A 54,577-nucleotide genomic window follows, 5' to 3' on the forward strand; every position below is an offset into this window, starting at 1 on the left:
GAAACGGCTCTTTCTCATGTGAATCTCCTCAACTCACGCGACGAGAAAATTCCACCTATGCAGCTCCTTAACCATGGGGAGGATTGCCCTTGGCCAACCTCTCGCCAAAGGGTGAACTTACCTCATTCTTCGCAGCCCAGCGGCGCGCCTTCGATGATTCGATTTAAAAGGATCCCCATCGCGGAAGACCATCATTTGCAGGGTTCTGAGAGCTTCTTGCAGCCCTCGAAAGTACCTTTCAAAGTCGCCCCTCTCGGCCCGATCAACGCGTCGCGACGACTGTTCGCGTGACCCATCAATTCTGATGTCCCCAATGCCCTTCCTGATTCATGGACAACGCCGCTTTTCAGAAAATTGTAATCATAATATTCTTCTATGCTCGATCTTAAATCGGCATCCTCACATTCTTCAAATTTGATCTCCAGTAACACCCCAAAAAACGAATGGCTTCGATTTTACTGGTCAGGGTGCAGCGCGAACATAGCGGGGCCTGGCCCGCACAGGCGCGATGCCGGTTATGATTGCGACGCATATGGCAAGGTCCAGAGCATTTGTCGCGGATTTTACACATTTCCCGCCGCGCCGATCTGGACCAACGAAAAACGCCCGCGGCCTTCGCCACGGGCGTTTCGATCTGGTCATCCGCGACGGATCAGCGGCGCAGGCCCAGCTTGCCGATCAGGGCGGTATAGCGGGCTTCTTCCTTGCGCTTCAGATAATCCAGCAGCTTGCGGCGCTGCGCGACCAGCTTCAGCAGGCCACGGCGCGAGTGGTTGTCTTTCTTGTGGGTCTTGAAATGCTCGGTCAGGGTCGCGATGCGCGACGACAGGATCGCGACCTGCACCTCGGGCGAGCCCGTATCGCCTTTCTTGGTGGCGAATTCGGTCATGACGCGGTTCTTTTCCTCGACAGTGATCGACATCGGGATCTCCTTTCAGGGTCAAAGGGTTATGGCTCAGGCCGGGATGTCGTCCAGCGCAGGCCCGTGGAGAAATCCGCCGAAATCGGTCCGGCGGATGCGCGCGTATAAGCGGAAAAGCCAGGAAAGGAAAGAGTTTTCTGCGATGCGGCGGGTCAGCCGCTGGGGTCCAGCCGGGTCAGCAGAATGTCCTGAAGCCGCAATCCGCTGCCATCCAGCACCCGCCCGATGGCCGTCCCGTCCATGCGGATCATGGTCGAGCCGTCATCGCCATGATCCAGCCTCACCTGCGGCGCAGGATCATCCGGCCCGCCGTGATAGCGCAGCTCGATCTGATCCTCACCGGCGTGGTAATCGGCGATGACCGGCACGCTGGTTCCGGGATCATGCAGGACGCGGTCGTCTTGCAGGACGAAAAGATCCTGCCCCGCGCCGCCCTCGACGAAATCGCCCGTGCCCGCATGCAGGGTATCATTGCCCAACCCGCCATGCAGCCAGGCCCGATCCGCCTGGACCGAGCCATGCAGCACGTCATCGCCGTCGCCGCCGTCCAGATCATCCTCGCCCGAGCCGGCGATCAGCGTGTCATTGCCAGAGCTTCCCATGATCAGGTCGTTTCCCGACCCGCCGGTGATCAGGTCGTCGCCTTCGCCCCCGAAGATCGAATCGTTACCGGCGCCGCCATGGATGGTGTCGTCACCGCCCTGCCCCGCCAACGAGTCGTCGCCAGCACCGCCATCGATCAGATCGTTGCCGCCGGGGCCATAATCGTCGTCGCCATAGATCCAATCCGTGCCGTCGCCGCCCAGCAGCGTGTCCCCGCCCAGCCCGCCATGCAAATCGTCATTACCCTCATGACCCGAAAGATGGTCATCCCCGTCGCCTCCGGCCAGCCAATCGGAATCGCTGGTCCCCTGGGCGACGATGCCATCCTCCTCCTGAGGCGCATCGGGATCTTCCAGCTCTGGGTCCGGGCTGGGGTCGGGGTTCCCGCTCTCGTCCTCATCCTCTTCCTGATCGGTGGTATTGACCAGCGAGGTCACGTCCACGGCAAGGCTGGCAAACATCAGCCCGATCAAACTGCCCAGCATCAACATCGTGCATACTCATAAGAATCAGAAAGGAATTAATAGGATATTAAGCCTATGCGCCCAACGGCACATCGGCTTTCACATTAATGGGTTAATAGATCAAAAACAACTAAAGGTTGCTTTATTTTGTGCTATTTCTTCTGCATGCCGCGCGCGCCGAACAGGGCGCTGCCGACCCGCACATGGGTCGCGCCCTCGGCAATCGCCACCTCGAAATCCGAACTCATGCCCATGGACAGACCGGAGAGACCGTTGCGGCTTGCGATCCCGCGCAATTCGCGGAAATGCGGCACCGGGTCCTGCGTGTCCGGGGGGATGCACATCAGACCGGCAAGCGGCAGATCCAGCGCCAGGCATTGCGCGATGAACTCATCGGCGTGATCGGGCAGGATGCCGGCCTTTTGCGGCTCCGCGCCGGTATTCACCTGGACGAACAGTTCGGGGCAGCTTCCCCGCGCCTGCACCTGGCGCGCCAGCTTTTGCGCCAGGCCGGGACGATCCAGGGTATGGATCGCGTCGAACAGATCCAGCGCCTGTTTCAGCTTGTTGCTTTGCAGCGGCCCGATCATGTGCAGGCGGACACCCGGATAGGCGATGCGCCATTCGGGCCATTTTCCGGCGGCTTCCTGGACGTAGTTCTCGCCAAAGACGCGCTGCCCCTGGTCCAGGACCGCAACCACGCGCTCGGGCGGCTGTATCTTGCTGACCGCGATCAGCGTGACCTCGCCCGGCTTGCGCCCGGCGGCAGCCTGGGCCGCGACAAGGCGGCGAGTGATGTCGTCAAGTCCCATAAGGCGCATTCTCCAAAAGAAAAGAGCGGGCGCAAGGCCCGCTCTTTCAGTTCGATGTTCTGATCGATCAGAACGTGAACTTGATACCAAGGTCGGCAACGGTGTCGGCCAGGTAGTCGCTGTCGACGATACCGCCGGCCAGGACAGCGCCGCCGCCCAGGTCGTAGTCCGCACCGATACCCCAAGAATCGTAAGTGGTGTCAGCACCGGTCTCGACGGTTTCCCACTTGTCCTTGCGGTAGAAGCCTTTCAGCAGGATGGCGTCCATCTGATAGGATGCGCTCAGACCGATGGTGTGCTTGAACTCTTCCGTGGAAAGCAGAACGTCTTCGTCGCTCACGGTCTCGGTGTAACGGTCGTCGTATTTCGCGAACACACCTTTGACCGAGAAGTTATTGAACTTCGCTTCGCCACCGAGCACGATTTCGCTCGCGTCGTCATGCTTGGCATAGCCCAGAGCGGCCCACCAGGTGCTGCCGTCGTATTTCGCGGCCAGCGAGTAAGCGGTCGAGGCAGTGTCCTCGGCGGCAGATACGCCAGCCTGGGTCGGCGACAGCGGATCGGTGTCAACGCCATCCGAAGCCGAGGCGTAGAGCGAGATATTGTTGATGGTGTATTCATACAGGATGTTCGGACCCTGATCGGTGTTCGCACCATCGCCGGTCAGGAAGCTGATCTCTTCGATGTCGCCACCGAAAGTGCCCTCGGTGTAGCCGACATCATACAGGTCGTCGATCGCTTTTTCCGAAGCCGAAACGACATCGCCCATCGACAGCTTGCCGTAGGTGCCCGAAATCCAGACGGCGCCAGCGGTGCCGGCGGAAGCCTTGCCGCCCGATTCATCCTGCTGGTCGACACGGAACGAACCGCCGAAGGACAGGCCGGCATCCGATTCACCCGTCAGGGTGAATTTAGCGCGAACGCGGCTGGAGAACTGCGCGTCGTTGCCGTCATAGACCACACCCATGCGACCGTCGCCCGAGACGGCGACTTCAGCCGAAGCGAAGCCAGCCGAAAGCACCAGGGCGGTGGTGGCGAAAAGAACCTTTTTCATGGTTTTCCCTCTTGTCTCTCTCTGTGCCCCATCCGTCTCTTCGTCTGGGGTATGCAAGTTGTGTCGCGCTTTCCCCTTATCATTGCAACGAATTCACAATCGCACTTACCGTTTCACTTTTCCTGTGATGCACAAGGGCCACACTTGATTCCGGCCCTTGTGCAGGCGAAATCCCGCCAACTCCAAACTATTGTGAAAAAACATATTTCCCGACCCGGCACGGCCTGTCGCAGGGTCCGCCGCGGCCTCGCAAAGACGTGACGGCAGGTGATGTCGGGGCAGGCGGACAGCCCCCCCGGACCGGCCTGGGCATCCCCGCGCCGCGCGCCGGCCGCGTGGCGGGGCAGGTTTCGGCGGGCGCGCCCAGGCGGGATTCGGATGGCGGACGCGGCCAAGCCTCTCTTGTCGCGCGGGCAGGAATTGGGCTATGGCTCGGCCAGGACGATCCGGGGGATGACAGATGACCAGACGCGCCGCACGGCTGACCGCCGCCCTGCTTGTGACCGCGGGGCTTGCCGCCTGTTCCGGCGGCGGGGCGCCCAAGGCTGCCGCGCAGCCCGAACGGGAATCGACCCTTTGGGATCTGTTCTCGAACCGGCGCAACCCGAACGACACGGTGGCGGTGAACAAATATCTTTGGAACGCCAGCCTGGAAGTGCTGAACTTCCTGCCGGTCCAGTCCATCGACCCCTTCACCGGCGTGATCGTGACCGGATACGGCACGCCTCCGGGCGGGGGGCGGTCCTATCGCGCGACGGTGCAGATCACCGATCCCTCGCTGGACGCGCGCGCGCTGAAGGTGTCGCTGCAAGGCGCGGGCGGCTCGGCCGTGGCGCCCGATACGGTCCGCGCGGTCGAGGATGCGATCCTGACCCGCGCCCGCCAGATGCGCGTGCGCGACGGCAAGCTTTAAGCCTTCTGGACCTGCGCCACGGCAAGGGATATGACCCTGCGGGCAATCTGACGCCCGGAGGTTTCCATGCCCTATGATCCCGCAATCAGCGAGCCGCGCTGGCAGACGGCGTGGAACGACGCGGACACGTTCCGCGCGGCGCGGGACGAACGGCCCAAATATTACGTCCTTGAGATGTTCCCCTATCCCTCGGGGCGCATCCATATGGGGCATGTGCGCAACTATACGATGGGCGACGTGGTGGCCCGCTTCAAGCGCGCCCAGGGCTTCAGCGTGCTGCACCCGATGGGCTGGGACGCCTTCGGCATGCCGGCCGAGAATGCCGCGATGGAACAGGGCGGCCATCCCCGCGACTGGACCTATGCCAATATCGCCACCATGCGCGACCAGTTGAAGCCCTTGGGCCTGTCCATCGACTGGAGCCGCGAATTCGCCACCTGCGACGATGCCTATGTCGCCCAGCAGCAGGCCATGTTCCTGGACATGCTGGAGGCGGGGCTGATCTATCGCAAATCGGCCATGGTGAACTGGGATCCGGTCGACATGACCGTGCTGGCCAACGAGCAGGTCGAGGACGGGCGCGGCTGGCGTTCCGGCGCGCTGGTGGAACGGCGTGAGCTGACGCAATGGTTCTTCCGCATCTCGGATTATTCGGAAGAACTGCTTTCGGCGCTGGACGGGCTGACCGGCTGGCCGGAAAAGGTGCGGCTGATGCAGGCGAACTGGATCGGCAAGTCGCGCGGGCTGCAATTCCGCTTCGACACCGTGGGCCTGCCCGATTTCCCGCGGATCGAGGTCTATACCACCCGCCCCGACACGCTGATGGGCGCAAGCTTCGCGGCGCTGTCGCCCGACCACCCGCTGATCAAGCACCTGGCCGAGACCCGCCCCGAAATCGCCGCCTTCCGCGAGGAATGCCGCCGCATCGGCACCACCGAGGAAGCCATCGAGACCGCGCCGAAGATGGGCTTCGACACCGGGCTGACCGTGCGCCATCCGCTTGATCCGGCTTGGGAACTGCCGATCTGGATCGCGAATTTCGTGCTGATGGACTACGGCACCGGCGCGATCTTCGGCAGCCCCGCGCATGACGAGCGCGACCATGAATTCGCCACCAAATACGGCTTGCCGATCCGGGCGACCTTCGGGCCGAAAGGCGCGACGCTTGAACAGGCGGATGCGCTGGTCGCCGATGCGCCCTATGTGCCGCTGAAATCCGAGACCGTGACCTATGTGCGCGGCTTTGCCGGCGCAGCCGATCAGACCGGCGAAGAGGCCGTGGCCGCCGCCATCGCCCATGCCGAGGCGGCCGGCTATGGCGAGGGCGTCACGAAATTCCGCCTGCGCGACTGGGGCATCTCGCGCCAGCGTTATTGGGGCTGCCCGATCCCGGTGGTGCATTGCGAGACATGCGGCACCGTGCCCGAGCGCAAGGAAAACCTGCCCGTCCTGCTGCCGCAGGATGTCACCTTCGACACGCCCGGCAACCCGCTGGACCGGCACCCGTCCTGGCGCCAGGTGCCCTGCCCGGTCTGCGGCGCGGCGGCCCGGCGCGAGACGGACACGATGGACACCTTCGTCGATTCGTCCTGGTATTACGCCCGTTTCACCGCGCCCCATGCCGCGACCCCGACCGTGGCCGAGGATGCCGATTACTGGATGAACGTGGACCAGTATATCGGCGGCATCGAACATGCGATCCTGCACCTGCTGTATTCGCGCTTCTTCGCCCGCGCCATGGTCAGGACCGGGCATCTGCCCGCGAAATGCGCCGAGCCTTTCGACGCGCTGTTCACCCAGGGCATGGTCACGCATGAAATCTATCTGACCCGCGACGAACGCGGCCGCGCGGTCTATCACCTGCCCGAGACGGTCGCGGACGGCAAGCTGGCGGATGGCACCCCGGTCGAGGTGATCCCCTCGGCCAAGATGTCGAAATCCAAGAAGAACGTCGTCGATCCGGTCAATATCGTCGAAAGCTTCGGCGCCGATACCGCGCGCTGGTTCATGCTGTCGGACAGCCCGCCCGAACGGGACGTGGAATGGACCGCCTCGGGGGCCGAGGCCGCGAACAAGTTCCTGGCCCGCGTCTGGCGCCTGGCGGATGAGGTGCCCGAGGGCGGGGACGACCCGGAACTGCCGCGCGCTGCCCATCGCGCCATCGCCGATGTGACGATGGCCATCGAGGGCTTTGCCTTCAACAAGGCGGTGGCCAAGCTTTACGAACTGGCCAATGCCATCGGCAAATCCCCGGCGGGTGGCGAGGAGCGCCGCGCGGTCCTGCGCATCCTGGCCCAGCTTCTGGCGCCCATGGTGCCGCATCTGGCCGAAGAGGTCTGGTCCAAGACCGGCGGGCAGGGCATGGTGGTCGATGCCGCCTGGCCCAAGGCGGACCCGGCGCTGCTGGTTTCCGACAGCGTGGTGCTGCCGATCCAGATCAACGGCAAGCGCCGGGCCGAAATCGAGGTGCCCAAGGACATGCCCAAGGAGCAGATCGAGGCCCTGGTTCTGGCCGATGAGACCGTGCTGCGCTTCATGGAGGGCGCGGCTCCGAAAAAGCTGATCGTCGTGCCGGGGCGGATCGTCAATGTCGTGGTCTAGGCGCGGATTTCTGGTGCTGCCGCTGGCGCTGGCCGCCTGCGGCTTTTCCCCGGTCTATGGGCCGGGGGGCGTGGGCACGCGGTTGCAGGGCAAGGTGCGCACCGCCGATCCCAAGACGCCGGATGATTTCTATTTCGCGGGCCGCATCGCCGAACGGCTGGATCCCGACCGCGCCCCGCTTTACGAATTGGGTTGGAGCCTGCAAATCGCCGTCGTTCCCCAGGCGATCAACAGCGACGAGATCACCACGCGCTATTCGCTGAACGGCACGGCCAGCTATCAACTGACCGAGCTTGCGACTGGGAAGGCGGTGGCACATGGCCAGGTCAGCAACTTCACCTCATATTCCACCACCGGGACCACCATCGCCACCATGTCGGCCGAGCAGGACGCGCATGAGCGGCTGGCCCGGCTTCTGGCCGATCTGGTCGTGACGCGGCTTCTGGCGCTAGACCCCGCGCAGCTTCCATGATCCTGAAAGGGGCCGAGATCAGCCGCTATCTGGCGCGCCCCGATCCGACACGCCCGGCACTGCTGATCCATGGCCAGGACGCGATGCGCGTGGCGCTGAAGCGCGCCGAGGCGGTCAAGGCCCTGGTCGGGCCGGGCGCCGAAGAGGAAATGCGCCTGACCCGCCTGCCCGGCGCCGATCTGCGCAAGGATCCGGCGGCGCTGCTGGATGCGGTCAAGGCAGTCGGCTTTTTTCCCGGCCAGCGCGTGGTGCTGGTCGATGACGCGCCGGACGCCGCCGCGCCCGCCGTCGCGGTGGCGCTCGGCGAATGGCGCTCGGGCGATGCGGTGATCGTGGTGGCGGCGGGGACCCTGGGCAAGGGCTCGGCCCTGCGCAAGCTCTTCGAGCCGCATCCCACGGCCGTCTGCGCCCCGATCTATGACGATCCTCCGGGCGAGGAAGAGATCGGGCGCTGGCTTGCCGATGCCGGCCTGCGCCAGGTTCCGCGCGACGCGATGCGCGACCTGATGGCCCTGTCCCGCGCGCTGGACCCCGGCGATTTCCGCCAGACGGTGCAGAAGATCGGGCTTTACAAACATGGCGATCCCGCGCCCCTGACGCCCGAGGAAATCGCGGCCCTGGCGCCCGCCACCATCGAGGCCGAGGTCGATGACCTGATCGATTGCGTGGCCGAGGGGCGGGCGCGGGATTTCGGCGGCCTGATGCGGCGGATCGAGGGGCAGGGCATTCTGCCGGTCACGCTTTGCATCGCCGCCTTGCGCCATTTCCGCGCGCTGCATGCCGGCGCCTCGGACCCCGGCGGGCCGGGGGCTGGGTTTTCGCGGCTGCGGCCTCCGGTCTTCGGCCCGCGCCGGGACCGGATGATCCGGCAGGCCCAGGATTGGGGCATGCGCGCGCTGGAAGAGGCGATTCATCAGTTGATCGACACCGATCTGGTGCTGCGCTCGGCCTCGAAGGCGCCGGCCATGGCGGTGATGGAGCGGATGCTGCTGCGGCTATGCATGATGCCGAGGGGCGGACGGTGAGCACCGTCGAAGAGGTCGAGGCCCTGGTGATCGGCGCCGGACCCGCCGGGCTGATGGCGGCCGAGGTTCTGGCCGGGCAGGGCGCGCGGGTGGTGATCGCCGAAGCGATGCCGACGCCCGCGCGGAAGTTCCTGATGGCGGGAAAATCGGGGCTGAACCTGACCAAGGACGAGGGCGCCGACGCGTTCTTCGCGCATTATGGGGGCTCCGCCCCCGTCCTGCGGACTCCCCCGGGATATTTGGACAAGGAAGAATTCGGACCCGCCGAGGCGATGGACTGGGCGCGGGGGCTGGGGATCGGGCTGTTCACCGGCTCAACCGGGCGGGTGTTTCCGGTCGGCATGAAAGCATCGCCCCTGCTGCGTGCCTGGCTGGCGCGGCTGCGCGGGCAGGGGGTCGATCTGCGCGCACGCTGGCGCTGGGACGGGTTCCAGGGCGAGGGCTGGCGGTTCGAGGTGACCGAGGGCACGGCGGTGCTGCGGCCGCGGGTCTGCGTGCTGGCGCTGGGGGGTGCGAGCTGGCCCCGGCTGGGCTCGGACGCGGCCTGGGTGCCGTGGCTGACGGCCAGGGGCGTCGCGATCGCGCCGTTCCAGCCGGCGAACATGGGGTTCCTCGTCGCCTGGTCGGCACAGATGGCGCGGCATTTCGGCCAGGCGGTCAAGGGCGTGGCGCTGAGCGCCGGTGCGCTGGCCAGCCGGGGCGAATGGGTGGTGACGGCGCAAGGGGTCGAGGGCGGCGGCATCTATGAGGTCGCGGCCGCCATGCGCGACGGGGCAGAGGCGCTGGTCGATCTGGCCCCCGACCTGAGCGTCGAGGAACTGGCCCGCCGCCTTGCGCAAGCGCCCGCGCGGCTTTCGGTGGGCAACCGCCTGCGGCGTGGGCTGGGCGATCCCTTGCGCGCCGCCCTGCTGATGGAATGGGGCCAGCCCCTGCCGCCCGAGCCCGAGCGTCTGGCCGGCCGCGCCAAGGCGCTGCCGCTGCGCCATCTGGGGCCGATGAGCCTTGAGCGGGCGATTTCCAGCGCCGGGGGGATCCTGGGCGGGGCGCTGAGCGACCATCTGGAACTGCTTGCGCTGCCCGGCGTCTTCGCGGCGGGCGAGATGCTGGACTGGGAGGCGCCCACCGGGGGCTATCTGCTGACCGGATGCCTTGGGACCGGGCACAGGGCCGGGCAGGGCGCCCTGGCCTATCTTTCCATGGCGCGGCGATAGGCGGGACGGGCGCGCATCAGGTCCAGGTATTCGGTCAGCCGGTGCTCGGTGATCGGGAAGCGAACGGACAAAGCCCAGCCCAGGCAATGCGTCAGGATGATGTCGGGCACGGTCAGATGTTCGCCCATCAGAAACCCGTCCTCGGCCATGCGGTGGACCAGGATCTTCTGGCTGCGCTCGAATTCCCAGCGGAGCGTGTTTCTGGTCGCGGAAAGGCCCGTCTCGTCGGGCAGAAGCGCGCTGTGGCGGGCGGCGAACCAAAGCGCGGCGTCGAGTTCGTCCAGGATGAACTGGGTCAGGCTGTCCTGCCGCGCGCGCTCAAGCGTGCCGGCCTTGTGCGTCAGCGCGCCGTGGCGATCGGCCAGATAGGTCAGGATCGCGGTCGAATCGGGGATCGGCGTGCCGTCTACGACCAGCACCGGCACCTTGCCCGCCGGATTGAACGAGGTCACGCCCTGGGCGTGGGGCGGCAGCGGCACATGCTCATAGGGCTGGGCCAGTTCCTCAAGCAGCCACAGAACGCGGAAGGCGCGGCTTTGGCCGGTGCCGATGACCTGATACATGGGCTCTCCCGAAGGCGTTTGCCGACAGGCTAGCGCCGGCCGCAAGCCGCTGCAACCGCCAGTCCTTGACCGGGCTCGCCACGAGGCGCAGGAATGGCGCCGAAGGAGAGCCCATGACACCCAACGCCCCCGCGTCCGCCAAGGCCGCGCTGTTCACTCCGGTTCTGATCGGCGGCGCGCTGATCCTGTTGATCAACTTCGCGCTGCGCGCCAGCTTCGGCGTGTTCCAGATCCCCATCGCCCAGGAATTCGGCTGGCCGCGCGCCGAGTTCAGCCTGGCCATCGCGATCCAGAACCTGGCCTGGGGCATCGGGCAGCCGGTCTTCGGGGCGCTGGGGGAACGGTTCGGAGACCGCTGGTCGATCATCCTGGGCGCCTTCCTGTATTCGGCGGGCCTGATCCTGACCGCCTACGCGACCACGCCCGCAACCATGCAATTGCTTGAGGTCATGGTCGGCTTCGGCATCGCCGGCACCGGATTCGGCGTCATCCTAGCGGTGATCGGCCGCGCCGCCAGCGACGAGAACCGCAGCCTTGCGCTGGGGATCGCGACGGCGGCCGGCTCGGCGGGCCAGGTCTTCGGCGCCCCCCTGGCCGAGGGGCTGCTGGCCTTCTACCCCTGGCAGACGGTCTTCGTCATCTTCGGCCTGATCGTCCTGGCCTGCCTTCTGTTCCTGCCGATGCTGGGCCAGACCCGCCCCGCCAGCCGCGGCGAGCTTGAGGAAAGCATGGGCGCCGTCCTGCGCCGCGCCTTTCGCGATCCCTCATATCTGATGATCTTCGCGGGCTTCTTTTCCTGCGGCTATCAGCTTGGCTTCATCACCGCCCATTTCCCGGCCATGATCACCGAGATGTGCGGCCCGATCAGCCCGATGGGCACGCTGGCCAGCCTGGGGATCACCACGACCTCGGCCCTTGGGGCGGTCGCGATCTCATTGATCGGGCTGGCCAATATCGGGGGGGCGATCCTGGCCGGCTGGCTCGGCAAACGCTATACCAAGAAATATCTGCTGGCCGGGATCTATGCGATGCGGACCGTGGCGGCCGCGGCCTTCATCCTGATGCCGATCACCCCCGGCAGCGTCATCGTCTTTTCGCTGGTCATGGGCGCCCTGTGGCTGGCCACGGTGCCGCTGACCTCGGGCCTCGTCGCCTATCTTTACGGGCTGCGCTACATGGGCACGCTTTATGGCTTCGTCTTCCTGTCGCACCAGCTTGGCTCTTTCCTGGGGGTCTGGCTGGGCGGGCGGATGTATGATCTTTACGGCAACTATACCCTGGTCTGGTGGGTCGGCGTGGGCGTCGGCGCCTTCAGCGCGATCATCCACCTGCCGGTGCGCGAGGCTCCGGCCCGGCTGGCCACCGCTTGACCCCCCTCAACCAAGGAGAAAGCCATGACGATCGCAAAGCTGTTGACCGCCCTTGCCGCAGGGGCCTGCCTGGCCGGCCCCGGCCTGGCCCAGGATGCCGGCGCGGCCAAGGCCCCCGCCGCCTGCGCGGTGCAGGAATATGCCATGGGCCTGCGCTATCAGCAGAAATCGGCCGAGGTGCGTGCGCTACAACTGCAAGCCTATGCGCTGGCCACCGCCAATCTGAAGGCCGCCATCGCCAAGGCCCCGGACCCGAAGAAGCTGGCCGTGGTCACCGACCTGGACGAGACCGCCATCGACAACAGCGCGCTGCTGGTCCGCGACATGCAGGCGTGCCACGTCTTCGACACCTGGGACACCTGGGGCGACTGGGAGTTGAAGGGCCATCCGACCGCCATCCCCGGCGCGCTGGAATTCTTCGACATGGCCGACAAGGCGGGGGTCGCGATCTATTACATCTCGGACCGTTTCGGCGAGCCCGAGAACAAGGCCGCCACCATCGCCACGCTCAAGGAGCTGGGCTTCCCGCAGGTCTCGGATGACAGCGTGCTGCTTTACGGCACCTCCAAGGCCGAACGGCGCGCGGTCGCGGCCAAGGATCACCAGATCGTGCTGCTTCTGGGCGACACGCTGCATGATTTCGACGCGGTGTTCCGCAAGGCGCCGACCGATGCCAAGCGCGACGCGGTGGACAAGAACGCCGCCCATTTCGGCGCCGACTGGATCGTGTTCCCGAATGCCACCTATGGCGATTGGAGCACGGCCGAACTGACCGCCTGGGACGCGCCGCTGAAGACGCAATAGAGCCTTTGCGGCCAAGGAGCGAGCCGGGCGGGACCGGCTTGCACTTCCCACCCGGCTGGCGCAGCTTCGGCCGCAAAGGCGGGGGACGAGATGCGCAAGATCATGACGACGGGGATCATCTCCCTGGTCCTGGGCTATATGCTGAGCCAGTTCTACCGCGCTTTCCTGGCCGTGCTTGCTCCGACGCTGCATGACGAGATCGGTGCCGGGCCGGCGGATCTGGCCCTGTCATCGGGGCTTTGGTATATCGCCTTCGCGCTGACGCAATTGCCGGTGGGCTGGGCGCTGGATCGCTTCGGCCCGCGCGGGACGGTCTCGGTCATGCTGGGACTGGGCGGCGGGGGCGGGGCGCTGGTCTTTGCCCTGGCCGGCGCGCCTTGGCATATCCACCTGGCCATGACGCTTCTGGGCATCGGCTGCGCGCCGGTGATGATGGGCAGCTTCTTCATCCTTGCCCGCACCCTGCCCCCCGCCTCGATGAGCGCGGCGGGCGGCGCGGTGGTGGGACTCGGCTCGCTGGGCAACATGCTGGGCGCGGCGCCGCTGGTCGCCGTGATCGGCCGGTTCGGCTGGCGCCCGACGCTGTGGGGGCTGGCCGCGATCACCCTGGCCGTGTCGCTGGCGATCCATCTGGTGGTGCGCAACCCGGAAAATCCCGCCGGCAAACATGCCCCCGCCCGGCTGCGCGACCTGCTGGCGGTGCGCGAACTGCGGCTGATCCTGCCGCTTCTGGGCGTCACCTATGCCGCCTCGGCCTGCATTCGCGGGCTTTGGGCCGGTCCCTTCCTGGCCGAGGTCTTTGGCGCCAGCGACGTGCTGATCGGCTGGGTCACGCTGGGCATGGGCGTCGCCATGGTCACGGCGAACCTGTCGGTGGGCCGGGTAGTGCGGCTGTTCGGCTCGGACAAGCGCACCTCGGTCGCGAATACGCTGCTGCTTTGCGGGGTGCTGGCGCTGCTGTGGCTGTCCTCGGGGGCAAGCCTGGCGCTGTCCTCGGTGCTGCTGGTGATGGTCTGCGTCTCGGACAGCTCTTACAGCCTGATCATGTCGCATGGCCGGGCCTTCCTGCCCCAACATCTGGTGGGACGAGGGATTACCTTCCTGAACATGATCTCGATCGCGGGGGTCGGCATCCTGCAATTCCTGTCCCGCCCGGTCTATCTGCACGCCTCGCACCAGAGCGAGCCGGCCCAGGCTTACGGTTACATCTTCCTGTTCTTCCTGATACCCCTGTCTATCGGATTGCTATTCTATCTGTTCAGTCCCGAGGATCGCCATGCCGGACATTGACGTGATCGCCCCGAACCTGAAACGCCGCCTCTCGGGGGTGACGGCAACCGTGGTGCGGCTGATCCCGGTGCAGGCGCGCATGATCGGCATCGTGACCACCGGGCCGGGCCTGCCGCCCGATCTGCCGCATATCCCGCTGGCCCGCGCCGCCGTCCTGCCCCGCGACCGCTGGCGCGTCTGGCACGCGCGCCGCAATACGGAAATGGCGCTGGGGCTGATCCTGCGCCGGCTGCTGAGGCGGCGCTATCGGCTGCTGTTCACCTCGGCGGCGCAGCGCAGGCATACGGGCTTTACCCGCTGGCTGATCCGCCAGCAGGACGCGCTGATCGCCACATCCCCCCAGGCGGCAAGCTTTCTGGACCGGCCGGCGACGGTGATCCTGCATGGCGTGGACTTGTCCGTCTTCCACCCCGCCCCCGACCGCGAGGCGCTGCGCGCCCGGCTGGGCCTGGCGCCCGACGATATCGTGATCGGCTGCTTCGGCCGCGTCCGCGCGCAGAAGGGCGTCGATCTGCTGGTCGAGGCGGCCCTGACGCTGTTCCCCTCGCGCCCGCGCGCGCGGCTGATCCTGACCGGCCGCGTCACTGCCGAGCATCAGCAGTTCACCGACGACCTGAAGGCCCGCATCGCGCAAGCCGGGCTGTCCGACCGCATCCGCTTCCTGGGCGAAGTCCCATGGGAGGAGGTGGTCCAGAACTATCAGGCCATCGACCTGTTCGCCGCCCCCGCCCGGTGGGAGGGCTTCGGCCTGACCCCGCTGGAGGCCATGGCCTGCGGCGTGCCCGTGGTCGCCGCCCGCGTCGGTGCCTTCGAGACCCTGATCCGCGACGGGGAAACCGGCAGCCTGGTCGCACGCGAGGATGTGCCCGCGCTGACCCAGGCGCTGGCGCATTGGCTGGACGACGACGACGCCCGCGCCTCGGCGGGCCGGGCCGCGCGCGCCCATGTCGCCGCGAACCACGCCATCGAGGGCGAGGCCCAGGCCATCGTCCAGGTCTATCGCGGATTGCTTGGATGACACGGCTGGGCTTCCTGCTGGCCCGCACCCTGCGCAACGAGGCCGCGCTGCAATCGTTCTCGGCACATCAATCCGCATTACTGGACGATCTTGCGGGCAAGCGCGTGGCCTTGGTCGGGAATGCCCGCGCGCTGGCGAAGACCGATCATGGCGCGCGCATCGACGCGGCCGATCTGGTCATCCGCATCAATCGCGCGCCGATGCCGGGGGCGGCCAGCCACGGCACACGCACCGACTGGCTGGCGCTGGCCGTGCGCTTGGGCGCCGGGGACCGTGCCCGGCTGAAGCCCCGCCGCGTCCTGTGGATGTCGCCCAAGCGCAAGCGGCTGGACTGGACCAGCGCCGCCAGCCACGGCTTTTATCTGCACCCCCTGCCCGATTACGCGGCCCTAAAGGCCCGGATCGGCGCACCGCCCACCACCGGGGCGATGATGATCGACCTGCTGGCACGCTCGGACATGGCGGCGCTAGAGCTTTATGGATTCGACTTCTTCGCCTCGCTCTCGCTGTCGGGGGGCCGCACCGCCCGGCAGGTGCCGCATGATTTCGGCGCTGAATCGAAATGGGTCGAGACGCTGATCCTGGCGGATCGCCGGATTGTTCGTCATTAAGCCAGCTCATACCCCAGGACACCCGCCAAATCGCCGAAATCTTGCTTTCCCTTTTCCGGGAAACCCCCTATATCGCGGCGTCCTTAATTGAGGAGACCCCCAGATGGGCTACAAGGTCGTTGTCGCCGGCGCCACGGGGAACGTGGGCCGTGAAATGCTGAACATCCTCGCCGAGCGCGAGTTTCCCGCCGATGAGGTTGTCGCTCTGGCGTCGCGCCGGAGCATTGGCACCGAGGTCAGCTATGGCGACAAGACCCTGAAGTGCAAGGACATCGAGGGGTTCGACTTTACCGGCTACGACATCGCGCTGTTCGCCATCGGCTCGGACGCGACGAAAACCTATGCCCCCATCGCCGCCTCGCAGGGCTGCGTGGTCATCGATAACTCGTCTTTGTATCGCTATGATCCCCAGATCCCGCTGATCGTGCCCGAAGTGAACGCCGACGCGATCGAGGGTTACCGCAACAAGATGATCATCGCGAACCCCAACTGCTCGACCGCGCAGATGGTGGTGGCGCTGAAACCGCTGCACGACCGGGCGCGGATCAAGCGTGTCGTGGTTTCGACCTACCAGTCCGTCTCGGGTGCCGGGAAAGAGGGCATGGACGAACTTTGGAACCAGACCAAGGGCATGTATGTGCCGGGTCAAGAGGTCGAGCCCAAGAAGTTCCAAAAGCAGATCGCCTTCAACGTGATCCCGCAGATCGACGTTTTCCTTGATAGTGGCGACACCAAGGAAGAATGGAAGATGGTGGCCGAGACCAAGAAGATCCTCGACCCCTCGATCAAGGTCACGGCGACCTGCGTGCGGGTGCCGGTCTTTGTCGGCCATTCCGAGGCGATCAATATCGAGACCGAGGATTTCCTGGACGAGGACGAGGCCCGCGACATCCTGCGCGAGGCGCCGGGCATTCTGGTGATCGACAAGCGCGAGCCGGGCGGCTACGCCACGCCGGTCGAATGCGTGGGCGATTTCGCCACCTTCGTGTCGCGCATCCGCCAGGACGTGACAGTGGAAAACGGCCTGAACCTGTGGTGCGTCAGCGACAACCTGCGCAAGGGCGCGGCGCTGAACGCGGTCCAGATCGCCGAGCTTCTGGGCAACCGGGTGCTGAAAAAAGGCTGATCCAAGACCCAAGGGGGGCGTTGCGGCGCCCCCTTACAGGATACGCCCCGCCGCCAGTTCCTGCGCCAGCAGATCGACCGCATGGGCCAGGCGTTCGTCGATCAGATGCAGATATTGCGTCCAGTCGCTCAGCATCCGCAATTCCTCGGTCCCGTCCGAAATGCCGCGCAGCCCGATCAGCGGCAGGCCAAACCGCTGGCAGGCCCGCAGCACGGCGAAGGTCTCCATATCGACCATTTGCGCCGAGACGGCATCGTAATCCACGCCGCTGACGATGCTGGCCCCGGTCGCCAGGCTTGCCCCCGGCAGGCCGGGGAGCTGGGTCAGGGCCACGCGCCGGGGCAGGTCCAGGAAGGGCGTCGTCCCCTTCTCGAACCCCAGGGCCGAGGCGTCCATATCGCGATATTCGACCGTATCCACCTGATAGACCCGCGCCTGCGCCAGCACGCGCGACCCGGCCGAGCCAAGCGAGACGACCAGATCCGGCAACGCGCCCTGCCCCTGCATCCGGGCCAGTTCAGCAGTCAGCACCACCGCCGCCTCGACCGGGCCAACGCCGGTGAAAAGAGGCGTGATGCGGGATTTCAGATGCGGACCGTATTCGGCATCGACCGCCATGACGAACAGAACGTCATGGCCCGCGATACGGTCCGGCTGGCTGTGCTTCATCCGCTGCGCCCCCTTCTGCTGGCACCCGAGCAGACCACTCTGCGCCGTGCTTGGCAAGCCGCTCTAGCCAAGCCGCGCCCGCTGCGGCTCGGGCAGCGCGGAAGCATTGCGGCTGCTGGAAAACTCCAGCGGGGTCTGAAAGCTCAGCATCCGCCGACCCCCGGAAAGGCTGCGCAGCGACCAGGACAAAAGCCCGCCCGCTGGACCCGCGATGGCGCCCCGCGCCTGCTCTTCGACGGCCGGGGGCCGATCCAGCGCCTGGCGCAGCAAGACGAGGCCGGGACTGTCGCCCGTCGCCTCGGACCAGCAGGCCAGATGCTCGGCCAGGGTCGAGCGCATGGCCGTGCCCCAAAGCGCGCCATAGCGGCGGTTCGAGATCAGCGCCTCGCCATTCGCGGCGAAGACGGCCACGGCATCGTCCAGCGCATCCAGCACCTCGGCCCCCAAGGACAGGTCGGCGCGGAACTTGCGCGTCAGCGAGATTTCCGAGGTGATATCCTCGAACAGGAAGGCCACCGCGCCGTCGGGATGGGGCCGCCCGGTCACGCGATAGGTCTGTCCGCCGGGCAGGGACCACATCTCGACATGGTGGCCCGACGCAGCGGCGGCCTCCAGCGAGCTCATCTGGTTGCGCCAGCTACGGTAATCCTTCGGCTCGGGCACCATGCGCGCCTCGCGCAGGCGGTCCAGGAAGGCGTAAAGCGTGGGCCGGGCGGTCAGGAAGCCGGTGGCCAGCCCGGTCAGGTCGATCAGGGCCGGGTTGAACAGTTGCAGGCTGCGGTCGCGGTCGAAGATCGCAAGGCCGATGGGAAGGTCGGCGAAAGTCTTGGTCAGGGTCTGCACGAACTCGCGCAGCGATCGCTCGGCCCGGACGGCGGCATCGGCGGGCAGCGCGATGGCCACGGTCTGGCCCGCCACCTCATGGACATGACAGTCATACCAGCGGCTATACTCGTCGACCTCGACCTGGACGCGGCGGGAGGTGACCAGGACCGCGCCGGCCTGCTGCACCGGACGGGCGGAAAGATCGATCAACTGCGGCAGAGGCCAGACGGTCTGACCCTGGGACTTGGCCTCGGCCATTTGCAGATAGGCCGAATTCGCCTAGGTGATCTGTCCCTGCGGATCCTGCCGCCAGGCCAGCATCGGCGAATGGTCCATGGTCGAACGCAGCACCTCAAGCTCATGCTCCATCGCGGCAAACGACAGCGAATCGACCACCGTGCCCGCATTCTCGGCGGCGGGATCGGCCAGGGTCAGGCGCATCAACCCCTCGCCCAGATCCTCGGCCAGAAGGCGCAGCGCGGTGCCGCCCTCGACCCGAAGGTGAAGCCGCGCGCCCTGGTCCATGCGGGACAGATCCCCCTCGACCGTGGGCAGGCGCATGCCCAGCCAGGACAGCAGCTTGCGCCAATCGCTTTCCCCCGGCAGCCCCTCCAGAAGCGCCCGCGCCGGAGTGGTGGCATCGACCATGCGCTGTTGGCGGAACAGGAAAATGATCGGCTCAAGCCGGCCATCAAGGCCCGCTGCGGGACCGGAAAGCCGCTGGGGGCGGCCCAGATGGCGGATCAACGCCAGGGCCAGCAGCACGGCGACAAGGGCGGCGCCCAGAGCAATCAGAAACTCGGCCATCATCGCAATTGCCTACCCGTGAAACCATTTCAGGAAAAACTATAGGGTTATTTGATAATAAAGGGTTAACGCCGGAGGTGTCAGAGGCGGTTTTCAGGCCCGAATTTCAGGATTCTCGCCCAGCCTGCCGCGATCTCCGGCCTCGATCCGGGCGCGCGGCCAGGTCACGCTGGCCTGGGCGCCGCGCTTGCGGTTGGAAAAGCGCACCACCGCGCCCGAGCGTTCCAGCAGCACCTTGGCGATGAAAAGGCCCAGCCCCATCCCCTCATAGCCCCGGCGATCCTCGGCGCGCGCGCGGGTGGTCAGGAACGGATCGCCGATTTTCGGCAGCAGCGCGGGGGGAAAGCCCGGCCCGTCATCGGCGATGCGCAAGCGGATCTCGTGCATGTCGAAACCGGCCTCGATCATCACTTCGGCACTGGCGAAATCCACCGCGTTCTGCACCAGGTTGCGCACCCCATGGATCATCGCCGCATCGCGCTGGATCACCGGAGCATCATGCGCAACCTCGATCCGAATGCGGATCCCCCGCGCACGATGAGGCCCCGCGGCCTCTTCCAGCACCTGCGGCAGCGGGGCAGAACGGATCAGCAGGTCGTCGCGCCCGGCGCTGCCCATGGATTTCAGGATCGCGCTGCACCGATCCGCCGATTGCCGCAGCAATTGCAGATCCTCGGCCAGATCCACGCGGTCGGGCAGGGCCTGGACCAGTTCATCCCCCAGTTCCGAGCTGACCAGTTTTATCGTGGCCAGGGGGGTGCCCATCTCATGCGCCGCCGCCGCGACCACGCCGCCCAGATGTTGCAGCCTCTGTTCCCGCTCAAGCGCCATGCGGGCGGCGAAAAGCGCGTCCGAGGTCGCGGCGATCTCGGTGGTGACGGTGCGGGCGTAAAGCGCAAAGAACAGCGCACCGATGACGATGGCGGACCAGGTGCCGACGACCAGCGGCTCGTTCAGGGGCAAGGCGGGGGCATCCGAGAAGCTAAGCGGCCGCGCAAGAAACGCCGCCATCGAGACCATGATCAGCGTGGCCGTTCCCAGGGCGATCAACTGCCGCCCCGGCAACGCCGTCGCCGCCACCGTCACCGGCGCCAGAAGCAGCAGCGCGAAGGGATTGGAAAGCCCCCCGGTCAGCGACAAAAGCCCCGCGATCTGGGCCAGGTCGAAGCCCAGTTGCCATCCGGCCTCGCTGGCCCCGATGCGACGCGCGGGCCGCAGGCTTAGAACCAGGTTCAGCACCAGCGCCATGCCGATGACCAGCAGGATCGGCAGCACCCGCAGATGCGTGCCGATCAGCAGCGCCCCCGCCAGGGCTGCGGATTGCCCGGCGATGGCGATCCAGCGCAGCAGGATCAGGGTGCGCAGCCGGATCGGCTCGGGTCCGGGCTGTCCGGGCAGCATGTCGAAACGGCGCGAGACGAGGCCAAGAAACATATCGTGCTCCGCATCGAGGAAAATCCCCACCGTGATAGGCATTGCCCCGCGGGGCTTCAATGCGGCAAGGCCGCGCGCCGGATTTGACCACGGCGGCCATAATTCCTAAACCGCGACAGAAGACAGCAGGAGCCAGGACATGACGGACGCGCTGAATATCGGCCCCGACCCCAGCCTTTTACTAGTGGACGATGACGAAATCTTTCTGAACCGCTTGGCCCGCGCCATGGAAAAACGCGGCTTTTCGGTCATGCGTGCCGCCTCGATCGCGGCCGCGAAAGAAATCGTGGCCACCACACCGCCCGCCTTCGCCGTGGTCGATCTGCGGCTTGAGGACGGCAATGGGCTGGACGTGGTGGACGCCCTGCGCGAGGCGCGCGCGGATGCGCGCATCGTCGTGCTGACCGGCTATGGCGCCATCGCCACCGCAGTCGCCGCCGTGAAGATGGGCGCGACCGATTATCTTTCCAAACCCGCCGATGCGGATGAAGTGACCCGCGCCCTGCTTTCCGTTGCGGAAACTTTGCCGCCGCCGCCGGAAATGCCGATGTCCGCCGACCGAGTCCGCTGGGAGCATATCCAGCGGGTTTTCGAACAATGCGAGCGAAATGTCAGCGAAACCGCCCGTCGCCTGCACATGCATCGCCGCACGCTTCAGCGGATTTTGGCAAAGAAAAGCCCAAAGTAACTTTCAGGCAGTTGAATTATTGCCCAGAATGTAAATATGGTGGCAACATACTAACAAAATAAAGCCAGGACCGAAGAATATGGAACTTGATCTAGAAAAGCTGTCCCTGAAAGAGCTGCGTGAACTGCGCAACAAGCTTGACCGGGCCATCAATACCTTCGAGGATCGCCGCAAGCGCGAAGCACTGGCCGCTGCGGAAAGCGCCGCACGCGAATTCGGCTTCAGCCTTTCTGAGCTTGCCGAAGCCAAGAGCACCCGTGCCCCGGTTGCCCCCAAATATGCCAATCCGCAGGATCCCGAAGCCACCTGGACCGGCCGCGGCCGCAAGCCGCGCTGGGTGCAGGAAGCACTGGATAGCGGTAAAAGCCTCGCCGATCTGGAAATCTGATCTGATCGCCCCGCCAAACCGGCGGGGCTTTCAATTTTTGGCATCGATTCGTTCCAGCAATTCCGCAAATCGCGCCTGAAAGGCCAAGCGCGTCTCAGCCGGGGGACGCAGGCGGATCTCTAGCCCGTCCAAAAGAACGGCGCGCGGGACCGGGAAAAGGCGTTGCGCCTCGACCTCGGAAAACCCTGCGATTTTAACCGCTTCCAGGCGGGCGGAAATACGGTCGGCGCGCTTGATCGCGGCCTTCGCGGGCTTGGGTAATTGCGCGGGCAGACCATAGCGCAAATGGATCGCGGCGGTCAGCCGCTGGTCCATGTCGCGATACTCTGTCCCAAGCGCGGATTTGACCGGAGAGATCATATCTCCGATCACATATTCCGGGGCGTCATGCAGCAGCGCCGCAAGCCGCCAGCGAGGATCGCATTGGGGATTGTCGCGATAGTGGATTTCCTCGACCAGCAGGGAATGCTCGGCCACCGAATAGGCCCAATCACCCTGGGTCTGGCCATTCCAGCGCGCGACAAAGGAAAGCCCATGGGCGATGTCGGCGATCTCGATGTCGAAAGGCGACGGGTCCAGCAGGTCCAGCCGCCTGCCCGAAAGCATCCTTTGCCAGGCGCGCTTGGCCATGTCCCTGCCCCTTCGGCGAAAAGGCCCACCCAAGGGGCGGGCCCTCTGATGAATCAGGACAGCGGCTGGTCCGCCGGACGCTCGGATTGCATCCGGCGCGAGATTTCCTGCCGATACAGCGCCACGAAATCAACCGGATCCATATTGAAGGCCGGGAAGCCCCCGTCCCGCGTCATGTCCGAGATGATGCGCCGCACGAAAGGGAACATCATGCGCGGGCATTCGATCATCAGGAAGGGATGAAGCTGATCCTCGGGCACACCCTCGACATGGAAGATGCCGCCATAGTCCAGCTCGCACAGGAAGATCGCCGCCTTGTCCGAGGCGTTCGAGGATTGCACGCGGAACTTCGTGATCACCTCGTATTGGTGATCGGCCTGACGCTTGCGCGCATCCAGGCTGACCTGAACGTTGATCTCGGGCTGGACCTCGCCCGAGAGCATTCCGCGTTGGGCCACGGCATTCTCGAAGGAGAGGTCGCGGATATATTGCGTCAGGATCTGCATGCGCACTGCGGGCGCGGCCTCCTGCTCGGCGGGATGGGTGGTTTCGTCGCTCATCAAGCTCTCCCTGCGGTGTCACGCGGTTCTAGCACCGCCGCGAGGGGGCCTCAATGGCGCGTCCAGCCGGAATTTCCCCGGCGCGGACTTTCGTCGCGGCCGTCTGTCAGCCCCTCGCGCACGGGGGCGGGCGGATCGTCCTGGACCGAATATTCGCCGTCGATCACCCCCTCATCCCCCGAGGAGCGGGCACGGTGGTAGCCCGGCGGCACGTCGTCCATGAATTCCGGCCCGCCCTCGCGGCGATAGCTGTATTGCACCGTGCCGGCCTTGATCCGCCGGCCCATCCGGCGCAGGATCAGCGAGCGCATGCCCGGCACCAGCAGCAGCAATCCCAGCGCAGTTGTGAACAGCCCCGGCACGACCAGCAAAAGCCCGGCCACCATGACCAGCGCGCCCTGCGCCATGGGTTGGGCGGGATTGCGGAATTCCTGCATCGCACGCTGCATGTCCAACGCCGCGACCTGGCCCTGCCGCCGCATCACCGCCACCCCCAGAACCGAGGACAGAAGCACCAACGCGATGGTCGGCAGCACGCCGATCGCTCCTCCGACCTGAATGAACAGCGCGATCTCGACGATCGGCAGGATCACGAATGGCAGCAACAGCCGCATGGGCTTCCCTTTCACTTCTCGATTCCGGGCCGCTCAACTGGACTTGGGCCGCCCTGCATCCTACATAGGGATACGACACTCCATAAGAAAGTTCTCCAAGCTCCGATGTCGAATCCCATGCTGCAACTTCTGGTCCTGGCCGCAATCGCGATCTTCCTGATTCTGCGGCTTCGCGGGGTGCTTGGCACACGCGACGGGTTCGAACAGCCCAGCGCGCCGCAAGAGCCTGCCGCCAATGCGCGCGATTACGACGTGATCGACACCACGGCCGAGGCCGAGGACAGCGACATCAACGACCATGCCGAGCCGGGCAGCTCCAATGCCCGCGCCCTGACGGCCATGAAGCAGGTCGAGCCGGGCTTCCAGGTCGGCCCGTTCCTGTCGGGTGCGAAATCCGCCTATGAGATGATCCTGATCGCATTCGAGCGCGGCGACCTTTCCGAGGTGCGCGGCTTCCTGGCGCCCCCCGTGGCCGAGGCGCTTGAAGGCGTCATCGCCGACCGCAAGGCACGGGAACTGGTGACCGAGGCGCAATATCTCGGCACGCGCGAAACCGCGCTTGCCGCGGCCGAGTTCAACCCCGCCACCCGCATGGCCGAAGTCTCGGTCCGCTTCGTCGGCGAAATGATCGTCGCCACCCGCGACGCGGCGGGCAATGTGGTCGATGGGGATGCGAAATCCTCTCGCAAGCAGCGCGACACCTGGACCTTCGCCCGCCAGATGGGGTCTTCGGACCCGAACTGGCAGCTTGTCGCCACCGCCTAGGCCGGCCGTCCCGCGATGGCCCGCCGCCGCAGGGGTCTTACGGCCGATGAAAAGGCCCTTTGGTCCCGCATCGCGGCCAGCACGGTGCCGATGCATGCGGGCGCCAGGCCAGAACCCGCCCCGCCCGAGAAGCCACTTCCGGCGGCGGCGCCCCCCGAACCACCACCCGAGCCACCCGCGCCCAGACTCCCGGATTTCCGCATTGGTGGCATGCCGCCAAAGCGGCCCGCCAGCAAGGTCACGCTGGCCCCCCATCCGGGGCACGCGCTGCATGACCAGCCGGTGCGGATGGATCACAAGACCCATCGCCGGATGAGCCAGGGCAAGCTGATGCCCGAGGCGCGGCTGGACCTGCACGGAATGACGCTGAACATGGCGCAGCCCGCGCTGACGGGCTTTCTGCTGAACGCCCAGGCGCGGGGCCTGCGGCTGGTGCTGGTCATCACCGGCAAGGGCCGGGATGCGGGGCCGGATGCGCCGCTGCCCGTGCGCTCGGGCGCGCTGCGCCACAATGTGCCGCATTGGCTGCATATGCCGCCGCTGGCCGGACTGGTGCTGCAAATCCGCCCGGCCCATCGCCGGCATGGCGGCGATGGCGCCTATTACGTCTATCTGCGCAGATGAAAAGGCGGCCCCTCAGCCGGGCCGCCTGCTACCCTATGCGCCCGAACCGTAATTCGCCTTCGGCCCGGCCAGCCACCAGATGATCAACCCGACCACCGGCAATACCGCCACAAGCAGCACCCAGATGATCTTGGTCGAGGTCGCCACATTGGTGTTGATGATCGAGGCGATCGCCCAGACATCCAGGGCGAAGATGATGGCGCTGATGATATATCCCATGGGAATCCCTTGAAGTTGCTGCCGGCTCAACGATGCCAGCAGCGGCAGGTTCCGTCAAAGGACATAACGCGACAGGTCGGTCGAACGCGCAAGATCGCCCAGATGCGTCTCGACGAAAGCCTCGTCCACGGTGACGCTTTCGCCCGAACGGTCGGGAGCGGTAAAGGACAACTCCTCGAACACCCGCTCGACCACGGTATAAAGCCGCCGCGCGCCGATATTCTCGACCGAGCCGTTCACCTCGGCGGCGATGCGCGCCAGGGCGCGGATGCCGGTTTCGGTAAAGGCGACGGTAACGCCCTCGGTCGCCATCAGCGCGGTATATTGGCGCGTCAGGGCGTTGTCGGTCTCGGTCAGGATGCGTATGAAGTCCTCCTCGGTCAGCGCGCGCAACTCGACGCGGATCGGCAGGCGGCCCTGCAACTCCGGCAGCAGATCCGAAGGCTTCGCGATATGGAACGCCCCCGAGGCGATGAAAAGGATATGATCGGTCTTGACCGGACCGTATTTGGTCGAAACGGTCGTGCCCTCGATCAGGGGCAGCAGATCGCGCTGAACGCCCTCGCGCGAGACATCGCCTCCCCGCGCGTCGCTGCGCGCGCAGACCTTGTCGATCTCGTCGATGAAGACGATGCCGTTCTCCTGCACGCTCTCCAGCGCGGCGGACTTCACGCTGTCGTCGTCCAGAAGCTTGTCGGCCTCTTCGGCGATCAGAAGCTCATAGCTTTCGGCGACGGTGACCTTGCGCCGCACCCGGCGGCCCCCGAACGCCTTCATCAGGCCCGACAGATCCATCATCCCGCCCATGGCACCGGGCTGGCCGGGCACATCCATCATCCCCAGCGGATTCGAGTTGTCCTGCAATTCCAGTTCGATGACGGTAGCGTCCAATTCACCACGCTTCAGCTTGTCGCGAAACATCTGCTGGGTCTGCTCGCGCGCGCCGTCCCCGGCCAGAGCGGCGACGACGCGATCCTCGGCGGCCTTGTGGGCGCGGGCCTTGACCTCGTCGCGCATGCGCTCGCGGGTCTCGACGATGGCGGCATCAGTCAGGTCGCGGATGATCTGCTCGACATCACGACCGACATAGCCGACCTCGGTGAACTTGGTCGCCTCGACCTTCAGGAAGGGCGCGCGGGCCAGCTTGGCCAGGCGGCGGCTGATCTCGGTCTTGCCGACGCCGGTGGGGCCGATCATCAGAATGTTCTTGGGATAGACCTCGTCGCGCAGATCGTCGCCCAGTTGCCGACGCCGCCAACGGTTGCGCAGCGCCACGGCGACGGCACGCTTGGCATCTTTCTGCCCGATGATGAAGCGGTCCAGCTCGGACACGATCTCGCGCGGGGTCAGGTCACTCATGTTCTGCCTTTCTGTCGCGGGCATGCTCGGCCCGTCTTACTTGTCCAAATATCCTGGGGGGAACGTCCTGCCGACCCCATCGAGGGGTCGTCAGGACGTGGGGGGCAAAGCCCCCCGCTCAGCCCAGAACCTCGACCGTCAGATTGCCATTGGTATAGACGCAGATATCGGCGGCGATCGCCATGGCGGCGCGGGCCACGCCCTCGGCATCCAGGTCGCTCGCCATCAGGCCGCGTGCGGCGGCCAGCGCATAGTTCCCGCCCGAGCCGATGGCGGCCACGTCATGCTCGGGTTCCAGCACGTCGCCCGCGCCGGTCACCACGAAAATGTCGCGCCCATCGGTCACGATCAGCATGGCCTCCAGGTTGCGCAGATACTTGTCCATGCGCCAATCCTTGGCCAGATCGACGCAGGCCCGTGCCAATTGGCCCGGCGCGGCTTCCAGCTTCTTCTCCAGCCGTTCCAGCAGGGTGAAGGCATCGGCGGTCGAGCCGGCGAAGCCCACCACCACGTCATGCCCGCCGGGCTTCAGGCGCCGCACCTTGCGCGCCGTGCCCTTCATCACCGTCGGACCGACGCTGACCTGACCGTCCCCGGCGACGACCACGCGGCCCGCCCGCCGCACGGCCAGGATGGTGGTGCCGTGCCAGCCGGGAAATTTCTCATCGGACATGGTTCTCTCCGCTTTCGTATGGCCCGTGAGATAGGCGCGCACCGGACCTTTCGCAAGCCGAGCCTTTCGCAAGCTCGGCCCTTTCGCAAACCGGCCTCTTTCTCCCCGGCGCGCCAGCGGCTAGCATGGCGCGGATGTTGGAAAATATCCTGCGCATCTATCTGGAAGGCAGCATGCTGGCGACGGCACGCGACGGCACGTTCAATTTCATGAACCTGCTGAAAGCGGCGGTCGAGGGCCGGGGCTGGCGCGTCCTGTGGTGCGAGACCGGCCCCGAGGCCCGCGCCCAGGCCCCCCTCCTGCCCGGCCATGCCCTGTTCCACATGGAGCCGCCGACCCATGACCGCGCACTGACCTTTCGCCGCGCCTATCACTATCCGTTCTGGCAGATCGTGCCGGTCGCGCAACGCTGGCGCTTCGAGGTGGCCCGCGCGCGCTTCGATCCCGCCCGCATCGACCCCGACCAGGCCCAAGCCTTCGCCGACCGGCTGCGCCGGCGCGTCCTGCCCGGCACAGCCCCCCGCCATGGCGATCATGTCCTGGTTCCGCTGCAAGGCCATATCCGCCGCTGCCGCAGCTTCCAGACCATGAGCCCGGTCGAGATGCTGCGCACCGTGGCCGCGACCGGCCGGCCCTGCACCGCCACGCTTCACCCGAACGAACATTACGACAAGGCCGACCTCGACACGCTGCGAAGGATCGCCCAGGATCACCCGAACCTGACCATCGGCGGCCAGACGGCGCAGCTTCTGCGCGATTGCGCCTTCGTCGCGACCCAGAACAGCGCGGTGGCCTTTGACGGCTATCTGCTGGGCAAGCCCGCCGTGCTTTTCGGTCAGATAGATTTTCACCATATCGGGCTGAACGTCGCCGATCTTGGCGCGCCCAAGGCGCTGGCGCTGGCCCCCGCGCATCGGCCCGATTTCGACCGCTACCTGTGGTGGTTCCTGCAAGAACGGGCGATCAACGCGACCTCGCCCCAGGCGGGCGACAAGATCCTTGCCGCCATGAGAAAGGGCGGCTGGCCGATCTGACCGCCGCCCCGACGCGAAAATCCGCAGGATCAGATCGAGTCGTCGATCCAGGCTTTCAACGCCGCCTTGGGCGCGGCACCGATCTTGTTCGAGACGACCTGCCCGTCCTTGAACAGGAACAGGGCCGGAATCCCGCGCACGCCCAGGGCGGCGGGGCTTTCGGGGTTTTCGTCCACATTGACCTTCACGATCTTGACCTTGTCGCCATATTCGGCGGCCAGCTCCTCAAGGGCGGGACCGATCTGGCGGCAGGGGCCACACCATTCGGCCCAGAAATCGACGACTACAGGGGTCTCGGACTGACGCACTTCGCTGTCGAATTCGGCGTCGGAAACGGCTTGGGTGGCCATGGGAATCTCCTCATTGCGCCGGAAGAACCCGGCAGGGCGCGCATGTCCCAGAGCTAGGCACCCGACAGGGCCGGGTCAAGGCCCGCCATGATCTGATCCAGAAGCGGGCCAGGCAGAGGCATCAGGCTGCGGGCGGCGGTCCACAGCACCGCCGCCCGCACCTCGCGTCCCGGCCAAAGCTGCGAAAGCGCCGCGCGATAGGCCGCCATCTGGCGCAGGATGCCCAGGGGCGTGTCCTCGGGGCGGCCGGGCAGGTCGCGGTTCGACTTGTAATCGACGGCCAGGATGCGCTCGGGCGTGACCACCAGCCGGTCGATCTTGCCGTAAAGCATTCCCAGGCCCGGCAGGGGCGCCGACAGCGCCAGTTCCCGGAAAAGCTCGGCCCCCGGCGGCAGGTCGAAGACCTCGGCCAGGGCCGGCGCGGTCAGGACGGCGCGGGCCTCGTCCAGCAGCGCGGCCAAAGCCTCGGGCTCGGGCAGGCCGCCTTCGGCATCGGCCAGCACATCGCGGGCGATGCCAGGCCAGGCGCCGGGATCGCGGCCCGGCAGATGCTCCATCAGAAGGTGCAGCCGCGTCCCGAACAGCATGGCCGAGACGGCATCGTCCCCGTCCACATCCGTCCGATCCACATCCGCCCCGGTCATGACCTTGGCCCCGCCCAGGGCGGTGGCCGCGACGGGACGGCGCTTGGGCGGCATCGGCGGCGGCGGGGCGCGCATCCAATCCGGCTCGGCGACCACCTCGGCAGACATATGGATCTGTTCCGGCGCGCTTTCCGGCCAATCCCCAAAACTCAGCCGCCGGATCTCTCCGCCCAACGGAAAGGGCAGCCGGGTCAGCGTCAGGTCCGAGCGGCCAAAGCCCGCCTCGACCAGCCCATGCCAGCTTTCCTCATCCGTCTCGCCCGCTGCGGCGACGATCAGCCAGCTTTCGGCGCGGGTCAGGCCGACGTAAAGCAGGCGCTTGCGCTCCTCAAGCTGGCGGCGGGTCTGCTCTTCTGCCAGGGCCTCGGTGGATTGGGTCCGCTCACCCTTGCGGCCGCGCCAGATCGCGGTGCCATCGGCCGCGCGCAGAATCTGCCCTTCGCGCGGGGGACGGCGCTTGGCGGTGTCGGGCATGATCACGATAGGGCTTTCCAGACCTTTCGAGCCATGCACCGTCATCACCCGGATCAACCCCTCGCCCTGCGCGCTCGATCCGCCCAGTTGCCGCCGCACCTCAACATCGTCGCCGCTGAGCCAGACCAGAAAGCCGGTCAGCGAAGGGGTCTCGCCGGATTCATAGGCCAGAGCCTGGGACAGAAGCTCGTCCATGCCGTCCTGCGCCTCGGGGCCAAGGCGGGCCAGCAGCCGCTCGCGCCCGCCATGCCGGATCAGCAGCCGCTGGATCAGGTCATAGGGCCGCATGAAGCCGGTCTGCCCCATCAGGTCGGCCAACGTCTCGACGGCGGCGCGATGGGTGCTGTCGCGCAGCCGCCGCCACAGATATTCCCCGCGCTTGCGCCCCGCAGCCAGCCGGTAAAGCTGCTCCTCGCTTATCCCGAACAGGGGCGAGCGCAGGCATGCGGCCAGCGACAGATCGTCCTCGGGCGTAGCCAGGACCGAAAGGACCGCGCGAATATCCTTGACCGCCATTTCCCCCGCCAGCTTCAGCCGGTCTGCCCCGGCGACGGGCAGGTTCGCGGATTTCAGCGCCGCGATCACCTCGGCGAACAGTTCGGACCGGCGCTGCACCAGGATCAGCACGTCGCCCGCCCGGATGCGCCGGACCTGGCCGGTCTTGGCGTCGAAGATCGGCTGACCCAGCATCCGGGAAATCTGGCGGGCGATGGCGCGGGCAAGCTGCGTCACCTCGGAATTCTCGGCGGGCTGATCAACGGGATCGGTCCAGTCGCCCGGCTCGGGCCGTTCAGGCTTGGGGATCGCGGGCCACAGGTCCACCCGGCCCGGCATCTCGCGGCGAAAGGCGCGGTGCTGGGGCGGATCGCCCAGGCCCTGCGCGGCCTGCCCCGCGAAGACCTGATCCACCAGCCCCAGGATCGCGGTGGAACTTCGGAACGAATGCCGCAGCTCCAGCACCTGCATCGGGTTGCGCGCCACCTGGAAGGCAGCGGCAAAACCGGCGCGGCGGGCCTCGAACACGGCGATATCGGCGCCCTGGAAGGAATAGATCGACTGTTTCGGATCGCCCACCACGAACAGGCTGCGCCCCCCCTCGCGCGTGCCCTGGCCCGAGGTGAACTCATCCGTCAGCCGCTCGATCACCTGCCATTGCGCGGGGCTGGTGTCCTGCGCCTCGTCCACCAGGATATGGTCGATGCCGCCATCCAGCCGGAACAGCACCCATTGCGCCATGCTGCTTTCCGACAGAAGCCGGGCGGTGCGGTCGATCAGGTCGTCGAAATCCAGATGCCCCAGCCCCGCCTTCCGCGCGCGGTAGCGGTTCAGGAATTCATGCGCGAAACGATGCAGGGACAGGCTGCGCATGGCCTGGGAAAGGGCGATGCGGCGCGGGCGGGCGGCGGCCACGCGTTCCATCAGGATCGCCAGATCGTCGATCAGGTCCACGCAAGAGCCGCCGCGCAGGGCCTTGGTCGGAAAGCTGTCATATTTGGGCGCGAAAGGTTCCTTGGCGCTGGCCCCGGTCAGCAGGACGCCCTCCAGGATCCCCAGTTCCGCAAGGCCGGGCCGCTGCCAGTCGCCCGCCGAAAGCTTCGCCCCGGCCTTCTGATCGTTGCTGCCGCCCTTGGCCAGATGCGGGATCAGCGCCGCGATCACGCGGCAGCCGTCGGCGAAGCATTCGGCCAGAAGCGCCGCCATGTCCTCATCCCCCCGCAAGCCGCAGGTCCGCCACAGCAGAACCGGATCGGGCGGCGCCTCGAAGCCGCGCAGGCCGGCCAGGAAACCGTCCAGGTTCTCGCCCGAATGCAGGGCCAGCAGGTCGGCAAGGACCGGGTGATCCTCGCGCGCCATTTCCTCGATCAGGTCGGCGCGGATCAGCGCGGCGCTGCGGTCGTCAAGCTCGGTGAAGCCATGCGGCACGCCCGCCTCGATCGGAAAGCGGCGCAGCACGCCCGCACAGAAGCTGTGGATGGTCTGGACCTTCAGCCCCCCCGGCGCCTCGATGGCGCGGGCGAAAAGGCGGCGGGCGGCGGGCAGGTCCGGCTCGCCCGCCTCGCCCAGCCGGGCCAGTTCGGCGCGCAGGTCCGGCTTTGGCAGCATCGCCCATTTGCCCAGCCGCGCCAGCAGACGGTTCTGCATCTCGGTCGCGGCGGCCTTGGTATAGGTCAGGCACAGGATCTTTTCCGGCGCCGTCCCCGCCAGCAGAAGCCGCGCCACGCGGTCGGTCAGCACCCGCGTCTTGCCCGAGCCGGCATTCGCCGTCAGCCAGGTCGAGCGGCGCGGGTCCGCCGCCCGCACCTGCGCCAGCGTGGCCTCGTCGAACTCAATCACCATCGCGGAACCTTTCGGGACGGGCATCCTGGGTCGCGTCCCATTCGCCATGACGCGAGAGATGGTCATAAACCCCGGCATGGTCGCTGCGCTCCATGGCGAGCCGCGCGGTAAAGCCGCGCTCGCCGCGCAGATAATGGCCGATCAGGGTGACGAAGCCGCGCCAGGTCTCATCCGCGAAGCCGGGCGGGAAATCGCGCGTCTCGGTCCGCCCCTCGCCGCCAAGCTGGATATAGCTGATGCCCTGAACCTCGGTCCGGCCCAGACGGTCGAAGGCGCCCATCTGGACCATCGCCGCCTCAAGCGGAAGCTGCTTGTCGAAATGCGCGATCTGCTTGTCGGTGGGGGGCTTGCCGGATTTATAATCATAGACATGAACCCGGCCATCGCCCAGCAGATCCAGCCGGTCGGGCCGCGCGGTCAGCCGGAAATCCAGGCCCTGGACGGCTTGCGCGCCACGATCCTCGATCACCACCGGGCGGCCCCGCGCCAGTCGCGCGGCCTCATCCGCCATCAGCCGGTCGGCCACGCCCGCGATGCGCGCGCGCCAGAACAGCCGCGCCGAGGGCCAGGGCACATCCCGCGCCAGAACCTGATCGGTGATGGCCAGAAGGCGCGATTTCATCAGTTCGGGGCTTTCCGGCAGATCGGGCAGGCCACGCAGGAAACGGTCCATGATCGCGTGCAGCACATTGCCGCGCTCGGCCGCGTCGGGTTCGGGACGCAGGGGGTCCAGCGCCGAAAGGCCCAGCACGCGGCGGGCATAGACGGCATAGGGGTCGCGGATCAGCGTCCGAACCTCGGTCACCGACATCTCGGCCAGCGCGGGCGCGGGCGGGATGGGCGAGGGGCGCGGCGCCGGGGCCAGCTTGTGGCGCGGCCGGGCTTGCAGATCTGCCAGCCGCAGCCAGTCCCTGCCCCGCGCCCGCATCTGGGCCAGCGCCTGCGGCCCGTCCTGCGCGGGCAATCCGCCCAAAAGGTTCACCAGCCGGTTCAACCAGCGCGAGGGGATCGTCTCGGCCTCGGCATCGCGATGGGCGCGGGTCAGGATCACCCGGCCCGCCCCCACGGCCTGCTGGAAGTCATGCGCCGACAGGCCCACCCGCCGCTCGGGCAGGGTCAGCCCCGCCGCCAGCCGCATCGGGCGCGACAGCCAGGGATCGGGCGGCAGCGCCTGCGGCCAGCCGCCCTCGTTCAGGCCCGACAGGATCACCAGGCCCGCCGCCTGGCCCACGGCTTCGGTCCGGGCCTCGCGCGGGCCGCGAAAGCGCACCAGCGGATGGGCGGCCACGTCCTGGCGCACCGCCTGAGCCTGCAATTCGCCATGAAGCAGGTCGCTGAATTCGCCGGGGCGCAGGTCATGGCCCAGATGGGCATGGGCCGCCAGATGGTCCAGCACCGAACGCGCAAGGCCGCCCGACGCCTTGGCCCATAGCTCCGAGGCATCCGCGTCGCCCCCCGGCCCTGCGGCCAGGGCCTCGGCCAGGCTGCGCAGATCGGCCAGGCGCGCGGCCATGGGACGGGGGCCGCGATCCAGGGCCAAAGGCGCGATCCGGTCCAGCAGATCCGCCAGCCACAAGGCCCAGGGCTTGCTTTCCCCATCCCCCCGGTCGGCGAAATCGCGCAGGGCGGCGCCGTCGGGAAAGGCGGGGCCATGCTTGCGCAGCCGCAGTTCCAGGTCGCGGCCGTGGCGGTTGTGCTGGCGGCGGTATTCCGGCCCCAGGCCCGTCGCCGTCACCGGATGCTTCAGCAACACCAGCAGCGCGTCGATCATCAGATCGGCGCCGAATAGATCGGCGACATGGCGCAGGAACAGGCCCGGCGCGGTCAGGGGCAGGGGCTGGCCCGCCGAATCGTCGGGAATGATGCCCCAAAGGTCCAGCGCCGACTGCACGCGGCGGGTCAGCATCCGGTCGGCCGCGATCAGCGTGACCGGCTCGGCCCGCTCGACCGAGGCGCGGATGATCAGGGCGACGGCGGCGGCCTCCTGTCCGGGCTGTTCGGCCTCGATCAGGGTCAGGTTTTCCGTCGCGGGGATCAGCGGGCCAAGCGCGGGGCCTTCGGTGATCCATTGATCGGTGACCGGCGCCGGGCGCAGCGCCAATGAGATCAGGCGGTTGCGCAGCGGATCGGGGGCGGTGTCGGCGATCCAGGGCGCGGGCGGGCCGAATTCGGCCCGGAAGGGCGCATAGCGCGCCTGCGGATGATCCTCGGCCCGCGCGTCCAGCCCCTCCCACACCGCTTGCGGCATGTCGGGATCAAAGCCCGGAAGGACCACCGCGCCCATGGGCAGGCGCGCCACCGCCCGCATGAAATCCCGCGTCGCCCCGTGCGAGCCGGTCGAGCCCGCGACCACCACCGGGCCGTCGGGCAGGCTCTCGCCCCGCGCCCAGGCGGCGGCAAGGCTTTCGGCGGCGGCACGCTGGCGGGATTCGCGGTCCTGCGGCGGATCGGACAGGTAATAGCCCGCCGCGATGCGCAGAAAGGCCAGCGCCCGGCCCCAATGCTGGGCGTGATCGCTGGCGTCGATCCGCTCAAGCGCGGCGGCGTCCAGCCCCTCAAGCTGCATCTCGGCCATCAGCCCGGCCAGCGAGGCGGCAAGTTCCGGCACCGATTGCCCCTGCGCCAGGTCCGGCTGGGCGCGCAGCGCCGCGTCGATCAGCCGGCCCAGTTCCAGCCGCCGCGCCAGGGGCGCGGTCGCGGCCCCCCCCCCCAGGTCCGAGATCAGCCGCAGGCGCGGCAGGATGATCGGCCCGCGCCAGATCAGCGCATCGCGCAAGCCCATCAGCGACTGCCCGGAATTGGCATAGACCGTCACCCGCGCCATATCCTGCGGCGGGCGCGCGCGCATCCGCGCGATCAGCCCATCCGCGAAGGCGCCAGAGAAATCCGCACCGCAGGGCAGGGCGAAGATGCCGTTCGTCCAGTCAGCCACCAAGCAGCGCCTCGGCCAGGGGAATGCAGTCGGGCCGGCCCACATCGCACCATTCGCCCGAATGGATCAGGCCATGGGCGGTGCCCCTGGCGATCAGCAGATCCCAAAGCCTGTTCAGGGAAAAGACCTGCTCGGGGATGCGGTCCAGCAGATCGGGGCGGATGATCTGGACGCCGCCATAGACCAGATCCCCCTGCCTGATCAGGCGGTTGCCCGCATCCAGCCGGAAATCCCCGCCGCCCTGCCGGCCATGAGTGCGCGCGACCGGGACCAGCATCAGCAGCGCCTCCATATCCTCGCGCCAGGCATCCAGAAGGGCGGCGACCGGATTGGGGCCGGTCCAGATCACATCGGGATTCATTGTGATCACAGGGCCGGCGCCCAGAAGGGGCAGAGCCTTGCGCAACCCGCCTCCGGTTTCCAGCAGCAGGTCGGATTCATCGGAAATCGCCGCCCCGTCACCGATGTGATCACGAATTTTCCCGCCCAGATGGTGGATGTTCACCACCACCCGCCCGACCCCGGCCGCACGGCCCAGGTCCAGCGCCCGATCCAGCAGCGCGCGGCCCGCCACGGCGATCAAGGGCTTCGGTGTCACATCGGTCAGCGGCGCCATACGGGTGCCCTTGCCGGCCGCGAAGATCATCAGAGGCAGACTCATCCGGCGATCCTTGCGATCACCTCGGGCGTGGGGGCGGGAATGCCCGCCAGCGCCTGGACCAAAGGCTTCAGCCCCGGATGCGCCAGGTCGCGCTGCAAGGCGGCCCAGACGCGGGGCATGAATTCCAGATAGCGCGGCTTGCCCTCGTGCTGCGCCAGACGGGTGAATATGCCCAGGATCCGCAGGTTGCGCTGCGCGCCCAGCAGTGCATAGGCGGCGCGGAAACGCACCGGGTCCAGCCCCGTCGCCGCCAGATAGCGGGCGATCTGCGCCTTTTCGATCGCAGGATCCACATCCCGCCGCGCGTCTTGCAGCCCCGAGACCAGATCATAGGCCGGATGCACCGCCACCGCGTCCTGGAAATCGAGCAGGCCCAGGGGGGCATCGCCGCGCCAGATCAGGTTCTCGGCATGGAAATCGCGCAGGCCCGGCACGGCGGCGGTCTCGGCGCAGAATTCGGCGTGCAGCGCCTGGATCACGGGCGCCACATCCGCGCCCCGGCCAACGGCACCCACGGCGGGCGGGTAATGCTCGGCGAACAGGGCCACCTGGCGGGCCAGCTCCGGCCCGTCCAGGCGCAGCACGAAATCGGGCGGGGCGTGGCGGTGCAGATCCACCAGAAGGTCGGTCATCCGGTCATAGATCGCGGAGGCAAGCGCGGGCCGCGCCGCAAGCACGCGGGCGACCAGATCGTCGCCGAGATCCTCCAACAGCAAAAGCCCCTCATGCTGGTCGGCGGCCAGGATCCGGGGGGCGTGGAAATCGCGGCGGCGCAGCCATTGCGTCATCGCCACATAGCCATCGGTCGTGCCGGGGGCGGCATCCATCAGCACCGCGCTGCGGTCGGCGTCCAGCAGCCGGAAATAGCGCCGGGACGAGGCATCCCCCGCCAGAGGCGAAAGCCGCGCCCCCGCCCAGCCCGCGCGATGGATCAGCCGGACCATGGCAGGCAGACGCATGACCCAGCCCCAGCGCGCATCGCTGCCCGAAAGCGTGATCCGCCGCAGGTCGGGATCGGCCAACGGCTCAAGCGCCAGGATCAGGGGATCGGGCAGGGGACCGCCATGATCGGGCCATTCGATCAGGGTCAGGCTGTCCTTCATGGCGTCGTCAAGACCAAGCTCGACCAGTTCCTGGGGATGGGTCAGGCGGTAAAGGTCGGCATGCCAGATCTCGGTCCCCATCGGGTCGGCATAGGTCTGGACCAGGGTGAAGGTCGGGCTGGGCACATCCTCGGCCAAGGCGCCCTGCCGCGCCTGGATAAAGGCGCGGGCGAAATGGGTCTTGCCCGCGCCGACCGGACCTTGCAGGGCGATGATGTCGCCCGGCTTCGACAGCGCCGCCATGACCCGTGCAAGGCAGGCGGTCAGGTCGGCATCGGCATGGTCAAGCGTGGCAAGCAGGGTCATGGGCGCAACCTAAGCGCGTCGCGATCACAAGCCAAGCACATCGGCCATGTCATATTCGCCCGGTCCCTTGTCCTGGCCCCAAAGCGCGGCCCGCAGCGCGCCGCGCGCGAAAATCGCCCGATCCGTGGCCAGATGGCGCAGGACCACGCGCTCTCCGGCGGTGGCGAAGATCACGTCATGCTCGCCCACCACATCGCCGCCGCGGATCGCGGCAAAGCCGATGCTGCCCCTTTGGCGGGCGCCGGTGATGCCCTCGCGCGCGGGGGTGCGCAGTTCCTCAAGCGGCTGGCCGCGCCCCTCGGCGGCGGCCTCGCCCAGCATCAGGGCGGTCCCCGAAGGCGCATCGACCTTGCGGTTGTGATGCGCCTCGACCACCTCGATGTCCCAATCCTCGCCCAGGGCGGCGGCGACCTTGCGGGTCAGACCCAGCAGCAGGTTCACGCCCAAACTCATGTTCCCGGCGCGGATGATGGGCGCGTGGCGGGCGGCGGGCTTCAGGGCGGCAAGCTGATCCGCCGTGAAGCCAGTGGTGCCGATCACATGCACGGCGCGGGCCTGGGCGGTCAGTTCGGCAAAGCCCAGCGTCGCCTCGGGCGTGGTGAAGTCGATGACCGCCTGCGCCCGCGCGATCGCCTCGACCGCGTCGTCGGTGGCGATCACGCCCGCCGGCGCGCCGCCCATCGCCTGGCCCACATCCTGGCCGATCCAGCCGCTGCCCGGACGCACCACGGCGCCGACCAGCCGCGCCTGATCCGAATCAAGCACCGTGCGCAGCAGCATGCGCCCCATGCGCCCCGAGGCCCCCGTGATGACGATTCCCGGCTTGTCCATGCCTGTTCCCCCGTTTCAGGCCGTTCTATCCCGTTGCGGCGCGCGCCGCGACCCCCTACATCTGCGGCCATGGCACAGAACCGCTTTCATTCCGGCAATGGTCCCTCGCAACGTCAGTTGCGCGTGGGCGAATTGATCCGCCGCACACTTTCCGATGTCCTTCTGCGCGGGGATGTCCACGACCCCGAACTGAACCGGCATTCCATCACCGTGGGCGAGGTGCGGACATCGCCCGACCTGAAGGTGGCGACCGCTTTCGTGCTGCCTTTGGGCGGGCAGGGCGCCGAAGAGGCGCTGGCCGCGCTGCGCCGCAACTCCGCAGAGCTGCGCCATCTGGTCTCGAAGGCGATGACGCTGAAATACGCGCCGCAACTGCGCTTCGTCCTGGACGAAACCTTCGACCGCATGGACGACACCCGCCGCCTTCTATCCGAAGAGCGCGTGCGCCGCGACGTGGAAGGCGACGACGAAGACGATGAGGATTGACCTGAAGCGCCGGCTGGGCCTGGCCCTTGGCGCGCTGGTCGCGACGGCCCTGCCCGCTCTGGCTGGGATCTGCGAGAAGCGCGATTTCGACGGGCAGGGCTATGTGGTCTGCACCCTTTCGGCCGCGCAGGAGCCGGGCCTGAAACTGTGGCTGAACGGGCCCGACGGGCAGGTCCTGGGCGATTTCACAAGGGTCCGCCGCAATCTGGATGCCGATGAGACGCTGGGATTCGCGATGAACGCCGGCATGTATCACCCGGATTACCGGCCGGTGGGGCTTTACGTCTCGGAAGGGATCAAGGCCCATGATCTGGTCACGGCGGGCGGTGGCGGCAATTTCGGGATGCTGCCAAACGGTGTTTTCTGCGCGGGCGGGGATCACCCCTATCGGGTCGTCGAAAGCCGCGCCTTCGCGGCGTCCCAGCCGCAATGCCGCATCGCCACGCAATCGGGGCCGATGCTGGTCATCGACGGCGCGCTGCATCCGCGCTTCCTGGTAGATAGCGACAGCCGCTACATCCGCAACGGCGTCGGCGTATCGCCGGATGGAAAGACCGCCTGGTTCGCGATCTCGGACCGGGCGGTGACGTTCCACGAATTCGGGCGGCTGTTTCGCGACGGGCTGGGCGCGCGGAATGCGCTTTACTTTGACGGCTCGATCTCGCGCCTGTATGCGCCTGCGCTGAACCGCGCCGATTTCGGGCGCCGGCTTGGGCCGATCATCGGATATACGGAACGGAAGTAATGGCACGCAAGAAGGGACGCGAAATCCACGGCTGGCTGATCGTGGACAAGCCCGCGGGTATTGGCTCGACCGATGTGGTGGGCCGCGTCCGCTGGGCGCTGGACGCAAAGAAGGCGGGCCATGCGGGCACGCTGGACCCGGATGCGACCGGAGTTCTGGCGATTGCCCTGGGCGAGGCGACCAAGACCGTGCCGCTTCTGACCGAGGCATTGAAAGCCTATGATTTCACGGTGAACTGGGGGGCCGAGACCGGGACCGACGACGCTTCGGGAACGGTGCTGGAAACCCGCGAGACCCGCCCCGACGCCGATGCCGTCCGCGCCGCGCTGGCGGACTTCACCGGAGAGATCATGCAGGTTCCCCCGGCCGTCTCGGCGGTCAAGGTCGATGGCGCGCGGGCCTATGACCTAGCGCGCGAGGGCGAGACGGTGGAACTGGCCGCCCGGCCCCTTTGGGTCGAATCGCTGGAACTTCTGGGCACCACCCGCGACACGGCGGATCTGCGCATGGTCTGCGGCAAGGGCGGCTATGTGCGCAGCATCGCCCGCGACCTGGGGCGGGTCTTGGGCTGCCTGGGCCATGTCGCGCAACTGCGCCGGATCTGGTCCGGCCCCTTCGAGGCGCAGGACGGCATCGCCTTCGACCGCATCGACCGCGCCAACCAGGCCGAGATCGAGGCCGCGCTGCTGCCGATCCAATCCGCGCTGAGCGACCTGCCCGAGATGCAGGCGACCGAGATGGGCGCCACCCGCATCCTGAACGGCAATCCGGGCCAGGTTCTGGGCCATGCCGAATTCGGCACCGAGGTCTGGGTCAGCCGCCAGGGCCGCGCGCTGTGCATCGGCCGCTATCTGGGCGGCGAGGTGCAGCCCAGCCGCGTGTTCAACCTGTAGAATTTCAAGGGGCGTTCGCTTGCCTCGCATAGGGTCGCGATGCGTCCTCGGGCAGGACAGCCGGGGCGCTATTCAGCGATGCCGATCCATGGAAGCTGGTTCGGCAGGCGGTGAAGCGCGCCCCGAAGGCGCCATGGCGGATGGGTCAGCCAAGCTGATAGGTCGCCGGCACATAGCGATACGACCCGGCGCTGTTCGGCGCGATGAAGCCCACCGCCGGATAGGGCATGTGATAGCCGACAAAGGGGATCGCCTCGTTGGCGAGCCGCACCAGCACCGCCTTGCGCGCCGCGATGCCCTGCTCTTTGTCCATGTCGAAGCGGACCTGCCATTCCGGGCGCTGCACCGAATAGACGTAATGGGTGAAGCTGTCCCCGCTGATCAGCAGCCGCTGCCCCTCGCTCTCCAGCAGATAGGTGGTGTGGCCGGCGGTATGGCCATGCGCGGCCTCGGCGGTGATGCCCGGCGCGATCTCGTCTCCATCCCCGATCTGGCGGGCTTTCCCGATCAGGGGCTTGACCTTGGCGTCATAGGCGTCGCTGGGATTGGCGGCCCAATAGTCGTTTTCGGCCTTGGGCACGATCAGTTCGGCATTGGGAAAGGTGGGCGTCTCGCCCTGCATCAGCCCGCCGACATGGTCGCCATGCATATGGGTCAGGACGACATGCGTGACCTGATCGGGCAAGACCCCGGCCTGGGCCAGCGAGGCCACGGTCTGGGCCGGCACCATGCCCGCGTCGAACAGGATCACCGCATCGCCCGCCCTGACCAGCGTGGGCGTCATCGAACTGCCCGCCTTGTCCGAGGGGATGAAGTTCTGCGCGCTGATCTTTTCGAAATCGGCCTTCTCGGCGTTCAGACCGAAGGTGCCGAAGGGATCCTCGCGCATGCCCGATCCGGCCAGCAGCGTCGCGACCTGAAACCGGCCCAGAGTGAAGGAATGCGCCCGACCCAAGGGCGCGGCCTGGGGCGCGGCATCCTGGGCCATGGCGGGAACGGCCAGTATCATGGGCAGCGAGCCTCCGATCATCATCGCGTTGCGGCGGGTGATTTGCGTCTTCATCCTGATTTCCCCTCTTTTGCTCATTTGGGAAACCGGGACAAGGGTTCAGGGGTTCCGCTCTTTCGGGACGCGCGGGAATACATTTCCCGTCAGAAGGGAACCGGGGCGTGAAAGCTTTGCATCACCCCGCTTTCGGGATGCTTGAAGCGCAGGCTTTCGGCATGCAGCATCAAGCGCGGGAAATCCGCGGCCGCGCCCGTCGCATAAAGCGGATCGCCCAGGATCGGATGACCCAGTTCCATCATATGGACGCGAAGCTGGTGGCTGCGCCCGGTCAACGGCGTCAGGCGAACGCGGGTTTCCTGATCGTCCTGGCGCATGATGCGCCAGTCGGTTCGCGCCGGACGGCCCTGATCGTGGTCCACCCTTTGGCGCGGGCGGTTCGGCCAATCGACGTTCAGCGGCAGGTCGACGGTGCCGGCTTTCGGCTGCAACCGGCCCCAGAGGCGGGCGATATAGGTCTTCTTGGTCCGGCGCTCCTCGAACTGCTTCGAGAGGTGGCGCTGCGCATGCGGCGTCAGGCCGAAGACCATGACACCCGAGGTATCCAGATCCAGACGATGCACCAGCAGCACGGTCGGAAAGGCGCCGCGCAGCCGCTCGATCAGGCAGTCGGCGCGGTCCTCGCCCCGGCCGGGGACCGACAGCAGCCCGGCCGGCTTGTCGACCACCAGCACCTCGTGGTCGGCGTGGATCACCCGGGGCTGTTCGTCGGTGGGGCGATAGGCAAAGCTCATTTCCAGACCAGTCGCGCCGCCAGGCCGGCGAACATGACCGAGGCGAGGCGGTTCAGGGTGCCAAGCCGCCTGCCGATCATCTGCCCGGCATAGCCGGCCAGGATGCCATAGCCCATCGTCACCACGCTCACCGAGCCGACCGCGATCAGCCCCAGCGCCAGGATCTGCTGCCAGATCGGGCCGTATTCCGCCCGGGTGAACTGCGGCAGGAACGCCAGCAGGAACAGGATCGGTTTGGGATTCAACAGGTTGCTCAGCGCCCCGCGCCGGATGATGCTCCACCGGCTGCGCGGCGCGGCGGCCCTCGGATCGTCCCCGGCCGAATGCCAGCTTTTCCATGCCAGATACAGCAGATAGCCGGCGCCCAGATATTTCACCACCGCCAGCGCCCCGGGCAAGGCGGCCAGCAGCGCGCCCAGACCGGCCGTCGTCATCGCGACATGGCAGAAAAGGCCAAGCCCGACCCCCAACCCGGCCAGCGCGCCCGCGCGCGGCCCGTTCTGGATGCCACAGGCGCTGGCGAAGAACACATCCTGCCCCGGCACAAAGCTCAGCACGACCACCCCGGCCAGAAAGGTCAGCAGTTGTTGGACAGGAAAATTCGCCAAAGTGTCCCAGATCATCGCGCACCCCTTTTTTCGCATATTCGGCACGGGGGCGGCGAGGTCAACTCTCGGCAGGGTCCTGCGGCAGGCCGTCGGCAATGTCGTAATAGTCGCCCTTGTCGGCGGTGAAGATATGGCCCAGCAAGCGCAGCCCGGTCGGGCTGTCGATGGCGCCGGCCGCCACCTCGATGATGTCAGATCCGTCGCGCTGCCAGAACAGCGACGATCCGCAGAACCCGCGACGCGCGAAATCCGAGGCGCGATACCATTTCGGCTGACCCTGGATTTCCAGCGATCTGGGCAGGATCGCCGCCCAGACATGGCCCGACCAGCGCCGGCACTGGCTGCAATGGCAGGCTTTCAGGTCGTGGCTGTCGTCATAGGTGCCGCGAAAGCGGATCTTGCCGCAAAGGCAATTGCCGGTGAACTCAGTCGCGTCCGAAGCATTCATCCAGGATCTCCTGCAACCCGTCCGCGTCTTCCTGGGTGAAAGCGTCTGGCTGGTCGCTGTCGATGTCAAGGACACCGATCAGCCGACCGCCGGCGCCGATGATCGGGATCACCAATTCCGAGCGGGTGCTGCCGGCGCAGGCGATATGACCGGGGAAAGCGTCCACGTCGGGAACGAGCTGGGTCTGGCGCAGGCGCGCCGCAGCCCCGCAGACGCCGCGTGAAAACGGGATCACCAGGCAGCCATGGCCACCTTGATAGGGACCGATCTTCAGCACCTCGGGGGCGGTGACGCGGTAAAAGCCGGTCCAATCGAAACGAGCATCGGCATGGTGGATCTCGCATGCCAGCGTGGCCATCAGCGCGATCTCGTCGGTCTCGCCATGGGTCAGGCTACGGATCGTCCGGGCAAGCTGGGCATAGTCGATTTTCATGGCGAATCCTTGATGATCGCGGGCAGGTCGTGATGCAGGCCCCGTGGCTGCCAGCCCAAAGCCTCAAACCGGGCGGACATCGAAGGCTTCCATGGCATTCAGGGCGGCGGCATTCAAGGCGGGCCGGGGCCTGCCCGTATAAGGTTCACCGACGCGGGCGGGCAGATCGTCGGTCAGGACATTGCCCCTGGCATGGCCGTCATGGACCGCGCGGCACGATGGAAACAGCCACCGGAAAATACCCTTGCCACGGGGGGCCAGGCCGTCAAGGCTGTTCACTTGTGCCCTCCCTTGCTTGTCCTGCCCATGCCTTCTTCGCGCTTCTCGACCTTATGCGATCCATTCCCGAGTTTTCGCCACTTGGGAATCCCCGATCCGCGCGCACCACCTTCCAGCTTCACAAGCGCCCCCGCGCCAAGGTTATCGGCTTCAGGCCCGGCAACGGGCCGTTCTTGCTGGCCTCAGGTAGCGATGGACGCGCCAGCCTGTGAAAGACGCCGGGCCGTGGACTCTCCGCCGAAGCCGTCGCCGCAAAATATTGCGACACCACGGTCTTCTTCTTGCTGTTGCGCGAATGGCCTTGCGCGCGCAATCTGTCGGGAAGACAATGCGCGGATGACGGTTCCGTCTTCCCGGAATTTTTCGCGGCGGCGGAATTGCGCGCGCGGGGCTGTCCTTACCCGGTTTTCCATGGCGCCGTGCCCCCGAGGTCATTGCAAGCCGCACCGAGGATCATTATGGATTTTCCATGATCTCGCAGAAAACGAAATATGCCATCAAGGCCCTGATGGCATTGGCCGATGAGGTGGCCGCAGGCGGCAGCGCACTGACGATCGAGGAGATCGCCAGCCGCTCGGGTGCGCCGAAGCGTTTCCTGGAACACATCATGCTGGAACTGCGCAATGCGGGCTATGTCGGCTCGCGCAGGGGGCGTTCGGGCGGCTATATCATGATCAAGCTGCCGAAGGAGATATCGATAGGAGAGCTGCTGCGCCAGGTCGACGGGCCGATCGCGCCGCTGCCCTGTCTGTCGCGGCGATCCTATCAGCCCTGCGAGGATTGCACCGACGAGGCTACCTGCCGCTTGCGCAAGATGTTCGGGCAGGTGTTCTGGTCCTATCTTCTGCTGATCGAAAGCCTGACCCTGGCCGATCTGCTTGAGGAAGGCGGTCTGCCCGAAGTCGGGGCGGCCTGAAGTCGGGTTGGGCTGAAAATCGGGTTGGGCTGAAACCAGAACCTGGCCCGGAACCCCAGGATATTTGGGAAAACGGAAGGCCGATACCTTGGGTTTTCCTTGACCCGCGCAGGCTGGCGCGGCACTTCTGCGGCCATGGATCTTCATCGCGGCGTCCCCCGTGGGGCGCGGCCAAGCTATGAGTCACCGATGCCCGAAACGCCCGAGACCCCGACCGCTCCCCGCCATGTGCCCCTGGCCGGCGTGCTGGGCTGGCCGATCGCGCATTCCCGCTCTCCCAAGCTGCATGGGCATTGGCTGGCGCGCTATGGCATCGCGGGGCATTACATCCCGATCCCGGTCGCGCCCGAGCATCTGGCCGAGGTGCTGCGCAGCCTGCCGCATATGGGTTTCGTCGGTGTGAACGTGACCATTCCGCACAAGGAAAGCGTGCTGGCCCTGGCGGATGTCGTGACCGATCGCGCCGCCCTGATCGGGGCCGCGAACACACTGATCTTTCGGCCCGACGGCAAGATCCATGCCGACAATACCGACGGCTACGGCTTCATCGCCAATATCCGCCAGCATGCGCCGTCCTGGACGGCCGAACGCGGGCCGGCGGCGCTGATCGGCGCCGGGGGCGCGGCACGGGCCGTCGTCGCCTCGCTTCTGGAAAGCGGGGCACCGGAATTGCGCATCGCGAACCGCACCCGCATCCGGGCCGAGCAGATCCGTTCGGAGTTCGGCGCGAAGGTCGTGGTCTATGACTGGGCGCAGGCCGGGAACATGCTGGAGGGGGCGACCACGGTGGTCAACGCGACCTCGATGGGGATGGATGGCAAGCCCGCGCTGCGGGTGCCGCTGGATGCCCTGGCGCCGGGAACCCTGGTCACGGATCTGGTCTATACACCCCTGATGACACCTTTCCTGGTCGAGGCGCGGACGCGGGGCTGCGAGGTGGTGGACGGGCTTGGGATGCTGCTGCACCAGGCCGCGCCCGGCTTCGAACGCTGGTTCGGCCAGCGCCCGCAGGTGGACGAGGCCCTGCGCGCCGCCGCCTTGGCATGAGCTTTCTGCTGGGCCTGACCGGCGGGATCGGCATGGGCAAATCCACGGCCGCGGGGATGTTTCGCCAGATGGGGCATCCGGTCTGGGACGCGGATGCGGCTGTCCATGCGCTTTACGCGCTGGGGGGGGCCGCCGTCGGGCCGGTGGGGGCGGCGTTTCCCGAAGCCGTGCGAGATGGCGCGGTGGATCGAGGAGCGTTGAAGTCGGCTCTGGCCGCCGAGCCCGATGGGTTCGCGCGGCTTGAAAAGATCGTGCATCCCCTGGTCGCCGCCGACCGGGCGGCTTTCGTCGCGGCCCATGCCGGGGCTCCGATGGTGGTGCTGGATATTCCCCTGCTGTTCGAAGGCGGGTTGCAGGCCGGGATGGACGGCGTGGCGGTCGTCTCGGTCCCGGCGGAAGTGCAAAGGGCGCGCGTCCTGGCGCGGCCCGGCATGAACGAGGCGGGCTTGCGGATGATCCTGGCGCGGCAGATGCCGGATGCCGAGAAGCGGCGGCTGGCGGATTGGGTCATCCCCACCGACAGCATGGAGGGCGCGCGGGCGGCGATCATGGACATTTGCGCGCGGATCATGGCAAGACAGGCCCATGCGCGAGATCGTTCTTGATACCGAGACCACGGGCTTCGACCCCGAGACAGGCGACCGGATCGTCGAAATCGGCGCGGTCGAGCTGATGAACCACCTGCCCACCGGGCGGACCTTTCACGTCTATATCAACCCCGAACGGACGATGCCCCAGGAAGCCTTCGAGGTGCATGGGTTGGGCGACGATTTCCTGAGGGACAAGCCGAAATTCGCGGAAGTGGCAAAGGACTTCCTGGGTTTCGCCGGCGAGGATGCCAGGCTGGTGATCCATAACGCCCAGTTCGACATGAAATTCCTGAACTGGGAGCTGAAAACGGCGGGCCATCCGGTGATACCCTATGCCCGCGCGGTGGATACGCTGGAAATTGCGCGCAGCCAGTTTCCGGGGGCGCAGAACTCGCTTGACGCGCTTTGCCGGCGGTTCCGCATCGACAACTCGAACCGGACGCTGCACGGGGCGCTGCTGGACAGCGAATTGCTGGCCGAGGTCTATCTGGCGCTGCGGGGCGGGCGGCAGCCGGGGCTGGTGCTGGAAGCGATACGAAGCGGCACCGGGGCGGGCGGCAGCGCGGGCGGGGACGCGCCGCGCGGGCCAAGGCCGCGCCCCCTGGCCCCGCGCCTGACCAAGGCCGAGGCGGCGGCGCATGCGGATTTCGTCGCGAAGCTGGGGGAAAAGGCCGTGTGGCTGCGCTACGGCGCGGGGGAAAACCCGTAGCCTTCGGGGAACCGATGCTGGCCCTGGGCGATCATGCCTGCGATGCTGGGTCCAGAACAAGCGGAGGCAGGGATTTGATACGGGATCTTTGGCAGTTCGGCATGTCGATGTTCGAGCGCATGGACAAGATCCATATGGGCCTGATCGCGGCGGGGGTCGCCTTCTATGCCATGTTCGCGGTGTTTCCGGGCCTTGCGGCACTGTTCGCGCTTTGGGGGCTTTGGTATGATCCGCATGTGATCGAGGAACACGTCCACACCATGGATGAGTTCATCCCCTCGGGCGCGGCGGATATCATCTATGGCCAGATCAATTCGCTGATCGCAGCGGGCCGCACGCAACTGGGCTGGACCACGCTGATCTCGTTCATGATCGCCACCATCTCGGCCCGTGCCGGGGTGGACGCGCTGATCCGGGGACTGAACGCGGCGCATGGCGTGCGCTCGCATTCGACGATCATGGGTTTCGTGCTGGCCTATGTGCTGACGCTGGTGATCGTGGGCGTGGTCATTCTGGGGCTGGCGGTGATCATCGTGGTGCCCATCGCCTTTCGGTTTCTGCCGGACGTTCCGCTGCGAAGCTGGCTTCTGGGGGCGGTGCCCTGGCTTTCGATTTTCGTCATCGTGCAGATGGTCATCGGCATCATGTATCGCTATGGGCCGAACGTGAAAATGCCGCGCACGCCGATCTTTACCTGGGGCTCGTTCCTTGCCGCCGTGGCCTGGGCGGCGGCCTCGTATGGGTTTTCGGTCTATCTGAACAATTTCAACAGCTATAACCGGATCTATGGTTCGATCGGGGCGGTGGTGGTGCTGCTGATGTGGTTCTATCTGGGTGGCTTCTCGGTCATGCTGGGGGCGCTGGTCAACCTGGAGCTTGCGCGCAGGCGCCGCGTTGCGGTGGCGCGCAGGCTGCGGCAAAGGGCGAGGAAAAACAAGGAGGCGCAGGGCGACTGACCCGGTGCAGGGCAGAGCCGCACCCCATATAGGCGGGGTGCGGTGGAAGGTCACGTCGCCGGAGTGATCCGCGTGACCGACCCGGTCTCGGAATCGTCGCCCGGCACGCCATACATCTCGATCAGGTAGACCGCGCCATCGGGACCGGCGGTCAGGTGGTTCGGGGTCTCGCCGGTCGGGATATTCGCCACCAGCTTGCCATCGACATCCAGCACCGCCACCGTGCCGCCGGCCCGCGTCGCGGCAAAGACCTGCGAGGTCGCCGCATTCCATTCGACCGAGACGCCGCCCGCACCGATATAGGTATCGGCCAGCAGCTTGCCCTCGGCATCCAGCACCACGACATTGTTCGATTCCTGCGAGACGACGAAAAGCCGGCCGGTCTTGGGGTCGCGGGCAATGTCGGTCGCGCCATTGGCTTCTGGCACATTGACGGTGGTGCTTTCGCCCGTGGCCAGGTCGATCCAGCCGGTCCAGGGCGTATCCCGGCTGACGGAATACAGTCGGCCATTCTGGGCATCCAGAGTCAGGCCAATCGTATCGAAGATGGCGCGCCCAGGTCCGATGACGAATTGCAGCCGGCCGACATGCTCCAGCGTCTCGGTGTCATAGACCTCGACAAAGGGGGTGTGCGCGGGGCTGACATAGGCGCGGTTCCTGGCCTCGTCGATCACCACCTCGCGCGGGTGATAGACCGAGCCCTCGGGGAAGACCTTGATCGCCTTCATCTCTTTGGCGTCATAGACTGAAACCGTCTCGGTCAGGGTGTTGGTGGTCCAGACCCGGCCATGGGCATTATCCACCCCGATGCCAAAGACGCCGACCTGTTCGCCCTTGGAATCCTTGGGCAGTTCGGCCTCGGCCTCGACCGCCAGAGTCGCGCCATCCAGGCGGATCAGGCGGCTGCCTTCCTTCTTGCCGCGCGCCGAGGCGACGAACAGCTTGCCGTCGGCCGAAAGCGCGCTTTGATAGGCACGCTCGCCCACCGCGACGGATTGCAGCTTGAAGGCATCGACATTCTGCGGCGGCACGATCTGCGACAGCTTCAAGATGACCTGCGACACCGTGGCAGGGTCCTGGGTCACCACCGTCAGCGGATGCAGGCCCACCTCGGCATCGGCCGGCACCTTGATCGGGACCAGCACCTTGCCGTCCTCGCCCACGGTCGCCGGCTCGGCAGTCAGCAGGTCGGTGCCATGCAGGACGGTGACCTTGGTGCCAGGGGGCATCCGCTGCATCATGACGACGGTTTCCTGACCGGGCGTCACCGGCACCTCGCGCGAGCCGGCACGCATGTTGGCCTCGCCCGGCAGGCTGGTAGCTGCGGGAATCCAGGGCGTTTCAGCAAGACCCGCCACCGGAGCGGAAAGCGCGATGGCCGAAGCCAGCAGAGTTGAGCGAAGCGAAATATGTTTCATGGTTACCGTTTCATTGCTCTTGGGTCGGCCGTGCCTGTCATCGGGTCCGGCAATTGAGCTGAAGCTTATACCGTGGTTTTTTTATCAACAATAAGGCCGAATGCACCTGGGCGTTCCAGGCCCGCCGACTAATGCCGGGCGCCCGGACGCGAAGCCGAGGTCAGCACCACCGCGCCTGGCAGGGCGCCGCTTGGTTCATGCAGGCTTTCGACGCGAAAGCGCAGCCGCAGCAGGAAATGGTTGTCGTTCATCTCTTGCGTCATTTCGCCCTCAAGTTGGGTGGCGAAAGCCTCGATCAACTGGCTGCCAAGACCTGTGCTTTCCGCGAGACCGCCAGCGCCGACCGAGTTCTCGACCTCCAGCACGGCGTGACGCGCATCCTCGTGCAGCAGCCGCACCCGCACCCAGGGCTTGGCCTGCGGATCGGCGATGCCGGAATATTTCAGGGCATTGGTGAACGCCTCGGTCGCCAGAAGCGACAGAGGCACGGCCTGGTCGGGCATCAGCACCAAAGGATCCAGCCGGGTCTCGATCCGCAGTCCCGTGCCGGGACCGATCGAGGCATTGGTCATCTGACTGATGATGTCCCGGATCAGCCTGTCCGCCTCGACCGAATCCAGATGTTCGGCCTGGTAGAGATTGCGATAGATCGTCGCCAGCGAAGCCACCCGGTCCTGGACCGAGCGCAGGACACGGCGCGCATCCTCGTGGTGGATCATGCGGATCTGCATGTTGATGATCGAGGCGATCAATTGCAGGTTGTTCTTGACCCGATGATGCACCTCTTTCAGAAGCACGGTCTTTTCGTTGACGGCGGCCTCCATCGCCTCTTCGTCGCGGATCAGGATGCGGGCCATGTTGTGGAAGGTCTGGCTCATATCCTCGATCTCGGCGGGGGCGTCCCGCAGGACCGGAGGCGGGGCCGAGCGGTCGCCGATGGCAAAGCGCCGCATCTGCCCGCGCAGCACGCGGATATGGCGCAGGACCAGACGGTAGACCGCGAAATAGGCCACACCCAGCGATGCCGCCCAAAAAAGCAACGGCAGGACAATCGCCGTGCGCCGCGTCAGGTCGATCCAGGCCACCCCGGATTCCGCGCGGTTCCACGAGCCGATGGCATAGACCAGGCCCGGCACCACCGGAACGACGCTGAAGACCCGCCGCTCGCCCGTGTTGGAATAACCGCTGAACGTCGTCTCGCTGCGAGCCAGAAGCGCGGTCAGGGTCTTGCCCTGGGGCAGCAGATCCTGGATATCGCGGCCCAGATCCTGATCGCGGGACAGCACCTGGCCCAGGTTGTTGAAGGTCAGGATGCGGGCGTCCTCGATCCCCAGTTCGCCGAAATGCGTCGAACGCAGCATGTCGCGCAGCATGGCGACCGAGATGTAGCCCAAAAGATCGGCGTCGCGATAAAGCGGCTGGATCACCACCACGGCGCCGTTATCGGGGATATTTCCGGTCGTGACCATGGTGCCCGGCCGATCCAGAAACTGCCGATAGGCGGTATCGCCACGCATGTCCAACGGCCGCCCCGCCGACGAGCAGGACGATTGCCCGTCCAGCCGGGTGAAGCCCGCGAACGAGAAATTCACCGTCCGTTCGACAAAGCCGCGCATGATGTCCGAACAGGCTTCGTCCTGGCTCATCGTTTCCAGCACCGCCGGGCCAAGTGCATCCGCCGTGCCAAGCGCACCCTGCAACAACGCCCGCTCGCCCGCCGCCGCGGTGGCGGTGCGGCCCAGAAGCGCAATCTCGGACGAGCGTTCATATTCGCGCGACAGGTGCAGCGTCTGGATCACCGAAATCAGGCCGATAGGAAGGATCGCTACGGAAAGCAGCCCACCCAGCCGGAAACCCAGCAGGTTGGTGAATTCCAGCCGGTCCAGAAATCGGCGCAACATGGTCCCAGCCCTTAACGTAGGATCGGGGTATTCTGCGCCATCACCGCCAGGGTCGCGCGGTCGGTCATGTCCAGTTCCTCGCCTTCTTCCAGCATCAGAAGCTCGGCCAGGCGACGGCGGCCGCGATTGGCGCGGGATTTGACCGTGCCCACGGCAACGCCGGTCATCTCGGCCGCTTCCTCATAGGAAAAGCCCGATGCGCCGACCAGGATCAAGGCTTCGCGCTGCTCGTCCGAAAGCTGCTTGAAGGCTTCGCGGAAATCGTTCAGCGCAAGGCGACCGTCATGTTCGGGACGGGCGGCCTGGCGGGCGGCGTGGATGCCGTCGCTATCGCTGACCTCGCGCTTGGTCTTGCGCCGGGCCGAATAAAAGGTGTTGCGCAGGATGGTGAAAAGCCAGGCGCGCAGGTTGGTGCCCGGTTGGAACTTGTCGATATGGGTCCAGGCCTTGACGATGGTGTCCTGCACCAGATCGTCGGCGGATGCCCCCTCACGCGTAAGTGACAGTGCGAAAGCGCGCAGCGCGGGCAGGTGATCGACAAGCTCATCTCGCGGATTTTTGTCCGGGACACGAGTAGCCGGAGCATTTCTGATCATGCGGACTTACTCCCGCTCGCGCAATTTTTCGAGCAATTCCAGGAACCTGTCCGGGATTTTCTGCGTTGCTTCCTGATCGTAGACACGCTTCAGGTTTTCATCGATCTGCTTTTCAATGGCCGCCCGCTTGCGTTCCTCACGCCTGGTACTCATTTGTAAGTGGTTCCCGAAATTCTTGTGCGCACCCCGATCAACCGCTAGCTAACCCTACAAGTTCCGTATGAACACTGTCTTTTTGAGGTTCCAATGACCGCAGCAGATCTCGCCCATTCCATCCGTCGGGAGCTGCCCTTCCTGCGCCGCTATGCCCGCGCATTGACTGGCAGCCAGACCGCAGGCGACAATTACGCGGCCGTGACGCTTGAAGCCATTCTGGCTGATCGCAGCCTGATGGATGCCGAGGATACGCGCATCGGCCTGTTCCGCACCTTCCACGCCATCTGGATCAGTTCCGGCCAGCCGGTCGAACTGGACAACCAGACCGCCCCCGAAGCGCGGGCGCAGCAGCATCTGCGCGCGCTGACGCCGAATTCGCGCGAGGCGCTGTTGCTGCGCACGATCGAGGAATTGCGCTTTGACCAAATCGCCACGGTGATGCAGGTCGAGCAGCGCGAGGCCGAGGAACTGGTCCGCATCGCCATGGCCGAGATGAGCCAGGCGCTGGCCGGAAAGGTCATGATCATCGAGGATGAGACGATCATCGCCATGGACCTGAAGGGCATCGTCCAGGCCATGGGCCACGAGGCGACAGGCGTGGCCCGCACACATACCGCCGCCGTAGAACTGGCCCGCGCCAGACGCCCCGACCTGATCCTTGCGGATATCCAGCTTGCGGACGGCTCATCGGGCATCGACGCGGTGAACGAGCTTCTGCACGAGATGGGCGATATTCCTGTTATCTTCATCACCGCCTTCCCCGAGCGGCTTCTGACCGGCGACAGGCCCGAGCCAGCCTTCCTGATCTCGAAGCCCTATACCGAAGAGCAGGTGCGCTCGGCCGTGAGCCAGGCAATGTTCTTTGCCTCGACCGAGGGGCTGGCCGCGGTCTGAACCGCGGGCGCCATTCTAGGGCGCCGTCATTTGGGAAACGGCGAAGGCCGGGCGGGACCAAACTCGTCCGGCGTTCATCCAGGTGGGGCCGTTATCTGGAAAAGGCTGCGCGGGCCTGGGCGTATTCAGCGACAAGGCGGTCGATCAGTTCGGCGGCGGGTTGGATCTGCTGAACCGCGCCGATGCCCTGACCGGCGCCCCAGATCTGGCTCCACGCCTTGGCCTTGCCGCTGCTTCCGAAATCCATCGCTGACGGGTCCGAACTGGCCAGCGCCGATGGGTCCAGACCGGCATTTCGGATCGAGGGCGCAAGGTAATTGCCATGGATGCCGGTGAAGAGGTTCGAGTTCACGATATCCTCAGCCCCGCTTTCGACGATCATATGCTTGTATTCCAAGGCGGCGTTCGCCTGGGTGGTGGCGATGAACGGGCTGCCGATATAGGCAAGATCCGCGCCCATGACCTGTGCCGCCAGCACCGCCCGGCCGGTGGCGATGGCGCCCGACAAGGCCAGCGAACCATTAAACCACGCACGGATTTCCTGGATCAGGGCAAAGGGCGATTGCACGCCGGCATGGCCGCCCGCGCCGGCCGCGACCGCGATCAGGCCATCCGCGCCTTTCTCGATCGCCTTCTTCGCGAAGCTGTTATTGATCACGTCATGAAAGGCGATGCCGCCGCAATCATGGGCGGCGGCGTTCACCTCGGGACGGGCACCCAGGCTTGTGATCCAAATCGGCACCTTGTGACGGTGGCAAATCTCGATGTCGCGTTCCAGGCGAGCATTGCTGCGATGCACGATCTGGTTGACCGCGAAGGGCGCGGCGGGACGGTCGGGGTTCGCCTGATTGTGACGGTCCAGTTCCTGGGTGATACGGGTCAGCCAGGCGTCCAGCATCGCTGGCTCGCCCGGTGCCTCGCGTGCGTTCAGCGCCGGAAAGCTGCCCACGATCCCCGCCTTGCATTGCGCGATCACAAGATCCGGCCCCGAGACGATGAACATGGGTGCGGCAATGGCGGGAAGGCGCAAGCGGGAAAGCAGGGGGGGAAGCATGGCGGTTCCTTGAGGATTCGGGCGGCACCTTGCCCCAGCCGCACGGCCCTGCCAATGCTTCCGTCGCGTCCTAGAAAGGCAGCGGATGATCGCGATGCAATCTGTCGATACGCCGCAGCGCCTCGTCCGAAAGCTTCAGGTCAATGCCCTGAAGCAGATGTTCCAACTGGCGAAGATCCGTCGCGCCAATAATCGGAATGCAGGGAAAGGGCCGATGCCGGGTGAAAGCGATGGCCATGTGGATCGGGTCCAGGCCAAGCTCGCCCGCCAGCGCCCGATAGGCCGCCACCGCCGCCAGGGCGCGGGGAGTGCGCCGCTCGCCCAGATCGCCCGGCCCGCCATGCCGGCGATCCACCTCGGCCCGGCTGCCCTTCGGCTCGCCCTCGGCATATTTTCCGGTCAGAAGTCCCGTCGCCAGCGGCGAATAGGCAAGCAGGGTCACGCGCTCATTCACCGCGGTCTCGGCAAGATCGGTATCGTAAAGCCGGAAAAGAAGCGAATATTCGTTCTGGATCGAGGCGACCGGGGGCGCGTTCAGCCGCTCGGCGGTATCAAGCCAGCGGGTCAACCCCCAGGCGCTTTCGTTCGACAGGCCGAAGGCGCGGATCTTTCCCGCGCGCCGCGCCTCGGCCATCGCGTCCAGCACATCGGCCATATGGTCCAGCGTCTTCTGCCGATCCTGTTTCGACGGGTCGTAACGCCAGTTCTGCCGGAAGGCATAAGAGCCGCGCTGCGGCCAGTGAAGCTGATAAAGATCGATGTAATCGGTGCCGAGCCGGCGCAGCGAAGCCTCGATGGTCTGGCGGATGATCTTGCCGTCATACCCTTCCAGCCGCACCTTGTCGCTGGGACCAGTCACCTT

General features: G+C 66.4%; 58 protein-coding genes (1 of these 58 cut by a window edge). 25 read left to right on the forward strand and 33 right to left on the reverse strand.

The genetic code is table 11. The features are described 5' to 3' along the window. Positions 1–652 precede the first annotated feature (652 nt). The 4 genes from rpsO to QM682_RS13955 all read right to left on the reverse strand — a co-directional run bounded on the left by rpsO (position 653) and on the right by QM682_RS13955 (position 3,855). Positions 653–922: a 30S ribosomal protein S15 gene (gene rpsO / locus QM682_RS13940; protein WP_415130756.1), complete on the reverse strand. Its 270-nt coding sequence runs from the start codon at positions 920–922 to the stop codon at positions 653–655. Between the two features lie 152 nt (positions 923–1,074). After that, entirely contained in the window at positions 1,075–2,010 is a 936-nt protein-coding gene (locus QM682_RS13945) for a calcium-binding protein (protein ID WP_415130758.1), read from the reverse strand. 131 nt (positions 2,011–2,141) lie between these two features. Next, a complete protein-coding gene (locus tag QM682_RS13950) occupies positions 2,142–2,801 on the reverse strand; it encodes a YggS family pyridoxal phosphate-dependent enzyme (protein ID WP_415130760.1) in 660 nt (219 codons plus the stop codon). Positions 2,802–2,868: 67 nt separating this feature from the next. Continuing rightward, positions 2,869–3,855 carry a porin gene (locus QM682_RS13955; protein WP_415130762.1) on the reverse strand — a complete coding sequence of 329 codons (987 nt, stop codon included), beginning with the start codon at positions 3,853–3,855 and terminating at the stop codon, positions 2,869–2,871. Positions 3,856–4,315: 460 nt separating this feature from the next. Between QM682_RS13955 and QM682_RS13960 the strand changes: the two genes are divergently transcribed. The 5 genes from QM682_RS13960 (at position 4,316) to QM682_RS13980 (ending at position 10,077) form a co-directional block, all read left to right on the forward strand. Continuing rightward, positions 4,316–4,768 (forward strand): DUF3576 domain-containing protein, encoded by a 453-nt coding sequence (locus QM682_RS13960; RefSeq protein ID WP_415130764.1) that lies wholly within the window; start codon positions 4,316–4,318, stop codon positions 4,766–4,768. 66 nt (positions 4,769–4,834) lie between these two features. Further along, positions 4,835–7,369 (forward strand): leucine--tRNA ligase, encoded by a 2,535-nt coding sequence (gene leuS, locus QM682_RS13965; protein WP_415130766.1) that lies wholly within the window; start codon positions 4,835–4,837, stop codon positions 7,367–7,369. Next, on the forward strand, positions 7,356–7,841 hold the full coding sequence (lptE, locus tag QM682_RS13970; RefSeq protein WP_415130768.1) for an LPS assembly lipoprotein LptE: 486 nt from the start codon (positions 7,356–7,358) through the stop codon (positions 7,839–7,841). Before leuS ends, lptE begins: the two co-directional genes overlap by 14 nt. After that, entirely contained in the window at positions 7,838–8,866 is a 1,029-nt protein-coding gene (gene holA / locus QM682_RS13975; RefSeq protein ID WP_415130770.1) for a DNA polymerase III subunit delta, read from the forward strand. The genes lptE and holA overlap by 4 nt, the downstream gene beginning before the upstream one ends. Next, positions 8,839–10,077 (forward strand): TIGR03862 family flavoprotein, encoded by a 1,239-nt coding sequence (locus QM682_RS13980; protein WP_415130772.1) that lies wholly within the window; start codon positions 8,839–8,841, stop codon positions 10,075–10,077. The genes holA and QM682_RS13980 overlap by 28 nt, the downstream gene beginning before the upstream one ends. Here the strand turns inward: QM682_RS13980 and QM682_RS13985 are convergent. Beyond that, the gene (locus QM682_RS13985) at positions 10,053–10,640 is read right to left on the reverse strand and encodes a glutathione S-transferase family protein (protein WP_415130774.1); all 588 of its coding nucleotides are present in this window, start codon (positions 10,638–10,640) and stop codon (positions 10,053–10,055) included. The two genes, QM682_RS13980 and QM682_RS13985, sit on opposite strands and share 25 nt — an antisense overlap. A 113-nt stretch (positions 10,641–10,753) precedes the next feature. Between QM682_RS13985 and QM682_RS13990 the strand changes: the two genes are divergently transcribed. The 6 genes from QM682_RS13990 (at position 10,754) to QM682_RS14015 (ending at position 16,859) form a co-directional block, all read left to right on the forward strand. Next, a complete protein-coding gene (locus tag QM682_RS13990) occupies positions 10,754–12,010 on the forward strand; it encodes an MFS transporter (protein ID WP_415130776.1) in 1,257 nt (418 codons plus the stop codon). Between the two features lie 24 nt (positions 12,011–12,034). Continuing rightward, positions 12,035–12,814 (forward strand): 5'-nucleotidase, lipoprotein e(P4) family, encoded by a 780-nt coding sequence (locus QM682_RS13995; protein ID WP_415130778.1) that lies wholly within the window; start codon positions 12,035–12,037, stop codon positions 12,812–12,814. Between the two features lie 90 nt (positions 12,815–12,904). Next, a complete protein-coding gene (locus tag QM682_RS14000) occupies positions 12,905–14,104 on the forward strand; it encodes an MFS transporter (RefSeq protein WP_415130780.1) in 1,200 nt (399 codons plus the stop codon). Continuing rightward, positions 14,091–15,122 (forward strand): glycosyltransferase family 4 protein, encoded by a 1,032-nt coding sequence (locus QM682_RS14005; protein ID WP_415130782.1) that lies wholly within the window; start codon positions 14,091–14,093, stop codon positions 15,120–15,122. Before QM682_RS14000 ends, QM682_RS14005 begins: the two co-directional genes overlap by 14 nt. Beyond that, positions 15,119–15,733 carry a glycosyltransferase family 29 protein gene (locus QM682_RS14010; RefSeq protein WP_415130784.1) on the forward strand — a complete coding sequence of 205 codons (615 nt, stop codon included), beginning with the start codon at positions 15,119–15,121 and terminating at the stop codon, positions 15,731–15,733. The genes QM682_RS14005 and QM682_RS14010 overlap by 4 nt, the downstream gene beginning before the upstream one ends. A 103-nt stretch (positions 15,734–15,836) precedes the next feature. Next, complete coding sequence (locus tag QM682_RS14015) at positions 15,837–16,859, forward strand: aspartate-semialdehyde dehydrogenase (protein WP_415130786.1); 1,023 nt, start codon at positions 15,837–15,839, stop codon at positions 16,857–16,859. A 33-nt stretch (positions 16,860–16,892) separates the two neighbouring features. Here QM682_RS14015 and QM682_RS14020 read toward each other — a convergent pair whose 3' ends face one another. The 4 genes from QM682_RS14020 to QM682_RS14035 all read right to left on the reverse strand — a co-directional run bounded on the left by QM682_RS14020 (position 16,893) and on the right by QM682_RS14035 (position 20,594). Next, complete coding sequence (locus QM682_RS14020) at positions 16,893–17,528, reverse strand: 5'-methylthioadenosine/S-adenosylhomocysteine nucleosidase (protein WP_415130788.1); 636 nt, start codon at positions 17,526–17,528, stop codon at positions 16,893–16,895. A gap of 63 nt (positions 17,529–17,591) precedes the next feature. Further along, a complete protein-coding gene (locus tag QM682_RS14025) occupies positions 17,592–18,611 on the reverse strand; it encodes a PAS-domain containing protein (RefSeq protein ID WP_415130790.1) in 1,020 nt (339 codons plus the stop codon). 21 nt (positions 18,612–18,632) lie between these two features. Continuing rightward, positions 18,633–19,160: a hypothetical protein gene (locus tag QM682_RS14030; protein WP_415130792.1), complete on the reverse strand. Its 528-nt coding sequence runs from the start codon at positions 19,158–19,160 to the stop codon at positions 18,633–18,635. Positions 19,161–19,253: 93 nt separating this feature from the next. Continuing rightward, on the reverse strand, positions 19,254–20,594 hold the full coding sequence (locus tag QM682_RS14035) for an ActS/PrrB/RegB family redox-sensitive histidine kinase (protein ID WP_415130794.1): 1,341 nt from the start codon (positions 20,592–20,594) through the stop codon (positions 19,254–19,256). Between the two features lie 139 nt (positions 20,595–20,733). On the opposite strand from QM682_RS14035, the gene QM682_RS14040 reads away from it, so the two are divergent. Together QM682_RS14040 and QM682_RS14045 are read left to right on the forward strand one after the other, a co-directional pair. Continuing rightward, positions 20,734–21,282, forward strand: a complete 549-nt coding sequence (locus QM682_RS14040) for an ActR/PrrA/RegA family redox response regulator transcription factor (protein ID WP_415130796.1) — start codon at positions 20,734–20,736, stop codon at positions 21,280–21,282. 79 nt (positions 21,283–21,361) lie between these two features. Next, positions 21,362–21,670: an H-NS family nucleoid-associated regulatory protein gene (locus tag QM682_RS14045; RefSeq protein ID WP_415130798.1), complete on the forward strand. Its 309-nt coding sequence runs from the start codon at positions 21,362–21,364 to the stop codon at positions 21,668–21,670. A 30-nt stretch (positions 21,671–21,700) separates the two neighbouring features. On the opposite strand, the gene QM682_RS14050 is transcribed toward QM682_RS14045, so the two are convergent. From QM682_RS14050 to QM682_RS14060, 3 genes are read right to left on the reverse strand one after another with little or no spacing between them, the layout of a single operon-like run. Next, positions 21,701–22,300: a YfbR-like 5'-deoxynucleotidase gene (locus tag QM682_RS14050; RefSeq protein ID WP_415130800.1), complete on the reverse strand. Its 600-nt coding sequence runs from the start codon at positions 22,298–22,300 to the stop codon at positions 21,701–21,703. A 53-nt stretch (positions 22,301–22,353) separates the two neighbouring features. Next, on the reverse strand, positions 22,354–22,860 hold the full coding sequence (secB, locus tag QM682_RS14055) for a protein-export chaperone SecB (RefSeq protein ID WP_415130802.1): 507 nt from the start codon (positions 22,858–22,860) through the stop codon (positions 22,354–22,356). 50 nt (positions 22,861–22,910) lie between these two features. After that, positions 22,911–23,474 carry an FxsA family protein gene (locus QM682_RS14060; protein ID WP_415130804.1) on the reverse strand — a complete coding sequence of 188 codons (564 nt, stop codon included), beginning with the start codon at positions 23,472–23,474 and terminating at the stop codon, positions 22,911–22,913. 105 nt (positions 23,475–23,579) lie between these two features. Here QM682_RS14060 and QM682_RS14065 point away from each other — a divergent pair, with 105 nt between their 5' ends. After that, a complete protein-coding gene (locus QM682_RS14065) occupies positions 23,580–24,239 on the forward strand; it encodes a Tim44/TimA family putative adaptor protein (RefSeq protein WP_415130806.1) in 660 nt (219 codons plus the stop codon). Between the two features lie 210 nt (positions 24,240–24,449). Next, positions 24,450–24,863 carry a Smr/MutS family protein gene (locus QM682_RS14070; RefSeq protein ID WP_415130808.1) on the forward strand — a complete coding sequence of 138 codons (414 nt, stop codon included), beginning with the start codon at positions 24,450–24,452 and terminating at the stop codon, positions 24,861–24,863. Between the two features lie 33 nt (positions 24,864–24,896). On the opposite strand, the gene QM682_RS14075 is transcribed toward QM682_RS14070, so the two are convergent. From QM682_RS14075 to hslV, 3 genes are all read right to left on the reverse strand, one after another. Beyond that, positions 24,897–25,082, reverse strand: a complete 186-nt coding sequence (locus QM682_RS14075) for a PLDc N-terminal domain-containing protein (RefSeq protein WP_415130810.1) — start codon at positions 25,080–25,082, stop codon at positions 24,897–24,899. 54 nt (positions 25,083–25,136) lie between these two features. Further along, entirely contained in the window at positions 25,137–26,441 is a 1,305-nt protein-coding gene (hslU, locus tag QM682_RS14080; RefSeq protein ID WP_415130811.1) for an ATP-dependent protease ATPase subunit HslU, read from the reverse strand. A gap of 118 nt (positions 26,442–26,559) precedes the next feature. Then, on the reverse strand, positions 26,560–27,114 hold the full coding sequence (gene hslV / locus QM682_RS14085) for an ATP-dependent protease subunit HslV (RefSeq protein WP_415130813.1): 555 nt from the start codon (positions 27,112–27,114) through the stop codon (positions 26,560–26,562). A gap of 134 nt (positions 27,115–27,248) precedes the next feature. Here hslV and QM682_RS14090 point away from each other — a divergent pair, with 134 nt between their 5' ends. Next, on the forward strand, positions 27,249–28,148 hold the full coding sequence (locus QM682_RS14090) for a hypothetical protein (protein WP_415130815.1): 900 nt from the start codon (positions 27,249–27,251) through the stop codon (positions 28,146–28,148). A gap of 29 nt (positions 28,149–28,177) precedes the next feature. On the opposite strand, the gene trxA is transcribed toward QM682_RS14090, so the two are convergent. Genes trxA through dapB form a run of 6 tightly spaced genes read right to left on the reverse strand, consistent with a single transcriptional unit; the run spans position 28,178 to position 37,786 of the window. Then, the gene (gene trxA, locus QM682_RS14095; RefSeq protein WP_415130816.1) at positions 28,178–28,498 is read right to left on the reverse strand and encodes a thioredoxin; all 321 of its coding nucleotides are present in this window, start codon (positions 28,496–28,498) and stop codon (positions 28,178–28,180) included. A gap of 53 nt (positions 28,499–28,551) precedes the next feature. Continuing rightward, positions 28,552–31,953, reverse strand: coding sequence for a double-strand break repair helicase AddA (gene addA / locus QM682_RS14100; protein WP_415130817.1), 3,402 nt, complete (start codon positions 31,951–31,953; stop codon positions 28,552–28,554). After that, positions 31,943–34,885 (reverse strand): double-strand break repair protein AddB, encoded by a 2,943-nt coding sequence (gene addB / locus QM682_RS14105; protein ID WP_415130819.1) that lies wholly within the window; start codon positions 34,883–34,885, stop codon positions 31,943–31,945. The genes addA and addB overlap by 11 nt, the downstream gene beginning before the upstream one ends. Continuing rightward, a complete protein-coding gene (locus QM682_RS14110) occupies positions 34,878–35,546 on the reverse strand; it encodes a nucleotidyltransferase family protein (RefSeq protein WP_415130821.1) in 669 nt (222 codons plus the stop codon). Before QM682_RS14110 ends, addB begins: the two co-directional genes overlap by 8 nt. Continuing rightward, a complete protein-coding gene (tsaE, locus tag QM682_RS14115; RefSeq protein WP_415130823.1) occupies positions 35,543–36,955 on the reverse strand; it encodes a tRNA (adenosine(37)-N6)-threonylcarbamoyltransferase complex ATPase subunit type 1 TsaE in 1,413 nt (470 codons plus the stop codon). Before tsaE ends, QM682_RS14110 begins: the two co-directional genes overlap by 4 nt. 24 nt (positions 36,956–36,979) lie before the next feature. Then, positions 36,980–37,786 carry a 4-hydroxy-tetrahydrodipicolinate reductase gene (gene dapB, locus QM682_RS14120; protein WP_415130825.1) on the reverse strand — a complete coding sequence of 269 codons (807 nt, stop codon included), beginning with the start codon at positions 37,784–37,786 and terminating at the stop codon, positions 36,980–36,982. A gap of 69 nt (positions 37,787–37,855) precedes the next feature. Here dapB and rbfA point away from each other — a divergent pair, with 69 nt between their 5' ends. The 3 genes from rbfA to truB are packed head-to-tail and all read left to right on the forward strand — an operon-like array spanning position 37,856 to position 39,910. Continuing rightward, positions 37,856–38,272 carry a 30S ribosome-binding factor RbfA gene (gene rbfA / locus QM682_RS14125; protein ID WP_415130827.1) on the forward strand — a complete coding sequence of 139 codons (417 nt, stop codon included), beginning with the start codon at positions 37,856–37,858 and terminating at the stop codon, positions 38,270–38,272. Next, the gene (locus QM682_RS14130) at positions 38,262–39,017 is read left to right on the forward strand and encodes a phosphodiester glycosidase family protein (RefSeq protein ID WP_415130829.1); all 756 of its coding nucleotides are present in this window, start codon (positions 38,262–38,264) and stop codon (positions 39,015–39,017) included. The genes rbfA and QM682_RS14130 overlap by 11 nt, the downstream gene beginning before the upstream one ends. Next, positions 39,017–39,910 (forward strand): tRNA pseudouridine(55) synthase TruB, encoded by an 894-nt coding sequence (gene truB, locus QM682_RS14135; RefSeq protein ID WP_415130831.1) that lies wholly within the window; start codon positions 39,017–39,019, stop codon positions 39,908–39,910. Before QM682_RS14130 ends, truB begins: the two co-directional genes overlap by 1 nt. 145 nt (positions 39,911–40,055) lie before the next feature. On the opposite strand, the gene QM682_RS14140 is transcribed toward truB, so the two are convergent. From QM682_RS14140 to QM682_RS14165, 6 genes are all read right to left on the reverse strand, one after another. Next, a complete protein-coding gene (locus QM682_RS14140; RefSeq protein ID WP_415130833.1) occupies positions 40,056–40,973 on the reverse strand; it encodes an MBL fold metallo-hydrolase in 918 nt (305 codons plus the stop codon). 89 nt (positions 40,974–41,062) lie between these two features. After that, positions 41,063–41,710 carry an RluA family pseudouridine synthase gene (locus QM682_RS14145; RefSeq protein ID WP_415130835.1) on the reverse strand — a complete coding sequence of 216 codons (648 nt, stop codon included), beginning with the start codon at positions 41,708–41,710 and terminating at the stop codon, positions 41,063–41,065. Beyond that, complete coding sequence (locus tag QM682_RS14150; RefSeq protein ID WP_415130837.1) at positions 41,707–42,333, reverse strand: LysE family translocator; 627 nt, start codon at positions 42,331–42,333, stop codon at positions 41,707–41,709. Before QM682_RS14150 ends, QM682_RS14145 begins: the two co-directional genes overlap by 4 nt. Before the next feature lie 43 nt (positions 42,334–42,376). Beyond that, entirely contained in the window at positions 42,377–42,766 is a 390-nt protein-coding gene (locus tag QM682_RS14155; protein WP_415130839.1) for a GFA family protein, read from the reverse strand. Next, positions 42,744–43,199, reverse strand: coding sequence for a GAF domain-containing protein (locus tag QM682_RS14160; RefSeq protein ID WP_415130841.1), 456 nt, complete (start codon positions 43,197–43,199; stop codon positions 42,744–42,746). The genes QM682_RS14155 and QM682_RS14160 overlap by 23 nt, the downstream gene beginning before the upstream one ends. Positions 43,200–43,262: 63 nt before the next feature. Continuing rightward, positions 43,263–43,478 (reverse strand): hypothetical protein, encoded by a 216-nt coding sequence (locus QM682_RS14165; RefSeq protein ID WP_415130843.1) that lies wholly within the window; start codon positions 43,476–43,478, stop codon positions 43,263–43,265. Between the two features lie 469 nt (positions 43,479–43,947). On the opposite strand from QM682_RS14165, the gene QM682_RS14170 reads away from it, so the two are divergent. The 5 genes from QM682_RS14170 (at position 43,948) to QM682_RS14190 (ending at position 47,696) form a co-directional block, all read left to right on the forward strand. After that, on the forward strand, positions 43,948–44,394 hold the full coding sequence (locus QM682_RS14170; protein ID WP_415130845.1) for an RrF2 family transcriptional regulator: 447 nt from the start codon (positions 43,948–43,950) through the stop codon (positions 44,392–44,394). A 189-nt stretch (positions 44,395–44,583) separates the two neighbouring features. Continuing rightward, positions 44,584–45,441: a shikimate dehydrogenase gene (locus tag QM682_RS14175; protein WP_415130847.1), complete on the forward strand. Its 858-nt coding sequence runs from the start codon at positions 44,584–44,586 to the stop codon at positions 45,439–45,441. Continuing rightward, positions 45,438–46,046 carry a dephospho-CoA kinase gene (gene coaE, locus QM682_RS14180; protein ID WP_415130849.1) on the forward strand — a complete coding sequence of 203 codons (609 nt, stop codon included), beginning with the start codon at positions 45,438–45,440 and terminating at the stop codon, positions 46,044–46,046. Before QM682_RS14175 ends, coaE begins: the two co-directional genes overlap by 4 nt. Then, positions 46,027–46,740 (forward strand): DNA polymerase III subunit epsilon, encoded by a 714-nt coding sequence (gene dnaQ, locus QM682_RS14185; RefSeq protein WP_415130851.1) that lies wholly within the window; start codon positions 46,027–46,029, stop codon positions 46,738–46,740. The genes coaE and dnaQ overlap by 20 nt, the downstream gene beginning before the upstream one ends. Positions 46,741–46,814: 74 nt before the next feature. After that, the gene (locus tag QM682_RS14190) at positions 46,815–47,696 is read left to right on the forward strand and encodes a YihY/virulence factor BrkB family protein (protein ID WP_415130853.1); all 882 of its coding nucleotides are present in this window, start codon (positions 46,815–46,817) and stop codon (positions 47,694–47,696) included. Positions 47,697–47,746: 50 nt separating this feature from the next. On the opposite strand, the gene QM682_RS14195 is transcribed toward QM682_RS14190, so the two are convergent. The 4 genes from QM682_RS14195 to QM682_RS14210 all read right to left on the reverse strand — a co-directional run bounded on the left by QM682_RS14195 (position 47,747) and on the right by QM682_RS14210 (position 51,764). Further along, complete coding sequence (locus QM682_RS14195; protein WP_415130855.1) at positions 47,747–49,114, reverse strand: hypothetical protein; 1,368 nt, start codon at positions 49,112–49,114, stop codon at positions 47,747–47,749. A gap of 128 nt (positions 49,115–49,242) precedes the next feature. Further along, positions 49,243–51,015 carry a sensor histidine kinase gene (locus QM682_RS14200; RefSeq protein WP_415130857.1) on the reverse strand — a complete coding sequence of 591 codons (1,773 nt, stop codon included), beginning with the start codon at positions 51,013–51,015 and terminating at the stop codon, positions 49,243–49,245. Between the two features lie 11 nt (positions 51,016–51,026). Further along, positions 51,027–51,611 (reverse strand): RNA polymerase sigma factor, encoded by a 585-nt coding sequence (locus QM682_RS14205; protein WP_415130859.1) that lies wholly within the window; start codon positions 51,609–51,611, stop codon positions 51,027–51,029. A gap of 6 nt (positions 51,612–51,617) precedes the next feature. After that, complete coding sequence (locus tag QM682_RS14210; RefSeq protein ID WP_415130861.1) at positions 51,618–51,764, reverse strand: NepR family anti-sigma factor; 147 nt, start codon at positions 51,762–51,764, stop codon at positions 51,618–51,620. A 93-nt stretch (positions 51,765–51,857) separates the two neighbouring features. Here QM682_RS14210 and QM682_RS14215 point away from each other — a divergent pair, with 93 nt between their 5' ends. Continuing rightward, positions 51,858–52,661 carry a response regulator gene (locus tag QM682_RS14215; protein ID WP_415130863.1) on the forward strand — a complete coding sequence of 268 codons (804 nt, stop codon included), beginning with the start codon at positions 51,858–51,860 and terminating at the stop codon, positions 52,659–52,661. Positions 52,662–52,752: 91 nt separating this feature from the next. Here QM682_RS14215 and QM682_RS14220 read toward each other — a convergent pair whose 3' ends face one another. After that, positions 52,753–53,715, reverse strand: coding sequence for an NAD(P)H-dependent flavin oxidoreductase (locus QM682_RS14220; protein WP_415130865.1), 963 nt, complete (start codon positions 53,713–53,715; stop codon positions 52,753–52,755). A gap of 70 nt (positions 53,716–53,785) precedes the next feature. After that, positions 53,786–54,577, reverse strand: the 3' portion of a protein-coding gene (locus QM682_RS14225; RefSeq protein ID WP_415130867.1) for an aldo/keto reductase. Its footprint extends 261 nt past the window's final position; 792 of the gene's 1,053 nt are visible here — the last part of the coding sequence; its start codon lies beyond the right edge, outside the window; it ends in the stop codon at positions 53,786–53,788.

It is taken from the genome of Paracoccus sp. (in: a-proteobacteria), from assembly GCF_047605025.1.
Lineage (GTDB): Bacteria > Pseudomonadota > Alphaproteobacteria > Rhodobacterales > Rhodobacteraceae > Paracoccus.

Coding starts and splice junctions, on each gene's coding strand:
- QM682_RS14205 (WP_415130859.1), bottom strand. CDS start 51,611: ATGATCAGAAATGCTCCGGCTACTCGTGTCCCGGACAAAAATCCGCGA.
- hslU (WP_415130811.1), bottom strand. CDS start 26,441: ATGAGTGACCTGACCCCGCGCGAGATCGTGTCCGAGCTGGACCGCTTC.
- leuS (WP_415130766.1), top strand. CDS start 4,835: ATGCCCTATGATCCCGCAATCAGCGAGCCGCGCTGGCAGACGGCGTGG.
- hslV (WP_415130813.1), bottom strand. CDS start 27,114: ATGTCCGATGAGAAATTTCCCGGCTGGCACGGCACCACCATCCTGGCC.
- QM682_RS14220 (WP_415130865.1), bottom strand. CDS start 53,715: ATGCTTCCCCCCCTGCTTTCCCGCTTGCGCCTTCCCGCCATTGCCGCA.
- QM682_RS14175 (WP_415130847.1), top strand. CDS start 44,584: ATGCCCGAAACGCCCGAGACCCCGACCGCTCCCCGCCATGTGCCCCTG.
- QM682_RS13980 (WP_415130772.1), top strand. CDS start 8,839: ATGCATGATGCCGAGGGGCGGACGGTGAGCACCGTCGAAGAGGTCGAG.
- QM682_RS14050 (WP_415130800.1), bottom strand. CDS start 22,300: ATGGCCAAGCGCGCCTGGCAAAGGATGCTTTCGGGCAGGCGGCTGGAC.
- dnaQ (WP_415130851.1), top strand. CDS start 46,027: ATGCGCGAGATCGTTCTTGATACCGAGACCACGGGCTTCGACCCCGAG.
- QM682_RS14140 (WP_415130833.1), bottom strand. CDS start 40,973: ATGAAGACGCAAATCACCCGCCGCAACGCGATGATGATCGGAGGCTCG.
- QM682_RS13945 (WP_415130758.1), bottom strand. CDS start 2,010: ATGCTGGGCAGTTTGATCGGGCTGATGTTTGCCAGCCTTGCCGTGGAC.
- QM682_RS14015 (WP_415130786.1), top strand. CDS start 15,837: ATGGGCTACAAGGTCGTTGTCGCCGGCGCCACGGGGAACGTGGGCCGT.
- QM682_RS13960 (WP_415130764.1), top strand. CDS start 4,316: ATGACCAGACGCGCCGCACGGCTGACCGCCGCCCTGCTTGTGACCGCG.
- QM682_RS14170 (WP_415130845.1), top strand. CDS start 43,948: ATGATCTCGCAGAAAACGAAATATGCCATCAAGGCCCTGATGGCATTG.
- QM682_RS14070 (WP_415130808.1), top strand. CDS start 24,450: ATGCCGCCAAAGCGGCCCGCCAGCAAGGTCACGCTGGCCCCCCATCCG.
- QM682_RS14200 (WP_415130857.1), bottom strand. CDS start 51,015: ATGTTGCGCCGATTTCTGGACCGGCTGGAATTCACCAACCTGCTGGGT.
- QM682_RS14030 (WP_415130792.1), bottom strand. CDS start 19,160: ATGGCCGAGTTTCTGATTGCTCTGGGCGCCGCCCTTGTCGCCGTGCTG.
- dapB (WP_415130825.1), bottom strand. CDS start 37,786: ATGGACAAGCCGGGAATCGTCATCACGGGGGCCTCGGGGCGCATGGGG.
- QM682_RS14065 (WP_415130806.1), top strand. CDS start 23,580: ATGTCGAATCCCATGCTGCAACTTCTGGTCCTGGCCGCAATCGCGATC.
- QM682_RS13950 (WP_415130760.1), bottom strand. CDS start 2,801: ATGGGACTTGACGACATCACTCGCCGCCTTGTCGCGGCCCAGGCTGCC.
- QM682_RS14210 (WP_415130861.1), bottom strand. CDS start 51,764: ATGAGTACCAGGCGTGAGGAACGCAAGCGGGCGGCCATTGAAAAGCAG.
- QM682_RS13995 (WP_415130778.1), top strand. CDS start 12,035: ATGACGATCGCAAAGCTGTTGACCGCCCTTGCCGCAGGGGCCTGCCTG.
- QM682_RS14155 (WP_415130839.1), bottom strand. CDS start 42,766: ATGAATGCTTCGGACGCGACTGAGTTCACCGGCAATTGCCTTTGCGGC.
- QM682_RS14075 (WP_415130810.1), bottom strand. CDS start 25,082: ATGGGATATATCATCAGCGCCATCATCTTCGCCCTGGATGTCTGGGCG.
- trxA (WP_415130816.1), bottom strand. CDS start 28,498: ATGGCCACCCAAGCCGTTTCCGACGCCGAATTCGACAGCGAAGTGCGT.
- QM682_RS14025 (WP_415130790.1), bottom strand. CDS start 18,611: ATGGCCGAGGCCAAGTCCCAGGGTCAGACCGTCTGGCCTCTGCCGCAG.
- QM682_RS14110 (WP_415130821.1), bottom strand. CDS start 35,546: ATGAGTCTGCCTCTGATGATCTTCGCGGCCGGCAAGGGCACCCGTATG.
- coaE (WP_415130849.1), top strand. CDS start 45,438: ATGAGCTTTCTGCTGGGCCTGACCGGCGGGATCGGCATGGGCAAATCC.
- QM682_RS14130 (WP_415130829.1), top strand. CDS start 38,262: ATGAGGATTGACCTGAAGCGCCGGCTGGGCCTGGCCCTTGGCGCGCTG.
- lptE (WP_415130768.1), top strand. CDS start 7,356: ATGTCGTGGTCTAGGCGCGGATTTCTGGTGCTGCCGCTGGCGCTGGCC.
- tsaE (WP_415130823.1), bottom strand. CDS start 36,955: ATGACCCTGCTTGCCACGCTTGACCATGCCGATGCCGACCTGACCGCC.
- QM682_RS14150 (WP_415130837.1), bottom strand. CDS start 42,333: ATGATCTGGGACACTTTGGCGAATTTTCCTGTCCAACAACTGCTGACC.
- rbfA (WP_415130827.1), top strand. CDS start 37,856: ATGGCACAGAACCGCTTTCATTCCGGCAATGGTCCCTCGCAACGTCAG.
- QM682_RS14145 (WP_415130835.1), bottom strand. CDS start 41,710: ATGAGCTTTGCCTATCGCCCCACCGACGAACAGCCCCGGGTGATCCAC.
- secB (WP_415130802.1), bottom strand. CDS start 22,860: ATGAGCGACGAAACCACCCATCCCGCCGAGCAGGAGGCCGCGCCCGCA.
- QM682_RS14000 (WP_415130780.1), top strand. CDS start 12,905: ATGCGCAAGATCATGACGACGGGGATCATCTCCCTGGTCCTGGGCTAT.
- QM682_RS14010 (WP_415130784.1), top strand. CDS start 15,119: ATGACACGGCTGGGCTTCCTGCTGGCCCGCACCCTGCGCAACGAGGCC.
- QM682_RS14215 (WP_415130863.1), top strand. CDS start 51,858: ATGACCGCAGCAGATCTCGCCCATTCCATCCGTCGGGAGCTGCCCTTC.
- QM682_RS14045 (WP_415130798.1), top strand. CDS start 21,362: ATGGAACTTGATCTAGAAAAGCTGTCCCTGAAAGAGCTGCGTGAACTG.
- QM682_RS13955 (WP_415130762.1), bottom strand. CDS start 3,855: ATGAAAAAGGTTCTTTTCGCCACCACCGCCCTGGTGCTTTCGGCTGGC.
- QM682_RS14035 (WP_415130794.1), bottom strand. CDS start 20,594: ATGTTTCTTGGCCTCGTCTCGCGCCGTTTCGACATGCTGCCCGGACAG.
- rpsO (WP_415130756.1), bottom strand. CDS start 922: ATGTCGATCACTGTCGAGGAAAAGAACCGCGTCATGACCGAATTCGCC.
- QM682_RS14005 (WP_415130782.1), top strand. CDS start 14,091: ATGCCGGACATTGACGTGATCGCCCCGAACCTGAAACGCCGCCTCTCG.
- addA (WP_415130817.1), bottom strand. CDS start 31,953: ATGGTGATTGAGTTCGACGAGGCCACGCTGGCGCAGGTGCGGGCGGCG.
- holA (WP_415130770.1), top strand. CDS start 7,838: ATGATCCTGAAAGGGGCCGAGATCAGCCGCTATCTGGCGCGCCCCGAT.
- QM682_RS13985 (WP_415130774.1), bottom strand. CDS start 10,640: ATGTATCAGGTCATCGGCACCGGCCAAAGCCGCGCCTTCCGCGTTCTG.
- QM682_RS14060 (WP_415130804.1), bottom strand. CDS start 23,474: ATGCGGCTGTTGCTGCCATTCGTGATCCTGCCGATCGTCGAGATCGCG.
- truB (WP_415130831.1), top strand. CDS start 39,017: ATGGCACGCAAGAAGGGACGCGAAATCCACGGCTGGCTGATCGTGGAC.
- QM682_RS13990 (WP_415130776.1), top strand. CDS start 10,754: ATGACACCCAACGCCCCCGCGTCCGCCAAGGCCGCGCTGTTCACTCCG.
- QM682_RS14160 (WP_415130841.1), bottom strand. CDS start 43,199: ATGAAAATCGACTATGCCCAGCTTGCCCGGACGATCCGTAGCCTGACC.
- QM682_RS14195 (WP_415130855.1), bottom strand. CDS start 49,114: ATGAAACATATTTCGCTTCGCTCAACTCTGCTGGCTTCGGCCATCGCG.
- QM682_RS14090 (WP_415130815.1), top strand. CDS start 27,249: ATGTTGGAAAATATCCTGCGCATCTATCTGGAAGGCAGCATGCTGGCG.
- QM682_RS14040 (WP_415130796.1), top strand. CDS start 20,734: ATGACGGACGCGCTGAATATCGGCCCCGACCCCAGCCTTTTACTAGTG.
- QM682_RS14020 (WP_415130788.1), bottom strand. CDS start 17,528: ATGAAGCACAGCCAGCCGGACCGTATCGCGGGCCATGACGTTCTGTTC.